This window comes from Vibrio sp. D404a (assembly GCF_030248535.1).
GTDB lineage: Bacteria > Pseudomonadota > Gammaproteobacteria > Enterobacterales > Vibrionaceae > Vibrio.
In genome coordinates, this window is record NZ_JAHGAJ010000003.1 from 115,343 (window position 1) to 171,597 (window position 56,255).

General features: G+C 43.2%; 65 protein-coding genes (1 of these 65 cut by a window edge). 15 read left to right on the top strand and 50 right to left on the bottom strand.

The window, feature by feature from the left end:
* Positions 1–17 precede the first annotated feature (17 nt).
* Together KI655_RS01880 and KI655_RS01885 are read left to right on the top strand one after the other, a co-directional pair.
* Positions 18–689: a type 1 glutamine amidotransferase domain-containing protein gene (locus tag KI655_RS01880; protein WP_285401170.1), complete on the top strand. Its 672-nt coding sequence runs from the start codon at positions 18–20 to the stop codon at positions 687–689.
* 505 nt (positions 690–1,194) lie between these two features.
* A complete protein-coding gene (locus KI655_RS01885) occupies positions 1,195–1,932 on the top strand; it encodes an alpha/beta fold hydrolase (protein WP_285401172.1) in 738 nt (245 codons plus the stop codon).
* A 112-nt stretch (positions 1,933–2,044) separates the two neighbouring features.
* Here KI655_RS01885 and KI655_RS01890 read toward each other — a convergent pair whose 3' ends face one another.
* Both KI655_RS01890 and KI655_RS01895 read right to left on the bottom strand, forming a co-directional pair.
* Entirely contained in the window at positions 2,045–2,593 is a 549-nt protein-coding gene (locus KI655_RS01890) for a DUF1349 domain-containing protein (protein WP_285401173.1), read from the bottom strand.
* Positions 2,594–2,609: 16 nt separating this feature from the next.
* Complete coding sequence (locus KI655_RS01895) at positions 2,610–3,638, bottom strand: radical SAM protein (RefSeq protein WP_285401175.1); 1,029 nt, start codon at positions 3,636–3,638, stop codon at positions 2,610–2,612.
* Positions 3,639–4,066: 428 nt separating this feature from the next.
* On the opposite strand from KI655_RS01895, the gene KI655_RS01900 reads away from it, so the two are divergent.
* Complete coding sequence (locus tag KI655_RS01900; RefSeq protein ID WP_285401177.1) at positions 4,067–4,462, top strand: DUF2391 family protein; 396 nt, start codon at positions 4,067–4,069, stop codon at positions 4,460–4,462.
* A gap of 87 nt (positions 4,463–4,549) precedes the next feature.
* On the opposite strand, the gene KI655_RS01905 is transcribed toward KI655_RS01900, so the two are convergent.
* A complete protein-coding gene (locus tag KI655_RS01905; protein WP_285401179.1) occupies positions 4,550–5,980 on the bottom strand; it encodes an EAL domain-containing protein in 1,431 nt (476 codons plus the stop codon).
* 750 nt (positions 5,981–6,730) lie between these two features.
* Positions 6,731–7,639 carry a LysR family transcriptional regulator gene (locus tag KI655_RS01910; RefSeq protein ID WP_285401181.1) on the bottom strand — a complete coding sequence of 303 codons (909 nt, stop codon included), beginning with the start codon at positions 7,637–7,639 and terminating at the stop codon, positions 6,731–6,733.
* Between the two features lie 151 nt (positions 7,640–7,790).
* Here KI655_RS01910 and KI655_RS01915 point away from each other — a divergent pair, with 151 nt between their 5' ends.
* Both KI655_RS01915 and KI655_RS01920 read left to right on the top strand, forming a co-directional pair.
* Positions 7,791–8,579 (top strand): hypothetical protein, encoded by a 789-nt coding sequence (locus KI655_RS01915; protein ID WP_373417288.1) that lies wholly within the window; start codon positions 7,791–7,793, stop codon positions 8,577–8,579.
* 22 nt (positions 8,580–8,601) lie between these two features.
* Complete coding sequence (locus KI655_RS01920) at positions 8,602–9,693, top strand: DUF1254 domain-containing protein (protein WP_285401183.1); 1,092 nt, start codon at positions 8,602–8,604, stop codon at positions 9,691–9,693.
* Between the two features lie 116 nt (positions 9,694–9,809).
* On the opposite strand, the gene KI655_RS01925 is transcribed toward KI655_RS01920, so the two are convergent.
* The 3 genes from KI655_RS01925 to KI655_RS01935 form a co-directional block, all read right to left on the bottom strand.
* Positions 9,810–10,241, bottom strand: coding sequence for a GNAT family N-acetyltransferase (locus tag KI655_RS01925; RefSeq protein ID WP_285401185.1), 432 nt, complete (start codon positions 10,239–10,241; stop codon positions 9,810–9,812).
* Positions 10,242–10,380: 139 nt separating this feature from the next.
* On the bottom strand, positions 10,381–10,791 hold the full coding sequence (locus tag KI655_RS01930; RefSeq protein WP_285401188.1) for a GNAT family N-acetyltransferase: 411 nt from the start codon (positions 10,789–10,791) through the stop codon (positions 10,381–10,383).
* Between the two features lie 92 nt (positions 10,792–10,883).
* Positions 10,884–11,801: a LysR family transcriptional regulator gene (locus KI655_RS01935; RefSeq protein ID WP_285401190.1), complete on the bottom strand. Its 918-nt coding sequence runs from the start codon at positions 11,799–11,801 to the stop codon at positions 10,884–10,886.
* A gap of 365 nt (positions 11,802–12,166) precedes the next feature.
* On the opposite strand from KI655_RS01935, the gene KI655_RS01940 reads away from it, so the two are divergent.
* Positions 12,167–12,457, top strand: a complete 291-nt coding sequence (locus tag KI655_RS01940; protein WP_285401192.1) for a putative quinol monooxygenase — start codon at positions 12,167–12,169, stop codon at positions 12,455–12,457.
* A gap of 130 nt (positions 12,458–12,587) precedes the next feature.
* Positions 12,588–13,613, top strand: a complete 1,026-nt coding sequence (locus KI655_RS01945) for a zinc-binding alcohol dehydrogenase family protein (RefSeq protein ID WP_285401194.1) — start codon at positions 12,588–12,590, stop codon at positions 13,611–13,613.
* 185 nt (positions 13,614–13,798) lie between these two features.
* Here KI655_RS01945 and KI655_RS01950 read toward each other — a convergent pair whose 3' ends face one another.
* From KI655_RS01950 to KI655_RS02065, 24 genes are all read right to left on the bottom strand, one after another.
* Positions 13,799–14,632, bottom strand: coding sequence for a DUF3626 domain-containing protein (locus KI655_RS01950; protein ID WP_285401195.1), 834 nt, complete (start codon positions 14,630–14,632; stop codon positions 13,799–13,801).
* 38 nt (positions 14,633–14,670) lie between these two features.
* Positions 14,671–15,087, bottom strand: a complete 417-nt coding sequence (locus KI655_RS01955) for a GNAT family N-acetyltransferase (RefSeq protein WP_285401304.1) — start codon at positions 15,085–15,087, stop codon at positions 14,671–14,673.
* Between the two features lie 125 nt (positions 15,088–15,212).
* A complete protein-coding gene (locus KI655_RS01960) occupies positions 15,213–16,178 on the bottom strand; it encodes a D-2-hydroxyacid dehydrogenase family protein (protein WP_285401197.1) in 966 nt (321 codons plus the stop codon).
* Between the two features lie 16 nt (positions 16,179–16,194).
* Positions 16,195–16,989, bottom strand: a complete 795-nt coding sequence (locus tag KI655_RS01965; RefSeq protein WP_285401199.1) for a phosphotransferase — start codon at positions 16,987–16,989, stop codon at positions 16,195–16,197.
* Between the two features lie 61 nt (positions 16,990–17,050).
* Complete coding sequence (locus KI655_RS01970) at positions 17,051–17,476, bottom strand: bifunctional diaminohydroxyphosphoribosylaminopyrimidine deaminase/5-amino-6-(5-phosphoribosylamino)uracil reductase RibD (RefSeq protein ID WP_285401201.1); 426 nt, start codon at positions 17,474–17,476, stop codon at positions 17,051–17,053.
* Positions 17,477–17,591: 115 nt separating this feature from the next.
* On the bottom strand, positions 17,592–18,089 hold the full coding sequence (locus KI655_RS01975) for a GNAT family N-acetyltransferase (RefSeq protein ID WP_285401203.1): 498 nt from the start codon (positions 18,087–18,089) through the stop codon (positions 17,592–17,594).
* A gap of 13 nt (positions 18,090–18,102) precedes the next feature.
* Positions 18,103–18,516, bottom strand: a complete 414-nt coding sequence (locus KI655_RS01980) for a GNAT family N-acetyltransferase (RefSeq protein ID WP_285401205.1) — start codon at positions 18,514–18,516, stop codon at positions 18,103–18,105.
* A gap of 81 nt (positions 18,517–18,597) precedes the next feature.
* On the bottom strand, positions 18,598–19,134 hold the full coding sequence (locus KI655_RS01985; protein ID WP_285401206.1) for a GNAT family N-acetyltransferase: 537 nt from the start codon (positions 19,132–19,134) through the stop codon (positions 18,598–18,600).
* A 1-nt stretch (position 19,135) separates the two neighbouring features.
* A complete protein-coding gene (locus KI655_RS01990; RefSeq protein WP_285401207.1) occupies positions 19,136–19,690 on the bottom strand; it encodes a nucleotidyltransferase family protein in 555 nt (184 codons plus the stop codon).
* A gap of 39 nt (positions 19,691–19,729) precedes the next feature.
* On the bottom strand, positions 19,730–20,323 hold the full coding sequence (locus KI655_RS01995; RefSeq protein WP_285401208.1) for a bifunctional 2-polyprenyl-6-hydroxyphenol methylase/3-demethylubiquinol 3-O-methyltransferase UbiG: 594 nt from the start codon (positions 20,321–20,323) through the stop codon (positions 19,730–19,732).
* 5 nt (positions 20,324–20,328) lie between these two features.
* Entirely contained in the window at positions 20,329–20,727 is a 399-nt protein-coding gene (locus tag KI655_RS02000) for an ACT domain-containing protein (RefSeq protein ID WP_285401210.1), read from the bottom strand.
* 28 nt (positions 20,728–20,755) lie between these two features.
* Positions 20,756–21,079, bottom strand: a complete 324-nt coding sequence (gene cutA / locus KI655_RS02005) for a divalent cation tolerance protein CutA (RefSeq protein ID WP_285401211.1) — start codon at positions 21,077–21,079, stop codon at positions 20,756–20,758.
* Positions 21,080–21,143: 64 nt separating this feature from the next.
* Complete coding sequence (locus KI655_RS02010) at positions 21,144–21,659, bottom strand: adenylate kinase (protein ID WP_285401212.1); 516 nt, start codon at positions 21,657–21,659, stop codon at positions 21,144–21,146.
* A 242-nt stretch (positions 21,660–21,901) separates the two neighbouring features.
* Complete coding sequence (locus KI655_RS02015; RefSeq protein WP_285401214.1) at positions 21,902–22,351, bottom strand: YHS domain-containing (seleno)protein; 450 nt, start codon at positions 22,349–22,351, stop codon at positions 21,902–21,904.
* A gap of 76 nt (positions 22,352–22,427) precedes the next feature.
* A complete protein-coding gene (locus tag KI655_RS02020) occupies positions 22,428–22,850 on the bottom strand; it encodes a lysozyme inhibitor LprI family protein (protein WP_285401216.1) in 423 nt (140 codons plus the stop codon).
* Entirely contained in the window at positions 22,847–23,347 is a 501-nt protein-coding gene (locus tag KI655_RS02025) for a GNAT family N-acetyltransferase (RefSeq protein ID WP_285401218.1), read from the bottom strand. The genes KI655_RS02020 and KI655_RS02025 overlap by 4 nt, the downstream gene beginning before the upstream one ends.
* Before the next feature lie 35 nt (positions 23,348–23,382).
* Positions 23,383–23,796 (bottom strand): VOC family protein, encoded by a 414-nt coding sequence (locus KI655_RS02030; protein WP_285401220.1) that lies wholly within the window; start codon positions 23,794–23,796, stop codon positions 23,383–23,385.
* A gap of 112 nt (positions 23,797–23,908) precedes the next feature.
* Positions 23,909–24,490, bottom strand: coding sequence for an HD family hydrolase (locus KI655_RS02035; RefSeq protein WP_285401306.1), 582 nt, complete (start codon positions 24,488–24,490; stop codon positions 23,909–23,911).
* 71 nt (positions 24,491–24,561) lie between these two features.
* Positions 24,562–25,326, bottom strand: a complete 765-nt coding sequence (locus KI655_RS02040; protein WP_285401222.1) for a carbon-nitrogen hydrolase family protein — start codon at positions 25,324–25,326, stop codon at positions 24,562–24,564.
* Between the two features lie 161 nt (positions 25,327–25,487).
* Complete coding sequence (locus tag KI655_RS02045) at positions 25,488–26,279, bottom strand: nucleotidyltransferase domain-containing protein (RefSeq protein WP_285401224.1); 792 nt, start codon at positions 26,277–26,279, stop codon at positions 25,488–25,490.
* Positions 26,280–26,400: 121 nt separating this feature from the next.
* Complete coding sequence (locus KI655_RS02050; RefSeq protein ID WP_285401226.1) at positions 26,401–26,988, bottom strand: nucleotidyltransferase family protein; 588 nt, start codon at positions 26,986–26,988, stop codon at positions 26,401–26,403.
* A 3-nt stretch (positions 26,989–26,991) separates the two neighbouring features.
* A complete protein-coding gene (locus KI655_RS02055) occupies positions 26,992–28,032 on the bottom strand; it encodes an XdhC family protein (protein WP_285401228.1) in 1,041 nt (346 codons plus the stop codon).
* A 42-nt stretch (positions 28,033–28,074) separates the two neighbouring features.
* On the bottom strand, positions 28,075–30,264 hold the full coding sequence (locus KI655_RS02060; RefSeq protein WP_285401230.1) for a xanthine dehydrogenase family protein molybdopterin-binding subunit: 2,190 nt from the start codon (positions 30,262–30,264) through the stop codon (positions 28,075–28,077).
* Between the two features lie 16 nt (positions 30,265–30,280).
* A complete protein-coding gene (locus tag KI655_RS02065) occupies positions 30,281–30,739 on the bottom strand; it encodes a (2Fe-2S)-binding protein (protein WP_150873198.1) in 459 nt (152 codons plus the stop codon).
* A gap of 219 nt (positions 30,740–30,958) precedes the next feature.
* On the opposite strand from KI655_RS02065, the gene KI655_RS02070 reads away from it, so the two are divergent.
* Entirely contained in the window at positions 30,959–32,128 is a 1,170-nt protein-coding gene (locus tag KI655_RS02070) for a hypothetical protein (protein ID WP_285401233.1), read from the top strand.
* 33 nt (positions 32,129–32,161) lie between these two features.
* On the opposite strand, the gene zigA is transcribed toward KI655_RS02070, so the two are convergent.
* Positions 32,162–33,370: a zinc metallochaperone GTPase ZigA gene (gene zigA / locus KI655_RS02075; protein ID WP_285401234.1), complete on the bottom strand. Its 1,209-nt coding sequence runs from the start codon at positions 33,368–33,370 to the stop codon at positions 32,162–32,164.
* A 122-nt stretch (positions 33,371–33,492) separates the two neighbouring features.
* On the opposite strand from zigA, the gene KI655_RS02080 reads away from it, so the two are divergent.
* Complete coding sequence (locus tag KI655_RS02080; protein ID WP_285401236.1) at positions 33,493–33,918, top strand: TraR/DksA C4-type zinc finger protein; 426 nt, start codon at positions 33,493–33,495, stop codon at positions 33,916–33,918.
* Positions 33,919–33,980: 62 nt separating this feature from the next.
* Here the strand turns inward: KI655_RS02080 and KI655_RS02085 are convergent, their stop codons facing one another.
* Complete coding sequence (locus KI655_RS02085; RefSeq protein ID WP_285401238.1) at positions 33,981–34,826, bottom strand: enoyl-CoA hydratase/isomerase family protein; 846 nt, start codon at positions 34,824–34,826, stop codon at positions 33,981–33,983.
* Between the two features lie 207 nt (positions 34,827–35,033).
* Between KI655_RS02085 and KI655_RS02090 the strand changes: the two genes are divergently transcribed.
* On the top strand, positions 35,034–35,924 hold the full coding sequence (locus KI655_RS02090) for a LysR family transcriptional regulator (protein ID WP_285401240.1): 891 nt from the start codon (positions 35,034–35,036) through the stop codon (positions 35,922–35,924).
* Between the two features lie 123 nt (positions 35,925–36,047).
* Here KI655_RS02090 and KI655_RS02095 read toward each other — a convergent pair whose 3' ends face one another.
* Positions 36,048–37,271, bottom strand: coding sequence for a low temperature requirement protein A (locus tag KI655_RS02095; protein ID WP_285401242.1), 1,224 nt, complete (start codon positions 37,269–37,271; stop codon positions 36,048–36,050).
* A 295-nt stretch (positions 37,272–37,566) separates the two neighbouring features.
* Here KI655_RS02095 and KI655_RS02100 point away from each other — a divergent pair, with 295 nt between their 5' ends.
* Complete coding sequence (locus KI655_RS02100; protein ID WP_285401244.1) at positions 37,567–38,595, top strand: metal-dependent hydrolase; 1,029 nt, start codon at positions 37,567–37,569, stop codon at positions 38,593–38,595.
* 81 nt (positions 38,596–38,676) lie between these two features.
* On the opposite strand, the gene KI655_RS02105 is transcribed toward KI655_RS02100, so the two are convergent.
* The 3 genes from KI655_RS02105 to KI655_RS02115 form a co-directional block, all read right to left on the bottom strand.
* Positions 38,677–39,315, bottom strand: coding sequence for a LysE family translocator (locus tag KI655_RS02105; protein ID WP_285401246.1), 639 nt, complete (start codon positions 39,313–39,315; stop codon positions 38,677–38,679).
* Positions 39,316–39,366: 51 nt separating this feature from the next.
* Positions 39,367–40,197, bottom strand: a complete 831-nt coding sequence (locus KI655_RS02110) for an AraC family transcriptional regulator (protein ID WP_285401248.1) — start codon at positions 40,195–40,197, stop codon at positions 39,367–39,369.
* Between the two features lie 95 nt (positions 40,198–40,292).
* Entirely contained in the window at positions 40,293–40,817 is a 525-nt protein-coding gene (locus KI655_RS02115) for a GNAT family N-acetyltransferase (RefSeq protein WP_285401249.1), read from the bottom strand.
* A 129-nt stretch (positions 40,818–40,946) separates the two neighbouring features.
* Between KI655_RS02115 and KI655_RS02120 the strand changes: the two genes are divergently transcribed.
* Together KI655_RS02120 and KI655_RS02125 are read left to right on the top strand one after the other, a co-directional pair.
* On the top strand, positions 40,947–42,497 hold the full coding sequence (locus KI655_RS02120; RefSeq protein ID WP_285401250.1) for a glutamate synthase-related protein: 1,551 nt from the start codon (positions 40,947–40,949) through the stop codon (positions 42,495–42,497).
* A gap of 178 nt (positions 42,498–42,675) precedes the next feature.
* Positions 42,676–43,044, top strand: coding sequence for a VOC family protein (locus KI655_RS02125; protein WP_285401251.1), 369 nt, complete (start codon positions 42,676–42,678; stop codon positions 43,042–43,044).
* Positions 43,045–43,258: 214 nt separating this feature from the next.
* Here KI655_RS02125 and KI655_RS02130 read toward each other — a convergent pair whose 3' ends face one another.
* From KI655_RS02130 to KI655_RS02155, 6 genes are all read right to left on the bottom strand, one after another.
* Positions 43,259–43,807 (bottom strand): DUF3332 family protein, encoded by a 549-nt coding sequence (locus KI655_RS02130; RefSeq protein ID WP_285401253.1) that lies wholly within the window; start codon positions 43,805–43,807, stop codon positions 43,259–43,261.
* Positions 43,808–43,823: 16 nt separating this feature from the next.
* On the bottom strand, positions 43,824–44,495 hold the full coding sequence (locus tag KI655_RS02135) for a hypothetical protein (RefSeq protein ID WP_285401255.1): 672 nt from the start codon (positions 44,493–44,495) through the stop codon (positions 43,824–43,826).
* Positions 44,496–44,675: 180 nt separating this feature from the next.
* Positions 44,676–45,542 carry a DUF302 domain-containing protein gene (locus tag KI655_RS02140; RefSeq protein ID WP_285401257.1) on the bottom strand — a complete coding sequence of 289 codons (867 nt, stop codon included), beginning with the start codon at positions 45,540–45,542 and terminating at the stop codon, positions 44,676–44,678.
* A 51-nt stretch (positions 45,543–45,593) separates the two neighbouring features.
* Entirely contained in the window at positions 45,594–46,088 is a 495-nt protein-coding gene (locus KI655_RS02145; protein ID WP_285401258.1) for a hypothetical protein, read from the bottom strand.
* An 82-nt stretch (positions 46,089–46,170) separates the two neighbouring features.
* Positions 46,171–46,677 carry a chalcone isomerase family protein gene (locus KI655_RS02150; RefSeq protein ID WP_285401260.1) on the bottom strand — a complete coding sequence of 169 codons (507 nt, stop codon included), beginning with the start codon at positions 46,675–46,677 and terminating at the stop codon, positions 46,171–46,173.
* A gap of 63 nt (positions 46,678–46,740) precedes the next feature.
* The gene (locus KI655_RS02155; protein WP_285401261.1) at positions 46,741–47,406 is read right to left on the bottom strand and encodes an NAD(P)H-binding protein; all 666 of its coding nucleotides are present in this window, start codon (positions 47,404–47,406) and stop codon (positions 46,741–46,743) included.
* A gap of 174 nt (positions 47,407–47,580) precedes the next feature.
* Here KI655_RS02155 and KI655_RS02160 point away from each other — a divergent pair, with 174 nt between their 5' ends.
* A complete protein-coding gene (locus tag KI655_RS02160; RefSeq protein WP_285401263.1) occupies positions 47,581–48,150 on the top strand; it encodes a TetR/AcrR family transcriptional regulator in 570 nt (189 codons plus the stop codon).
* 95 nt (positions 48,151–48,245) lie between these two features.
* Here the strand turns inward: KI655_RS02160 and KI655_RS02165 are convergent, their stop codons facing one another.
* From KI655_RS02165 to KI655_RS02190, 6 genes are all read right to left on the bottom strand, one after another.
* Positions 48,246–48,740, bottom strand: a complete 495-nt coding sequence (locus tag KI655_RS02165) for a hypothetical protein (RefSeq protein WP_285401265.1) — start codon at positions 48,738–48,740, stop codon at positions 48,246–48,248.
* A complete protein-coding gene (locus KI655_RS02170; RefSeq protein ID WP_285401267.1) occupies positions 48,737–49,975 on the bottom strand; it encodes an anaerobic sulfatase maturase in 1,239 nt (412 codons plus the stop codon). The genes KI655_RS02165 and KI655_RS02170 overlap by 4 nt, the downstream gene beginning before the upstream one ends.
* 177 nt (positions 49,976–50,152) lie before the next feature.
* Positions 50,153–51,925: a sulfatase-like hydrolase/transferase gene (locus KI655_RS02175; protein WP_285401269.1), complete on the bottom strand. Its 1,773-nt coding sequence runs from the start codon at positions 51,923–51,925 to the stop codon at positions 50,153–50,155.
* A complete protein-coding gene (locus tag KI655_RS02180) occupies positions 51,925–52,329 on the bottom strand; it encodes a DUF4345 domain-containing protein (protein ID WP_285401270.1) in 405 nt (134 codons plus the stop codon). Before KI655_RS02180 ends, KI655_RS02175 begins: the two co-directional genes overlap by 1 nt.
* Positions 52,330–52,600: 271 nt before the next feature.
* A complete protein-coding gene (locus KI655_RS02185) occupies positions 52,601–53,044 on the bottom strand; it encodes a hypothetical protein (protein WP_132762298.1) in 444 nt (147 codons plus the stop codon).
* A 36-nt stretch (positions 53,045–53,080) separates the two neighbouring features.
* Positions 53,081–54,496: a coniferyl aldehyde dehydrogenase gene (locus tag KI655_RS02190; protein ID WP_285401274.1), complete on the bottom strand. Its 1,416-nt coding sequence runs from the start codon at positions 54,494–54,496 to the stop codon at positions 53,081–53,083.
* 358 nt (positions 54,497–54,854) lie between these two features.
* Between KI655_RS02190 and KI655_RS02195 the strand changes: the two genes are divergently transcribed.
* Positions 54,855–56,099: an iron-containing alcohol dehydrogenase gene (locus KI655_RS02195; protein WP_285401276.1), complete on the top strand. Its 1,245-nt coding sequence runs from the start codon at positions 54,855–54,857 to the stop codon at positions 56,097–56,099.
* Positions 56,100–56,210: 111 nt separating this feature from the next.
* Here KI655_RS02195 and KI655_RS02200 read toward each other — a convergent pair whose 3' ends face one another.
* Positions 56,211–56,255 carry the final stretch of a DMT family transporter gene (locus tag KI655_RS02200; RefSeq protein ID WP_285401278.1) on the bottom strand. It continues 384 nt past the right edge of the window, so 45 of the gene's 429 nt are visible here — the last part of the coding sequence; its start codon lies beyond the right edge, outside the window — the gene reads right to left on this strand; it ends in the stop codon at positions 56,211–56,213.

Consider the following 56,255-nt stretch of genomic DNA (forward strand, 5'->3'; position numbering starts at 1 on the left):
CCAAAAAGGAAACCATCATGAAGAAAGTACTCATCATTGTGACGAACCATGCGACCCTTGGTGAAACAGACCAAGCAAACGGAACTTACGCGCCAGAGCTCACTCATGCGCTTAGCGAACTACTCAGTGCAGGCTTCGATTACGACATTGCTTCTATCAAAGGTGGGCAAGCACCATTGTACGGAACCGACATCGAAGGCGACACAGTCAACGAGAAAATCTTGGCGGATGATGATTTCCAGAACCGCATTAACAACACGATTCCAGTGTCACAAATCAAAGGTGACAACTATGATGCAATCTTCTACCCGGGTGGTTTTGGTCTTCTTTCAGACCTAGCGAGCAACGAAGACTTTGCCAAGATTTCGGCAAAACACTATGAAGATGGCGGTATTGTGGCAGCGGTTTGTCATGGCCCAGGCGCCCTACTGCCAATCACGTTAAGCAATGGAGAAAAGCTACTTGCGTCTAAGTCAGTGACGGGGTTCACTCGTGAAGAAGAGATTGATTTCGGCACCATCAACGACATCCCATTCCTATTGGAAGAGTCTCTAGCACGTGGCGCAGCGCGCTACTCTAAAGTGCAACCATGGCAAGAGCTTGTGATTGTCGATGACCGTATTATCACAGGCCAAAACCCAACCAGCGCTCATGGCGTAGGTAAAGCTATCGTCGATCTTTTAAGCTAATCAAATACAAGCTACGAATTAGATAGACTGGTAAAGAAAGGAAAGCATTGGCTTTCCTTTTTATTTTTATCCAATAACCATCAAGCCAAACAGCTATTCAAAGGGATAAAAACGAGCGAAGTGCGCGATGAGATAGCTAATATCTTCTATCAACAATAGAAACTCCCTAGGCCACACTATCTCCCGAGAGCACACCAGAGTATGAATGTGAAGCTAGCGAGAGCGTATAGAATAATAATCAAATCCGTGATGAAGCGTAAAATCATGGTAATGCTAATTGACGTATGGAAGTGCTAATGAGATTACTTTCCCTGTAGTAAGTTCCTGCTTTATTTAAACATTCGATACCAAACAAAAATAAGACAAAAATTCGACAAAAAAGCCAACAAACTTCATAAATATGAGCACTAACTGACACTAAACTGACTCAGGTTCATACCCAATAAATACCTCTTCTTGATACTATATCGGATAGAACTCGATTCGAAGTAAGTGGGGCGTCTTAATGAAACACAGTTTTGTCTTATTGGTTGCTATTCTCATCTCGGCTTGCTCAAACGCGCCTGTGTCCTATTCAAATGACAGCCAATCTGATCTAGTAGTGATCATTCATGGGCTAACCAAAAGCGGGCGCTCAATGAGCGAACTTAATCAAGGCTTGTTAAATGCAGGCTATCAAACTTGTGTTCTTGATTATTCTTCGATTGGCGTAACCATGGGTGAACTCATAGAGGAGACTGACAAGCAAATTAATCAATGCATACAAGGTGCAAACGTGGTTCATCTGGTTGGTCATTCTCTTGGTGGGCTATTGATTCGCTACCACCTACAAGCAGATGATGCGTTGGAGCAACAAGGAAAACTCGGGCATGTAGTCATGATAGGCACACCAAATCACGGTAGCGAAGTTGCCGATCATTATACGAATAAATTCTGGTCAAGCTGGTTCGGTGAAGTTCCGCAAGCTCTAGTGACTAGTGAGAGTGGCTTTGCTAACGGGCTCAACGAGCCAACATATGATTTTGGTGTAATAGCTGGCATCAAACCATTTATGATGACCGATGCCCTCTTCCAAAAAACTAACGATGGATTAGTCAGCGTTGAATCGACAAAACTAACAAACATGCATGATTTTATCGAACTAGAAATCAATCACATGCGACTCCGCGACGATCCAGAGGCCATTCATCAAGTTGTGCATTATCTTGATAACGGAGAGTTTGACCACAACGTTGTGCATTGAGTCAGCAGACCGGCGTCAACAAGGGTAAATAAACTCTGCGCCTACTTGTATTAGATCTAACACTTCGCTCTAAAGTAAGTGGATAGAAAGTCTATTTACCCTTTTAATCGGCTCAATCTACAAGTTTAAACTCACTAAACTTGGCGAAATTTGGGCTATTTTTGCGGCCACTAAATGTGTACAACATGACGCCTTTCTCATCATTCAAAAATGCGTCTACAGTTCCAATTTTCTGCCATAACGCTTCACTACTTTCTCGAAAGTAAGTGCTTATCGTGCCACCGCTTTTTTCTACTTTTACGGATACCGTTTGTCCAGCAAACGATAAACGCTCTTTGATTTCCGGGTAACCGCTCTTTTCTACAACAAAAACCAACGAGCGTTCACCCATAAACATCTCTTTGCTGATTTTTACGTAGTTATCGTTGTCCCAATATATACCAAGGCCTGCTTGCTCAAACGGCAATGTTGGGTTTAAGTCAATAGCTACTTCCGCTTGGTAATCACTGCTCGATACGGGGTGGACAAACATATTGTCGACCTCGCCAGAGCTTGCCCCGAAAATATTCCCTTCCTGAACTTGGAGAGTAAGAACCCCTTTGTCTAGCGACCATTGCTTTGGGTTTTCATTTCGAATCTGCCAGTCATTTAGATTGTTCATTCGTTATTTCTCATTGTTAGATCATACGTTGGCGAAGTTGGTAAAATATATCTTCAAGTGTCGCGAAGCTTTGATGTTGAATGCGTTCGAGCTCACGATTTACTGTGTCATACATCAGTCGATTATTCATATCATTCAAAGTGGCGTAATAATGTGTGCGGCGACCCAAAATAAAGTTGTTTTGGTCCGCCTCGCTCATCATCATGAACTGAACAATTGTTTGCAGGAAAGACGCCTTATCATTTGGTAGGCGACCATTAAGTTCCATCAATAAATTGATACCGTGGTAGTTCCCGTAGTTGCTGGTAACGCCATCCAGATGACTTATCAGCTGATATTGCTCTTCCAGCATTTCCTTTTCACTAAGTGGTGTGAATTGGCCATTTTGCACAAGCTCATCCAGTTCGGTTCCAGACTTTACTGCCAAAGACAAGATTCGTATTTCATCCGGGTTAATTTTATTAAGAAGCGCCGCTGTTTCAGTGATATGTTGCGTCGACAACTCTTTACCCCCAAGCCCAAGAATAATAAACGTCATCATCTTCATACCGGCTTGCTTTGCATATTCAGCTGATTTGATTATCGATTTAGGGGTGATCCCTTTTTTCATTTTTTGCAGAACGTCGATAGACCCAGATTCCATGCCACAATAAAGCATATTTAAGCCAGCCTCACAGATAGCTTTCATTTCAGCAGGTGACTTCTTAGTCATCGTCTGTGCTCGCCCATAAGAACTGATTTGCTTGAGTTCAGGAAAGGCCTTCTTCAATGTGTAGAGCACATCCAGAAGATCTTGAGTATCCATCGCAAAAGAGTCCCCATCTTGTAAAAAACAGGTTTCAAATGTACGACCCTTATAAAATGCTTTCGCTGCCCATATATCACGTTTAATGTCCTCAACAGGGCGAATCGAAAACTCCATCCCTTCGAAGAGCGTGCAAAACTTGCATTTATTCCAAGGGCAACCTTGTGTCGTTCTAATTAACAGGCTGTCAGCTTCAGAAGGCGGACGTATTGGGCCTTGTTGAAATTGTACTTGTGACATGACTTCTCAATCCAATCAATGAAATTAATCAGCGCATGCTACGTGAATTTGGTTCCGACAAAAACGAGGTGGCATTTGATTCATTATCAAATTTAAATAGACAATCAACTGAGCAATGCACTGCTCATAACAGGGTAAAGTTTGATTGTTGCCAGTATTCCTCATCTAATGCTGTGTTATCTAACAGCTTGTATGGATTTTATCGATTGGCAGCTTTGTGAATAATCGAATAGCCCCTAATTATCCTCATTATTGATCCTCACTGGTAACGAAAAGTCATCCGTTTTAATCAGTTACAATACCAAGACCAGACTACTGAGATATACTAAACATAGGTGGATTGACTGCGTAATGACTAAAATGACTTACAGTTAAACCATATTGAATTTTGATCCAGTCACCCTATTTCCCAGTGCCTAGGAGGCCGCGTGTCAAAGAGCTTTAACCTTGAGGATGCAGGACAAATTTTTGTTGGTGCATTTGCTCTCGCGGTGCCTATCTCGTTTTCAGAAGAAGCCTGGCAATTGGGGGAAAGTTTACCAACAGCCAATCTTGCTCTGCTTTTTCTGCTGTCGTGCCTGTTTCTATCGATTTATGCTTTTGAGAGCGTTTACCAAAGGAATATTGGTGGGAGAGTCATTGAGTTTGTATCACGCATCGCGATTGCTTATATATTGACAATAATGGTCGTCGCTTTGGTTTTGCTCTGTATAGATAAGCTTCCAGTGCTTGATTCTCCGTTGGTCGCTTTAAAACGAGTTATCGTCATCGCTATGCCAGCGTCAATGGGCGCTATTATTGTTGATGGTTTTGATAAGGAATAACTCAGGTTTCGACGATCTATCTGCACCGCCTAAAGACTCCTTATTAGTTCTTTGATCGCACAGGCATGCTCGGAATGTCTATAGGCTTTACGCAACTCTTAATGTATTAACGAGCTTTTTCGGGTGAGAAAAATGTAAGCCTTGTAAACATACATGAGCCTTTTTAGGCACATATTTAGCCTGTAATTCTTCCTCGATGCCGCATACCACTAACGTAAAGTTAACTTGCTCAGATAAGCGAAACATAAATCTTAAAAACTCATTGCTCACAGGGTCCTTGCCCATATTCATTGCAAAATGACCGTCTATCTTTACTACGTCAAAAAGTCCCTTATTTAAAAGGTCGTAGTTAGTATAACCCGTACCGAAATCATCTATCGCGAGGCGGCACCCTAAGCGTTTCAAGCTTTGAAGATTATCTTGTACATGCTTTTGAGAAATAGCTTCGCTGTGTTCAACTAACTCAAAAATTAACTTTTTACGAACTTCTGGGCAATGTTTGGTAAGGCTGAAAATATCGTTATAAAATGAAGTCATCGCAAGGTCGGACATTGCAATGTTGATACTATAATCCCATTGGCCTTGTTCATCTTTTCTGGCTAATTCAACGACTTTTCTAATGATCATAAGAGTCAATGAATAGTGAATATGTGGAGTATCACTAAGCAACGACATATAGCTTTCTGGCTCAATATGCCCACGTTTCCGCCATACAAGCAAAACTTCACGAATACACTCTCTATCATGATTCATACTGTGAACAATAGGTTGATATGCGAGCTCGAAGTTAGCCCCACCATCTCGAATGTCCCTTTGTAAATCTTGCAGCATATGACGTTTACGTAAATTCCTTTGATAGTCCTTTTCACTATGGATATACAAGCCATCTTGGTTTTGAATTGCACGCAAGATCCCATAACTAATGCGTCTAAAGAGACGATCTGGTTTGGCAATATCATAAGTGCTTGAAAAATGTAACGTCGTTACCGAGTAATCAAACGGCATTTTCTTACTATTGATAACCATTTGGTTCGGCAAGGCGGCTCTTACTTGTTGTTGATGCTCAACCTGCTGTTTGTTATTCAAAGAGACTTCAGAAGCAAAGATCATCACGATGTATCTATCGTCATAGAGCCCAATCAAGCTAGGCTTTAAGTCACCACTTAATTGACTATGTAACTTTTGCTTAATGTTCATAGACGTTTGTTGATCAAAATAGCGGTAAAAGTCGCCGTTACGCCCAACACAAACAACATGAGCGGTGTAATACACTTCGCCTTTTTTTGCCTCAAGGTTCGCCATTTTTTGTTGAATGTAATAAATGTTAGGGATGTTGCTCTCTTCACATATAAATTTTGCTTGTTCTAGCTTATGTTTCTCGCGCTCTAATCGGTTCAGTGCGTAATTATGCTTCTTACTTTGGCGAGCATTGTAGAGCGTCGCGAGTACAACGATCCCAATCATAATGACTATCACACTGGTTGTAATTGGAGAAAGTGGAATGGTCTCAATATCCATACGTCATACTCAAGTAAGAAAACAAAAGCAAAACATACCTATCCAAAACATGAATATCAACGAGCTGACGCCGAACAATGTATGTAAACAGCTTCAACCAACGCTAAAAATAGAGTATTAACACCATTCATACACAAATGAAATCGATTACATACAACAGCAATTCAATAAAGGTCCTTTCTACAGATATTATTAACTTGGACATAGTTTACCCTGGCCAACGCCTCGACTAAAAAATCATACCAAGTGCATATTTATATAAAACCACTTTGTATCAGCTTCTAATAATCGCTCACGCTAAGTAGTTATATGAGGAATCCAATCAATCCATCCATAATAAAAATGAATATCTAACCAGTCACCTTTGTTGAAAAAACGAAAGAACAATAACCACAAGGTGTAAATTTATGTAAACAAATTAGAAAATGTGACCAACATCAAGAGTTAAAATGCAGCAAGTTGAGTATTGGTATGAACCCAACCCAATCTTTTACATCTAGCTGGATCGACCAATTTCTGTGACGCACCTCTAAATTATAAAATAATAACAATATCAGTTATGAGACGAGCTCTTATAAGAACCAATCCAGAAAATATGCGGACGGTCTATCAATCAAGATCCTCCGAAACTGTCGTAAATACGACCTACATAATTTTCATCTGAGTTCATGATAATGACAGTACTGTATTGTTTAGTCTCGTGCTTAGGTTGCAATAACCGCATGTCCCACTATCTGATTACCCTGCCATTTAGAATGTGCCCTTCAATATCGATTCAATCTCTCTTACTAACCACGAGTTTAAGGCGAAATCTTTTGTTTGGTGCAGGTCGTAGGCGTAGATATCCATGTTGTATTCTGGTGAGTTATGAATTGATTCCACAGAAGTAATACCCGCAGGAAGTGGATCAGCTGAACGAACCATAGGAAAAATGGCATCCGAGTTACGGATGGCTTCAAAGTTCACTAACGGTGAGTCTGACTTCAAAATGACATTGGGTACATAGCCTGCTCGAATGAAAGTTTGCTCTGCAGTTTCATGTCGACTTCGCCAATCAGGGGTTCGTATCAGTGCTAATGGATAGCGCGCAAGGTCACTCAGTTCAATCGAGGTAAGTTTCGTCAATGGATGCCTTTCACGAACACAAACGACATATTGGCTTTTTGGCATTAGCTTCTGTCTTATTTGTTTTGAGTAACTCTCTGGACCGTAATCCAAAGCAACATGCACTTTTCTCGACAATAGCCCAGACTCTACCTGCCATGTCCAATCCATGATTTCAAATTGAGCGTTGGGTGCTCTTTCGCTCAGTTCTCGATAAAGTTTGACTCCAATTGAGTTAGTTAGTGCGTTAGTTAAGCTTATCGATACTTTCCCATTGTAATGCTGAGGCTCAAAGCTTTGTGGCGCTTGAAACAAGCTGTCAATCTGTTCAACGAGAGCAGGAAGGGATTTTTCTATTTCCAAACAACGCTCTGTAGGCACTAGACCATACCGCTCCCTAACAAATAACGGATCATCAAACGAATCACGTAGACGACTCAATGCGTGGCTCACCGCAGATTGACTAAGATTTAGTACCTCTGATGCTTGGCGAGTGTTTTGAGTATCTATCAAAACACGTAACACCTTTAATAGATTGTAATCGAACGATTTCATAATCAGCTTCCTTCAAACGGTAGTGCTTACATGATAGCGCCTAGATATTAATACAGTTAATTTCTAAACCTCAAGAGCTTCACTTCTGAACATATTTCAACTTTCTTAAGATACCTCCATCACTTCAATGATCTTTAGGAAAGCAGCTCAAATGTTCCAAACACAACGACTTCCTTTATCACTACTTATGTTGACTGCATCACCATTCGTCTTTGCAGATAACCACAACAATCAAGGCACGGAAGCCGTTCAAGATATGTCAGATCCTCTGGCCGTTTATACGCAAGTCGGCATGGGTTATACAGACAAAGGCCTCAACTTAAAACTTGGGCAAACCTTTGATACAGGCAGCGATACAACAATGGGTATGCACGTACTAGAGCTAAAAGGCGGCTATGGTGATGCACTCGGCGCGCGTGACTATGCCGACGATAGTATTGATAGCCTTCGCCTACGCCGATTTGGTGTGGATCTAACGAATGGACGCGGTTCTCAGGTTGACTTCAATTACGATTTCGATAATGAAGCCGGCTCGCTTTCTTACAGCTTCATCCAAGCGATACCTGCTCTAGGCCCACTTCAGCTTTACCCTCTTGTAGGAGTCGGTGCTGCTTTCGCCAACAACGCGATTGGCGACAATGGCGAGACGATTAGCGGTTACACCGTACCAGGAACATTCGCAGTCGTTGGTGCATACGGCAAATTGACGCTCACCGACAACATTTGGCTGAACTACAACCCAATGTACATGAGCACCCTATCTGGTTCTGATATCTACAAAGAGCATGCCTTTGCAGATAACGACAGCATTCTCGCTCATGAATTTGCCGCCTCATATCAGATTAACCCTCGCTTAAACGTTCGATACTTTGCGCAATGGAACGAAGAATTGAGCTACCGAGATGGTTCACACATTGTCGAATTTAACTACCAGCTATAACAATTTCAAAAAGGTAAACAGTATGAAAAAAACAACACTGGCATTATCGATTGCCCTACTTTCATCGTCAGCTTTCGCTTCTGTACCTGCTAACGACGTAATCAAACAGATTGATTCATCGAACTGGACGGTCAATCCACTGGATTACGGTATGACGGCAATGGAATATCAACGCAAAGAAGGCGATATCTTTGCGTTAAACATGCTGAAGCGCGGTGAAATCAACAAGTTCATTCACTTCACTGGCATTTCTCAGGCAGCTGATACCTGGGTGGTAACGCCAAATGTAGATAACATTTACTCTCTTGCTATCATTGACGTTCGCGATGGATTCACCATTGAAGTCCCAGAGATGGGCGATCGTTTTATGTCTCTTCACATCCAAGATCAAAACCACACATTCGTAGAATATACGTGGGAGCCTGGTGTTTATGAGTACAAAGCAGGAGAAATCGAGACCGACTACGTATACGTGGGTATTCGTACTGGTACTGATGCAACAGCTGATGACATTGCATTCGTAACCGAGCAGCTTCAGCCAAACATGAAGATTACGTCAAATTCAGCCATTCCTTACAAAAGCGATACAAAAGAATCAGATATTCTAGAATTGCGTGAAGCACTGCTAACTGAATGGGGCAACCTGCCAGACATGTTTGATTCGGTGCAATTCGATATCAACAACGTATCTGATTGGGAAAAGTGGACCTACACGATTGCTGGTTCATGGGGCTTAAGCCCAGAGTCAACGGCGATGTACGCATCATGGGCACCAGAGAACACCAAAGCAAACACCTGCTACGAAGCGACTTTTGACAAAGTGCCTGCTGCTGCATTTAGCTCTCTAACCCTATACAACAATCAAAACTACTTGATGACGGATGAACACAACGTAGTCAGCACAAGTCGTCCTGATTTTAAGAGTCATGGCGATGGTAGCTTCACGATTATCTTTGGTGACAGTAAATGCCAAGATATTGCAGAAGATCGCAATGTGAACTTTGCCCACACACCTGTTGACGAGTGGCGCGCTCAGATCCGCGCATACCGCCCAGATGTTGAAGCGATGGAGCAGTATCAATTACCAGAATTGAAAGAGCTGACACTGAACTAACACTTGCTCGCATCTAATCGTTCGACCTTGTTGCGAACAGCACGCTAATACGGAAACGCCCAAAGTTATTAGCTTCGGGCGTTTCTTCTAACAAACTGGTTTACGACAACCGAGCGTTAAAGTGTCATATGCAAAATCGGAAAAGGTTTTCCCATATCATCGAGTGGTGAACGTGATACAACTTTAAATCCCATATGCTGATAGAAACCTACCGCCTGTGGGTTTTGTTCGTTCACATCAACTTGGGTTGCGCCTAAATGCTCAATAGCATATTGCAACAGCGCTTTACCCACTCCCTGCCCTCTTACGTTATCTAAAATGAATAACATCTCAATCTTTGATTCTTCAGTTCCCATGAACCCAACAATAGAGCCGCTTTCATTTTTCCCACATCTTAACGTAACAGCAGGAAAGGCTTGTTCCATGATGATAGGCTTAAAAAACTCAATATCTTCTTCTGTTATGAAGTCATGAGTTGCTCGGACTGAATTTTCCCAAACATTAAGCATTTCAGCGTAATTTTCAGGACGCACATTTTCTATAATCATCGTATTTCTCTTGGGTTAACGGATATTAATGTGCAGCCGCGAACGTTAATTTTAACTGACGAAGTGTGCTGGCGTCTAATTAACACTAAACATAAGTAGCATCCGACCGATAGTTAGGGTGATACCTGAATGGCTCGGGTTATAACTTCTTTATTAGAAACGAAAGCGATGAATCCAGTGGATAGTTTTCTAATACCATTTGGCATTCATAGCCCTGTTTTTCATAAAACGGACGGGCTTGAAAGCTCAACGTATCAACGAGCGACGACGTACATCCTCGAGATTTCGCATACTCTTCGATTTGCGTGAGAAGTTTGCTTCCAACTTGCTGGCCTCTCAAAGACTCATCAACCCAAAGAAACTTAATAAGAAGCCAGTTTCCCCAAAGGTCTGCGATAATACCGCCGACTTTTTTGTGCTCTTCCAAAGCATAATAAGCAACTTGTGATTTAGGTATCCCCTCCAAAAAAGGCGTATTGTGTTCAATCAAGCCACCACGAACTTCATTGATGTCTTTGTCTGAGGGTTCACTATCAAATTTATATTCCATTGCTTTCTTACGTGTAGATATCCATTTTCTGATGAGCCATGGCATTCGACAAAATCGTCATCGACGCCGCCATTGTAGTGACTAAACTTCTTCTAAATCGCGCCTTGCTGGGCCAGTTTGCTAAGAATGTCACTGGTTTTCTCCCTAAACAGATCTCGCAGTAGTCGAACCGTGGGAGTGATCGATTGGCGACTTGGGCACACTAACCAAAGTTCAGTCGGAGTCGGTTTGTAATCTCGCATGATGCTAACCACTCGCCCAGTGAGTAGATCTTCAGACATATCAAGGCATGATTTAATCGCAATCCCTTTACCGGCTACACACCAGCGTCTAACCAAATCACCATCGTTAGAAGCTCTGTTTCCTGTAAGTTTCACCTTATGAGTGTTTTCTTCATGCCTGAAATGCCATTCATTCTGCAAAACATCGTGCAGCTGATAAAAGAGCGCATTATGTTGAAGTAAGTCAGTCGGTTGAGTTGGTGACGCATGCTCTGCTAGATAGTCAGGGCTAGCACACAACACTCTAGGCACATCACAGATCTTAAACCCATACATATTGGCATCAGTAGGCGAGCCATAGCGCAGTGCCATATCAACAGAATCGCGATAAAAATCGATATTGCTGTCACTAATACTCGAACGGAGTGACACTCCAGGATACTGAAGCAAAAATTCGTCTAGCCAAGGCGTAATAAGGTTACGTCCGAGATCTGATGACAACGCGATACGAATTTCACCATCAATAATACCGAGCTCTTCGTGCATGTTCATTTTCGCTTGCTCGAGCATCTTCAGTGCTTCCTCGCATTGCGGCAAGTAACGTTCTCCCGCCGAAGATAGTCTCAGGTGGCGTGTCGTACGAACGAAAAGCTCTGCCCCTAAAGATGCTTCAACGCGCTTTACTGCGGCGCTGGCCGTTGCTGTACGCATATCAAGGTTCGTTGCTGCAGCGGTAATACTACGAAACTCCGCAACTTTCAAAATGACCTGTAAATCCTCTAAGAGCATAACTAGACCTTTATAATAATAAGGTAAGCAGCAAAACTGCTGATTTTACGTTAGTTATAGAGTAGCCGATTCCATTTATCAAATATTATTTGATAATAATTCAAATGAAGCGCTGTTTTTCATTGTTAATAATACACCTAATATAAAACCCATGTTAACGCAGCATCCCGTTTAGAGATGACTGGCAAGCAACAGATTAACAAACGTCGTTTGATAGTGTTTCAAAAACAAATTGAAAACTAATGGTGTTTCATTGCCTAGACTCAATGTTGTGACCATTCACTATCTCAACGAGACCATCGATAATTCATTGTTTCTATTGAGCTTGCTCTCTATGAATAACTAACAATATAAGGAAAGTGAACATGACTAAATTAACCATCGTTGCAAACATCGTTGCAAATGAAGACAAAGTTGAATTAGTAAAAGCGGAACTCCTAAAGCTCATCGACATTACACGCGCAGAAGAAGGTTGCATTAACTATGACCTTCACCAAGACAACGAAAACCCAGCGCACTTCTTGTTCTACGAGAACTGGGAATCGCGTGAGCTATGGCAAACGCACATGGGTAACACCCATTTGGCAGAATACATGGCAGCTACTGAAGGCGCAGTTGCGAGCTTTACACTCAATGAAATGACGCACATTGCTTAGCTCCTCGTGTTTGGCTCTCCTTCATAACAGAGCGAGTCAAACAACTTAGCGTCAGGTGACAATAAATCAATTGAATACGATTTAAGAATCAGGCGGATTTATAATCTGCCTATTCCAAAGGAATAGCATCATGTCAGCACCATCAAAAATGAAAGCCATAGGGTTTACTCAATCACTTCCGATCACAGAGCAAGACAGTTTGTTTGAGTTTGAAACTGATATTCCAGATCTAAAAGAAAATGACTTGCTTGTTAAAGTAACGGCTACTTCTATCAACCCTGCAGATGCAAAGATCCGTATCCGCAATGCAAAAGATAAAACGCTGGAACAACCTAAAGTATTAGGCTACGACGCTGTCGGTGAAGTTGTCTCTAAAGGACCGAACGTTGAAGGCTTCGAAGTTGGTGATCGCGTGTACTATGCTGGTGACGTGACGCGTATGGGAGCAAATTCGGAATACCAAGCCGTCGACTACCGTATCACTTCTCATGCACCGAAAAGTCTGTCTGATGAAGCTGCTGCGGTGATGCCGTTAGCAACGCTCACTGCTTGGGAAGCACTATTTGATCGACTCCGTGTTCGCCCAGAAGAGAGAAAATCAATACTGATTATCGGTGGCGCAGGTGGTGTTGGCTCGATTACGATTCAATTAGCAAAACAGCTTACTAACCTGACTGTTGTTGCCACAGCCTCAAGACCAGAAACAGAGCAATGGGTTCGAGATATGGGGGCGGATCATGTCGTCAACCACCGTAACCTAGTGGAGTCTGTTCGCGAGCAAGGTATTCAGCACGTTGATTACATTTTTAATGTCGCCGATACCAAAGGACACTGGGATGCGATGGTAGAACTGATCGCACCACAAGGTTTAATCAGCTCAATCGTTGAGTTCGATGATGGTATCGACTTGTCAGCGCTGCAAGGTAAATCAGCAGGCTTTATTTGGGAGTTGATGTTTACACGCTCACTTTTTAACACCGATGATATCCAAAAGCAGCAAGACATCTTGTTCCAAGCAGCAAACTTAATTGACGCTGGCCGCATTAAATCTACACTAACGACAACACTGAATGGCTTTAGTGTTGAAACGCTCAAAGATGCCCACCAACGTATCGAAAGTAGTGCTTCAATCGGTAAAACAGCGATCAAGTATTAGGATATTGAGAGTAATTTACCGCTCTTCGAATATAGGCAGTAAGTGATCATCAAACTATATTCTTCTAAGCTAGAAATATCCAAATACACAAAGAGCCACTCGATAGTGGCTCTCTTACTTTTCGCTAAGCTTTATTCTTACCTGACCCAGACTAATAATGATGCCACTTTAAGTGACAGCGTCACTCAAGATTGGTAGCCGAATCGCGCCAAGTAATGCCAAACCTTTTTGACATCTTGTTCGTCGTAACCTTTTTCGGTGACTGCCAAGCCGAGTATTCTTGGAGCAATGACACCATCTTGCGATAACTCTTTAGCGAGCTCTATGTACTCTTTCCCACGATATTCTGGATAACGAGCCATCTCTTCAACACTCAGTTTAAACCCGTTATGCCATTTAACTGGAATATCTAAGTGGCGAGCATACCTTTCGATCCCGGTCTCGCGATAAGCTGGATCAAGTACTATACACTCGACGTCCTCTTTCAGTGATATCTCACCATGAACATGCGCTTCGATATAATCATCTAACAGATCAACGTCGTCAGAAGATGCTTTATCGATTAATGCCTGCAGTCGACTTGCAATGGCAAAGTCTGTGGGTTCAAAGAAACTATCTGGATAGCAAAACGTAGTACGCTCCAGTACGTGTTGCTTTAACTCAAAATAGCTACTGCCAAAGCGCGCGGCTGCGCCAGAGGGGTACTCTCGAAAGTTCAAAGCACCATACTTGGGTCTTAAGTGGTCAGCAGCATCATCATACGCGCCATCAAACACACTCTGCTCCCAAATCCATCTTGCTCCGCCAGTATAGGCCGTTAGCCCGCCGTTACTAGTGCTCGTCTCAAATTGAGATTTGAGTTTGCCATCACGCGCAATCGCTTGAAGTAGCGGTGTCTTATTCGAAGTATAACGGTCAGGGTGAAAGTTAATCGTCACCGCATGGACGTGATTACCTTGTTCACTACAAGACTTGGAACGTATGTTTGCGATTGCTTGTTCAATTGCACCTTCAGTCATAACACCTCTAAATTTTCCTACTCTGTACTGACTCGCACCTAGATATTGCCTACGTTTGATGCGTTAAATGAAAACATACGTATTTCATCACGTGGATGCCAGCCAATATTTTCATAAAACGCTTGGGCGTTCAGGTTGTCGTTGATGACGAACAAGTGGGTTTTAGCAATCCCGATGGATGACAATGCGTCCACTGCGTTTGATATCAGCTTTGCGCCTAAGCCCTGACCACGGCAAGCCTTCGATACCGCTAAATGTTGGATATAACCACGACGACCGTCTGTTCCCACCAATATCGCACCTACGATCTGCTCGCCTTGCAGAGCAACAAAACTCAGGTTTGGGTTACGCTCGAGATACTTCCCGATGTTTTCTTGAGAGTCTGCTTCTCTTAATTGCATACCTTCCGTTTCAGACCAAAGGTTCATGACCTGCTGATAGTCTGAGATGTCCATTTCTCGTAACACAACTTGTTCCCTTAATTAAACCTAAACACCTTACAAAAGTGCCAAATATAATGAATCTATCAACGCTAGATTTATTCGTGGTTAAGTTATTCATACTTAACCATACCGACCCGTTAATCACATGCTTCTTCAAGCACTTCGTTCTCTGAAACGTACGCCACAAGATTTTCGAACGCTATTTTAAAATAAAGCTCGTAGCTTCCTTGCTCTACATACCCTAAATGAGGGGTCGCAGTGACGTTAGATAGAGAAAGCAGTGGCTCTGTGCTTTTAGTCGCAGGCTCACAATCAAAAACATCGACAGCCGCTCGTTTGCTCGGATTGGATTTGAGTTCGTTAAACAGGGCATCAGGCTCGACAAGCTCTGAACGGCTGGTATTCACAAACAAGGAATCTGACTTCATTGATCTTAGATCTTCAGCCGTAACACACCCTCGCGTTGCCTCATTCAAACGAAGATGGAGAGACAGAACATCCACTTGCTGAAAGAATGCGCGTTTGGATTCAGAGGCCTCAAAGCCGTGTGATTTTGCCAAGTCTCGCGAAGCTTGGCTTCCCCATACTACGACTGACATTTCAAACGCTTTTGCATATTGAGCGATTCGTTGTCCTATCTTCCCATAGCCCCAAATACCCAGTTTTAACCCTTTCAAGGTTCGCCCTAGCCCTAAGGTACCTGAACTTTGCCACTGGTCATTTGCAAGATTCGATGCGTAGCTAGGAATATGTCGACTTGCTGCCATCATTAGTGCCCAACAGAGCTCTGAAGGGGCAACTGGAGACCCTCTCCCTTCCAGTACCTTAACTCCGTATTTTTCGCAAAGCTGCACATCGATATGATTGCTCACCTTGCCTGTTTGACTGATTACTTCAAGGTTCGGGAGTTTAGATAGGAGCGACTCCGTTACCTGGGTACGTTCTCGAATCAGAACTAGAGCTTGAACATTCGCTAATTTCTCAACCAATTCTTGTTCTGAGTAGGTCTCATTAAAGACAATAACGTCTAGCCCTTCTAGCAAGCTAAAACAATCTAGATCTTGTACTGCGTTTTGGTAATCATCCAATACTGCTATTTTCACGGTTTTCTCCTTATCGTTATAATTCTTTTTCTACTAACGCTAACCACCGAGGGATGTGGTTTTGATACCACTGTATATATTTTGATGCTTGAGCACTGTTTCTAGGAGTTAGACCGCTTCTTGAGGTTAGGATGTTCACTACCTCTACGATGATCCAACACTTAGCAATAATCAGTTGCCTTACAAGTTCCATTTGAGGAATAGTTGTGCTGTGTTGATGATAGCGCTCCACCAGCGCTTGGTATGACTGTTGAGTTCCGAGTCCTTTAACGAGTGGCGCCAAGTCAATCGCAGGACTGCCAAAACCAAACCGTTCCCAATCGAACAATACCAAATCGCCGTTAGATCTGACGCCCCAGTTGCCGTCATTGGTGTCACCGGAAATCAAACCTGAACGTTCGAACACAACGCCTGATTTTGCTTGTATAGCTAAAATTGAAGATTCGACAGTATTAGGCAACTGCAAACTTTCGAAAGCTTGTTCCGTTGCACTAACAGTCCAGGCATGCTCTTTTACATCAAAAGTGGGGATGTAAGTCGAGTTATGAATAGAAGCTAACTGCTTAAACGTTTGATCGTGAGCGACGAGTTCATCAAGTGAAATGCTGTGAGGGATATATTCAATGAGAAGATCGTTATCAGACACACCCAGCAGCTTTGGGGCGTTCACTCTCGGCAAAAACTGGGGGGCGTTTTGATAAAAGTTCACCTCTACTTGAGAGGCTTGTTGTTTGCGGATGCATTGAACACCATTAAGGTATTCCAAGGAGACTTTAGCCGCGCCCATTTGTGCTAGATCTTGTTTGGTCATCCTTACTTAGCACTCCCTGCTAATCGATCATATGTGAACAGTCTCTATTGATATTAATGCCTTAAGACTGGTTGAGATAAGGCCCGAGATGAGCAGCAACCTGTTCTCTGCACACACCGACGACAACATCGACACCAGCTTGTTTTAATATCTCAATTCCACGTCCGTTATTTCGTGGATCTGGGTCCAACATACCCGCGACGACTTTCTTAATACCAAACTGCGCTAAAGTACGGGCACAAGCAGGAGTGCGACCTACGAATGAGCATGGCTCTAATGTAACGTATGCAGTCACACCTTCTGCCGAACCTTGATAAGCGTTTAGAGCTTCAACTTCGGCATGATTACCACCCACGGCTTGTGTGTAACCTTCAGCGACAATCTTATCATTTTTCACTAGAACGCAACCTACGGGCGGGTTAGGGATACACATCGGCAGGGCTTGCTTAGAAATCTCTAGCGCTCTAAGCATGTATGTTTCGTCCATTAGACTCTATTGCCTCTCGGTATTAAAAAGCTCTCGATGAAAGCTAATCTAACACATTGAGTTGTAATTAAAATCTCGACTTTCCCTTTTTAGCCAACTTCGATTCGACATCGAATTATTCGTTAAATATCTTTTCCAACCACATCGAGCTTATGTACTCACCGTTCTTCTTTGCATATTCATTAAAGACGCCCACTTCTCTAAAACCAAAACGCTTATGTAGCGCTATTGAAGCCTCATTCGGCAAGGCGATACCTGATAAAACTCGATGAACACCATGAGCTTGGATGGCGCTAAATAACTTCTCATAAAGCCGAGAACCAACCCCTTTCCCTTGAATAAACGGCGCCAGATAAACCGTCACTTCTACAGTCTCACTAAAGGCAGCCATTGATCTGTATGGCTGGGAGCAAGCAAACCCTATGAGTTTACCGTTATCCATCGCCACATAGATTTGATGTCTACTATCCCGCTTAAACTGGGAGAACCACTTCAATCGATTGTCTAATGACAACGGGGACTCCTCGAAGCGAGCATTAGAATGTTCAATGTAATAATTGAAAATATCCGTAATGCTCGAAACATCATCTAACTTCCCTATTCTAATTTCCATTGTCTTACCCTACTCAAACGTTATTGGGTCTGAATTTCTTGGTCATACCTTGGCTAGATGGTGATACGAGCTTATACCCTAGCTTTTCGTAAAATATAGGCTCATCAGCAATCATAGAGACATAAGAACCTTCTAGCGCTACAGATGCTAAGTAGCCATCAATATACTCCATCACTTTCCTACCCAACCCTAAGCCCTGATATTGAGGATCAACGGCAACATCAACCACTTCAAAATTACACGCACCATCACCGACAACTCGCCCCATCGCGATCAGCTTATCGGCATCTCGAATAGAGATCCCATACAAACTGTTAGGCAGAGCGATAGTTGCTGCTTTGAGTGATTTAGGGGATAAGCCTGCTGCAACACGCATATCGCAAAATTCTTGAGGGTTAGGGACTTGCTGTTCATATACAAACGTCATCGTGTACTACTCCTTTTTTAGGATAGGATACACAATAATACTGTATATAAAAACAGTATTGGTGAGTTATCTTAATTTTGCTTAAAAATCACACCACTCATTACACAGTACAGCCATGATGATTGTGTCCCACCACTGCCCTTTGAAGAAACGATGTTCTTTTAAATGCGCCTCTTTTCGCATCCCTAAACGACGACAAAGGTTTATCGCAGCCAAGTTACGACTGATCGTTTCCGCATAAATACGATGAACGTCAAGCTCATTAAAACCGAAATCCGCGAGCTTAAATGCGGCTTCCTGTGCCAGTTGGCTTCCCTGCGAAGTTCGAGAGAAAGCACAACCCATAGACGCTTGACGGTTTGGTTCTAGTCGTAAACAAACCGTACCTATAAACTCATTAGTACTCTTAAGTTCAACAGCGAGTTGATAAGCTTGCCTTGGGCTTTCTGTTGACTGCGCCACGAACAGTTCAGTGAGCTGCTTATATTTGTCTGGTTCACAATCATCTTCGTCATAGAAACGTTGATACTTGGCGTCTTGAGACATTGTGACAAAAGCATCTTCATCATCGAGTGTCATGTCTCTGAGAATGAGTCGCTCCGTTTCCAATTTAAACATCTCACGATTCCTTTGCGTTTTCATAAACCACTTTGAGCGATGGCCATAAGACGAGCCAATTCTTCGCGTATACGCGTTGATCAAATAACGAACGCGGTCTTTTCGGGTTATGAGTGACGTGTCCATTGAATAGAGATTCTAAACCAAAGGCGGAAACACACTCATAATCGTTGTTTGCCGTGACTCTAATACCAACAGCCGTTTCTTTTTCGGGCCAGTAGCTCATAGCATCGAGGGTGCTTTGGTATGGTTGGTCGTTATTTCTGTGATGCATCAAAGCTTGGTTTCGAACCTGCCAATTCAGCTGTGGCATTTGTGTCTTGAGCCAAGCCTCGTGCTTGAAACAGGCATTGAGGTCCACTTCATCAGCATCAAAATAAACAACGTCAATATCATTCAAAGGCGTTGGTTTGATACTGTTATGGAGATAATCCCAGACTAAATTTCTTAGAAAGCCCGCAGCAATGTAACACTGAGGCAGTTCTAGCCTCTTAACACAGTGCAAAGCTTCTACTCTCATTGGATCTCGTTTCAAAAGGTGAGCGATTTTATCCATATCTTTTAAGCTATTTAGAGTCATAAACCTATGTCTAGATTAGCGTTTCACCGCGACCACTGAATAGGTATGCCAGTGTTTCATTCGTCCTAATGCAGTTGTTGCCATCTCATCCCTCTCATGAAACCTCAGAACTTCAAAACCAGAGAATAGGTCGCGCACTTCGGATTCTGTAAAAGAAGACGTTGGGCTTCGGTAGTGGGTTGCCCAAGTGTCTTTAACGCCCATGAAATCGCCTGCAAAAACACCCCCAATTTCAATACACGCGACGATCTTATGCCACGCAGATTCGAAGTGAGAAGGATCAGCGAAAAATAAGCTAGAGTTCGCAAGCACAATCCCGGCTTTCGGATATTGGAACTGTTCGAATGAAGCGTTTGTAACCTCAACTAAAGGGTTATCAGCAAACCGTTCTTCACATATATCGATCGAGTCTGAATTAATATCAAAGCCATGTACTCGGTAGCCTTTACGACTCAAGTATTCCATATCACTACCGACACCGCAGCCGCAGTCAATCGCAACGCTGGATGTCGATTGATTAAGTGAACAGACAAATTCGGTCCGCTTTAAATGTGGTTTAGCGAGTGCTTTCTCATAATAGCTGCGCCAAATCTCGGTGTTAGTATCCATGCCCATCACTCAGCAGAAAACTCTTCCAGTGCCAATAGCGCAGCAGTGGCTTTATCCTGTTGTACAAAAATATGGTCATGATAATACGCTGCAATCACGTTAGCGCTGATCCCTTTAGACGCGAGCTTGGAGGCGACAGCTGCAGTAAGCCCAACCGCATCCAGACTGGAATGAACGGTTAAGGTGATCTGCTGGTAGATACCTTCAAATGCCAAACCTGCTTCCTCGGCTCGAGACTTTTCAAGGACCAGAGTAAGTCCTTCTGATTCGATGAACGTGGCTACAGGCGCTAAATTGACATAATCCCTTAGGTCGCCAGAAGTCGTGCAGAACACAAACTCTGTTGGTATTAATTTAGGGCGCATAGAACACAGCAGCTCATCTAGATCGGTGATTCCTGACATAAATACAGTCCTTGTTTCAGTATCGAGTCTAATTAAATTCGTGATTGTAGAGTGGGAGAATATTAATAGCGGGCTCTTCATAAGGGTGCGCCGCTCGCACAGCATCGAGTGCCGCTTGAACGCGCTCCCTTTTACAGCGAACGTCTATACGAACCTCTTCACCAAAGTTGATTTCACCTTTTGAGCCCGTGACGGGCTGAGCTTTTGAATTTGGGCGCCAAAATCCCGATATCTTCACAATCGAGATGACACTGTCATAGTTGCCCACAACCCCAGCGCCCGCAGAGTTCAGAGCATCACGAATTGCAATAACCTCTGATTCTGGGGCGTATATTTCTAGTTTGAATTCCATCTTTACTCCATTGACAGACAGTTCAAAATACCAATCTACTCAGCCTAATAACACCAGCCCACTGTTATTGTGAGAGTTGAGTAAGTAGATTATCGAGTTCGGCTGTGCTCTTAACAACATGCAGTTGTTTACCTTCTGAGATCTGAGACAGTCGAGACATAAACTCATCATTCCAAAACCCAGGGCAGAGTTTAAGCATCTTGTAGCTATTGAGCGTACCTTTGATGACTGAGCTGCCATCTGGCCACCCTTCTGGTTTTACGAACAACCCTTTCAGACAGCGCTTAGTAACGAACCAGTAGCTGACAAAATAAGGCAAATCGATATAGATAAGGGTATCTGCAGACTCTAAGCGCTGATGGAATGCACCAAGAGGGCCAAGCCCATCGACGATCCACGCGTCTTCATTCAAAATCTTGTCATGAGCTTGGTTAAAAACGTCTTTTGAAACTGGCTCACCGTTAGGTTGATAAACGATAGAATCCAGTTGATGCAAGGGCAAAACTGCTGATCGGCTTAATGCTTTGCTGAAGGTAGATTTGCCACTACCGGGCTTACCAAAAACGGCGACTTTTTTCATGTGAGTTCCTCCAAGAACACGGCCCGGAAGATAGAAAAAGAAAACCCACCTTACCGGGTGGGTTAGCTTTTCTCAGTACAACAAAATCCCCACCATTCTTATAGAATGATGATAATTCGTTGGTTGAGTGTTGTTCGATTACATTTCATACAGCCAATGTCATATATATCCGCTCGAGTGTCAACTGAATTTATAAATACAATCAATGGTTAGTGGTTTCAGAAAATCGACACTTGGTTCGTTTACTCATTCAGCAATCTTGGCCAGTTGGCGTCTGCGTTTGCAATGTTTCCAGCGATATCACCCTGCCAAGTTTGTTGGACCGATTTGCTGTAATTTAGGTAAAGCTTGCCATCAACGATGTTCCAAGCTTGAGGGTCTATTTTTGCGGTATAACCTTTACTCACCGCCCAAGCACAATATCCACCATACTGAGGGGCATATTGTTCAGGATCCGCTTTGAATAAATCGAGATGTTGTTGTGATGAAAATCGCCACTCAGCACCATTCCACTCATAGCTGTAGTCGTCGTTACCTTTCACGGCTTTGCTTTGAGTAAAGTACGCAACCGGATCGTAGCCTCTGATCGCCTTACCGAAAAAGTCACTGTATACCGGTTCAAGAGCAAAAGAAGGGGCAGCAACCCCCAACCAAAAGACAAGTGTTAGAACAATTTTGACAAGATACTTCATAACGTTTCTCCTCATGTTATTTATACAGAGAGGACAAACGCGGCAAAAATTTCACGGTGCACAAACGAAGAACGCGCTAATCGTTACCAACCTTTGGCTCAGGTAAAACGGGCGGTGTGCTATCCATATAGGTTAAGAAGTTGGCCCAGATTTGATGGGTTCTCTCTTTGGTTAGCTCAGTTTTGCAAGAAAGCGCCATAACCCCACGGATAGAGCCATCTCGCCATTGCGTGTAGACAGCGTCACAATGAGAGTTCATATACGTCGACCAATCTGTCTGTGCTCGCTTAATCGCTTCCACCAAGGTTGGATCTTCAGCGTTATGTTCAAAGCTTGCTTGAAGATAAGTCTCTAATTGCTCTTCAGCGGTTTGTAACTCTATCGCTGCACATTGATTGATCTCTAAGGTGTTCATTGCGTTCTCACAATCGATTTCATCTTGTTGAGCGAGCGCAGCAATCGGTAACATCGCCAAAGCGACGAGTAACACAGCTTTCATTTGATGTTCCTAAAGTTATTAATTGTAGTGTTTTCCATTAGCAACAAATCCCACAACTCACCATCAAAACTGCGTGTTCCAGACTCACGAGATGTCACCACGAAACCAAGAGATTCATAGCACCCTTTAGCAACGACATTTCGCTCAAACACAGCCAGCGTTAAGATCTGTGCCTTGTATTCTACTCGAGCTTTCTCAATGAGCTGTTTAAGCATGATCTTAGCCAGCCCCTGCCCTCGAAAATCGTTCGAGACAAACACTCGGCAAATACGATATTGAGAATCTGACACTTTGAACAACTCAACATAACCTGCTTCCTCTCCATTTGAGATGAATATAAATGGCAGCACCTCGGGTTTCACGCAATGATGTTCGAGTTGATTGTGGTCTAATGGAAAATCAAAGTTCGGACCGCCCCACTGATAGTTGAGCCGATCTGAATCTATCCAATGAATCAGGGTATCGTAGTCTTCCTGTCTAAATTCTCTCAGTTCCATCTCTACCTCCTGATTGCTATCGACGGTTATGCCCGCTAGTTTCCGCTTCGATTTAGCTGCAGCAAATCCCACTTATTTCCGTACAGATCCTGAAACACAACCACAGTTCCATACTCTTCAACTCTAGGCTCTTCGTTAAACCTCACACCCTTGGCTTTCATGGATTCATAATCACGCCAAAAGTCGTTGGTTTGAAGAAACAAAAACACGCGACCACCCGTTTGGTTACCGATGGCTTGTGTTTGAGATTCGGTACTCGCTTGAGCAAGCAAAAGGTTGGTGCCGTTTGAATTGGGCGGAGCGACTTGTACCCAGCGTTTACCACCACCTAAATCGGTATCTTCAACTAACGTAAATTGAAGTTTCTGCGTATAGAACTCAATGGCGTCGTCATAGTTTTCGACAACAAGGGCGATGTTTCCGATTTGCTGTTGCACTGGTTTCGTCATGGCGGCCTCTAAACTTAAAACACCGATTCTACATGACTCAACCCCTTACGAAAGCTCACAATGACATTCATAAGAAAATGGTTGTGCTTAACCGAAAAACTAACTGGGATGATTAGGTTAGAATCCCATCAACGATAGCTTGTTTTAATTTAGCTTCGATGCCTTCCCATATCTTCTCTCCACCAGCTGATATTCTTTGCTGGTTGAAGTTGAGAACCTTCTCTTTGGGAACATCGTGCTTCTTCCAACCGTAGCCATCATCATTGATGTTGTGGAGAAGCGGAGGTATGCGGTCGATGGCTTTGGCATATTTTGCATCGGCACTTTCACCAAGTTCAAATTCTTCCCACAGTGCCAAATATTCTTCACCTTGTCGGTTTGGCAGCATATCGAGCACTCGTTTAACGCCATTCCACTCTTTATTCTTTTGCTCTGTGGTTTCTGATTCGTAAACGATTTTATCACCAGCGTCGATCTCACCTAGATCGTGAATCAACAGCATTCGGATCACACGATCGATGTTAATGGCCTCGTCAGCGTAGTCTTTTAACATCAGAGCACTAACACACACATGCCAACTGTGCTCGCCAGAGTTCTCGTGCCGCTTCAAGCCAACCGGTCTCGATTTTCTCAATACGCCTTTTAGTTTTTCGATTTCGACCATGAAATCGAGGATTTGGGTAACTTCTTTCAACATCTGACTCCTACCTTCTAGAGAACACACCCAATATTCAACAACGGATGCGCATTAAACCAATTTGCGAGTTACGCCAAAGCAGTGTCCTTAACGCAGCGAGCTTCAATGTTGTCGTTATCAATTGTACATAGAACCAAGCACTCCTCTTTAGAGTTCGCCAAAGTTGCACGATTACCGTCAGCTCCCCATATCGAGTTTTTACCACATGTATCCCAGCCACCAGTCACCGATATATGGTTACTTAGCAGCACAAGCAAGTTATGCGTAGAAGCGATATCAGACAGTAATTTAGAGTCTGGTTCGAAACCCATTTCAGAGATTAGTGCACTCACCAAATACACATCAGCACCCATTGTTTTGGCTCTTGTAGAGTGGAGCGGCTCAATAAAATCAGCACAGATAGCCAGCGCAATCTGATTACCCTTTAGTTGAAAGTGATAATCTCGCTCTCCTCGTGAACAATATACCTCTTCACCAGAATGCAGATATTGCTTGGAGTAAAACTCAACCTTTCCATCAGGGAAACAAATCACGGAGCCAATGGTTGGTTTGGAAGGTGCTGAACCATTCAGAGGACAGCCAGCAATCACAACAACTTCGTGTGTTACCGCAGCTTGCGACAGCTCTGTGAAAGCAGAAGGTTGTGGGTCAAACGCCAAATCAGAAGCAAGTTCAAGCTCGTAGCCAGTAAGAGAAAGTTCAGGGAATACCACAACATCTGCGTTCTGCTGAGAAGATCGCTCAATAGCACTGATGTGGTGCTTCAAGTTCGTCGATACGTCGCCTTTGGTAACAGGCATCTGCGGTAAGCTGATAATAATACTACTTTTCAAGTTTCCTCCTCCAACATGACTTTCAAAATGATCGCTGCAGAGTATAGAAAACCATCAATGAGCTCCAGAATAGGCACTTCACGTTTTGATTTAGCGCACAATGAAATTGCCAAGAGTTATGATTCAGATGAAATCATCACGGAAACCGTTAATAGTGATGGTTAAACGCTATTCAGATTGACTGCTTCAGACGCCACTTCATTAATCTTGCCACTTAATCGCTGGTAGAGTTCTATCGCATCTGGTTTTGATGTGAGCGTTCCGCATGCAAATAAGTACGCAAACTCAATATCGTGTTGTTGGTTGGGATAATGCTCTTTCGCAGCTTGGGCACATTGAGCTAAATCGATATACCAACTCCCGTCTTTAGCTGCGATAAAATAGTATGCTGCCCTTACTAACTTCTTGCCGATGATCTTCGCAACTGCTTTATCGTCCATTTTAGAGAAGCTATCAGCCATTTGATCCAAGAACACTGGTAGGTCCCCATTTAGAGCAAGGGCTATATCTAACTTCGGCTTATGCATAGTGAAGGAAACCGCTCTGTCATTACCCCATACACAGCAACAACAGTGTTTAAGCCAAAACTGCCAGTAGTAAAGCTCTTCTGGTTTTTGAATGGTATTGAGATAACCCGGATCGATATCGATCTTACTGAACTCAGGGTGACGATTGGGAATTGCAGTGCTTAGCTCGTGGAATATCCGCTTTGCTGATTCTGTAATTGGTGTATTGAGAATAATAGAGACATCAAGATCTGAACGACCTACGACAGCCGTACCTCTTGGGACGCTTCCATACAAATAAATTCCATCAATTTGCTCTGGAAATCGTTGAGTCAGTTGTTGCACCACACTGTCGACGACGGGTTTAAACTCAGGTTGAATCTTATCAACCGAATAATCATTGCGGATAAATCCCTGCTCATCGAGACCAGTATCTTCGTTATGCATAAAATCCTTATCATTCAACGACGTGTTTGTTGCTACAAGCATACCCTACAAATCACCAACTTCGGACACTAGTTTCTACATCACTGAGTTTTTTTACATTACTCAATAATGATGGGATGTGTTAGGTGTTTAGGCTATTCCAGCGGTCAAGGTCGGCTTTGGTATCAATGTCGACCTCAGCATTCTTTACCTGTATAGCTTTCACTGCGTCTACAGTATGAAGGATTTTTTTGGCCCCGCTATCGCCACTCAATGACATCAATTTCGAAAAATATCGCTTAGGAAAAAGTGCAGGCACGCCACATTGACCAGCGTATTGAGCACAAACAATCTGACTACCGTCGTATTCGGAAACAAGCAATTTGAACGTTTCGGATGTTAATGCCACTTGGTCTGCGAGAGTCACCAATATCGCGTCATAATCATCTGCTAAGCAGCCAACGCCGAATGCGATAGAGTGACCAATGCCAAGACTCCATTCAGAACAATAAAGTAGCTTACATGGAGGTACTAACGCCTGGCGTTGTGCATGTTCAATGTCATCGTGCCAGCGCCCAGTAACCACGTAAACATCGCCAACCTCAGTTGTTGTGGCGTTCACAATAGAGTGAGACAAAAGACTGTCCCCTGAACTCATTTGAGCGAGCAGCTTACAGCCATTAAACCTTTGGCTTCGGCCTGCCGCTAAAATCATGATTGCTAACTTCATCTTTTAGCTGGCTGCTCGTTTTAAGCTTTCGTTTTCGGGTAGCACGCCACTCAATGACGCAGCCGTTGTTTGGCTCATTGCCGCTTGGCACTCAGCAAGAATGGCCAAAGCGATGGTTTCAGGCAACTCGGCTCCAATATCCAACCCAGCAGGCCCTGAGAGTGGAACACGCAATTCATCGACCGCTACGCCTGACTGTGACAATACGCGATCTCGTCGGTTGATGGGCCCGAGTAAAGCGATGTAGCTCAGCGGCACACTCTTCAAAGCGAACAATGCTTTACTATCTAACTCTACATTATGTGTCATCAGAATTGCCGCTTGCACCGTATGTTCTTTGCAATAGCATGTTAGTTCCTCTTCACTGCCGGCCAACCGCTGTTTCACTTCAGGGAAGTACTCTGGTCTTGCATTAGCAGGTCTCGGATCCCATATCGTGACTTCCCACCCTAACTGGAGAGCAATATTGGCCACAGGTCGTGCATCAATCCCACCACCAGCAATAAGCAAGTGAGGCGGAGCCTCTACTTGCGTCGAAAGCCACAAACCCTTTTCATCTTTGATCAATTGACTGTTTGATGTTGTACTTCTGAACCGAACCGCACCTGTACTAAAGTTCGCATAAACTTCATCAATCGCTATTTTTTGAAGATACTCGCCCTTACGACGTTCTTTCATCGCGGCGAACAAATCGGGCAGGCAAAGATAATTGTTTTCACTAGAGATGGGTTGAAGCAATACATGGACCGTACCACCACACCCAATTCCTAACTGGAACGCAAGATCGTCCTCGTCACTCCCATCATAGGTCAAGGTTTTTGGCTTTTTAGTGAGCATGACCTTACGTGCTTGCAAATGGATATCTGATTCTAAGCAGCCGCCACTTAACATACCAAGCTGCTCACCCGAATCACTAAACAGCATCATTGCGCCTGCTTTTCGGTAAGCAGGCCCTTCCGTTTTGAACACCGTCCCCAATACCCAATTAGATTGGTCTTTTCTGGGAAACCATTGCGACAGAATATGAAATAAGTGATTCGACATATTACTTCCCATTCCCTTGTCTGTTATTTGTACTGCCTTACCCTAGCCTTTAAGGTTAAGGGGCAATACATGCTGTCTTTTGCCGGTAAGGGCAGCAAACGCGTTTGCTACAGCGGGCGCAATAGGTGGAACACCCGGCTCGCCAACCCCAGTAGGTGCCTCTGCCGATGGTACGATATGAACTTCGACTTCCGGCATCTGGTTGATGCGTAGTACTTGATAGTCATGGAAGTTTGACTGATTTACCGCGCCACCATCACCCAAAGTAATCGTACTCATTAGGGTTGGAGACAAACCAAAACCAACACTGCCTTCCATTTGTGCTTTGATGACATCTGGGTTTATTGCAACGCCACAATCGACCGCACACACCACTCTATCGACACTCAACATGCCATTTTTCATCGAAACTTGAGCGACCTGCGCGACATAGGTAGCAAACGACTCATGAACAGCAACACCAAAGGCACTTCCTTCTGGTAGTGACTTACCCCAGCCAGCTTTTTCTGCCGCGAGTTTAAGGACACCTTGCCAACGAGGGTGTTTCTGTAACAGCTTCATTCGATACTCAACCGGATCTTTGCCTGCCTTCACGGCCAGCTCATCGATCATCGTTTCAACGGCAAATGCGGTGTGCGTACTACCAACAGATCGCCACCATTGCACCGTAGGGCCCTCTTTAACCGTTGTTAATTCAAGAGAGAGGTTGGCAATGTCATAAGGGTTATTCGACGCGCCCTCGACCGAAGTCGCGTCAATGCCATCTTTGACCATAAAGGCTTCGAAAGCGGTGCCATGCAGAATAGACTGACCAACGATATGTTGCTGCCAAGCGTTGATATTGCCATCAGCATCTAAACCAGCTTTCACTCGATGGACATAAGCCGGTCTGAAGTAACCTGCGCGAGTGTCGTCTTCTCTACTCCAAACAAGCTTTATCGGCGTGCCCTTTTTCTGTTTTGCAATTTCGACGGTCTCTAATAAGTAATCCGATCTTGGGTTGGCTCTTCGTCCGAAACTACCACCAGCCAAAAGCATGTTTATCGTGACTTGCTCCGGCTTAATACCCAGTAAGTTTGCGATGTTCATCTGGTCGACTGTCTGAAGTTGTTCGCCATTCCAAACAGTACAAGCATCATCAGAAACTTGTGCGACACAGTTCATCGGCTCCATGGTTGCATGCGCCAAGAAAGGAAACTCATAGGTGTTATCAATCACAACGTCTGACGACTCGAGAGCTTTAACAGCATCACCATCAATTCGAGCTGGCAGTCCCGGTTTCTTTGAGAGTTCCGTGTACTCTTCCATTATCTGAACGGAGCTTTTTTTGAAGGCCTTACTCTCATCCCAAGATGCAACGAGTAGGTCTCGCCCCTTTTTTGCGCTCCAATAATCAGTGGCTAATACAGCAACCCCAGTTGGAATGGTAATGACGTCAACAACACCCGGAGAAGCTTTCGCGCTTTTAGAATCGACCGATTCCAGTGTCGCGCCGAATTTAGGCGCATGAAGCACCATAGCAGTCAGCATGTCAGGTAATTTGAAATCTTGAGTAAATATCGCCGTGCCATTATTTTTCCCTGTATCTTTTCGACTGAGCTTGGTTCTACCAATCAAAGTAAAATCTTCTGGCGATTTAAGTGGGACGGTACTTGGGTCGGGAACTGGCATTTTGGCAGCCTCTTCGGCCAAGTCACCAAAACTGGCTTGTTTACTCCCATGGCTAACCACGCCCGAAGAGACAACAATTTCATCGGAACTTACGCCCCACTTTTTCGCAGCAGCAGCCACCAACATAGACTTGGCCACAGCACCGGCAGTTCGTAATTGCATGTAAGAGTTGGCGATTGCGGTACTACCGCCCGTTCCTTGCATAGGGCCCCACAACGTGTTGTTATAACGCGAAGCATCCGCCGGTGCACCCTCAGGCACCATTTGTTCCCATGCCGCATCTAATTCTTCAGCAACAAGTGTCGTTAACCCTGTGTAAGTTCCTTGACCCATTTCAACGTGTTTGATCATCACAGTCACGGTGTTATCACTGCCAATACGAACGAACGCATTTGGTTCAAACGATACATCTGATGCCGACTGTTCGGATGCAAAGGCCTTTTGATTGGTTATCGAAACACCTAGAGTTAACCCTGCTCCAACACCACCGATCAATTTAAGAAAGTCACGGCGACTAGTAGCAACTTCTTGTGTTGCCATTGATAAAGACATTAAGCGCATAATCGTTCACTCCATCTCACGACAACTTTGTTGAAGCTTGTTTGATTGCATTGCGAATACGAACATAGGTAGCGCATCTGCACACATTACCCGCCATAGCAGCATCAATATCATCGTCCGTCGGGTTTGGGTTTTGCTCTAAAAGCGCAACTGCCGACATCACCTGACCTGATTGGCAATAACCGCATTGCGGGACCTGAAGTTCGTCCCACGCTTCTTGAACTACTTTTGCTGCAGGGCTCTCCACCCCTTCAATCGTAGTGATTTTTTGCCCAACCGCAGCTTGAACAGGTGTAATGCAAGAGCGAATAGCCTGCCCATTCAGGTGAACAGTACATGCACCACACAATGACATGCCACAACCAAACTTAGTGCCCGTCATGGAGAGGTGATCTCGAATCACCCATAAGATTGGAGTATCTGGAGTTGCATCGACGCTTACATCGACACCATTTACGTTAAGAGTTAATGCCATGGAGCTTCTCCTGCTCGCCGAAATTTACATATACACAGTCATAACCTAAGGCAAAAACCGCTGTGTATACTCCCTTCGATGTGGCTGATCTAAAAGAGCCATAGTGCAAATTATAGACAAGACTGGAAGCTATGCTTAAAGTTGGAACGGGTTAATATCCAATTGTAAACGATTCGTATTATCGATAAAGTAAAGCCTTTAAATACAAATAAGTTATGGATGATGACAAACGTTAAAAAGGCTTTACCTATCATATTCGCAGTCGGTGTTGGTTATGTCTCAGCTGCCTACTTTGATCCCACGCCGTCAACAAACACGATGTCTGTAGAGGTTTTTACTGAAGAACCACAGACACCGCCCGTCAAGACAATAGAGAGTAACGACGGTGCTTCAACTAATAGCGAACTATTGCCCAAACCTCCTGAAACGTTTCCAAAATTTGTCAAAGAAACCCTCGATGACTATGGTTTTGATTTGGCCAATCTTACTGAGCAGCAGTGGTCAGAATTCATAAGCTTATCGGCCATTGATTACTTTTCAGAGCAACTTAGTCCAGAAGTCGTGCTTTACATTGCAATGACTCTCAACGACCAAGAACTGATAAGCAAACTTATTGATCAGGGTGTCGATATCGATAAGCGTGTAAAAATGCAAAATTTTAGCTATCCGCTACGTTTTGCAGCAGTAAACTCAAACATCGAGTTATTTTCGCAACTGGTTGATGCTTCACAAGACATCAACGCAAAGATCTACAGTCCGCTGATTCGAATGATCAGTCGCTCCGATCAAGAAGTGAGTGTTCAGCGTGAGAAAATTGATTATCTACTCGCATCTGGTTACGAGCTCATAGATACCTTTAAACACATCATCCCGCTAGTCACTTTTGGTGATGCAAACAATAACCCATATATCTCTGAACAGCTGAGCAAACTTGACCCAAACCAAAAGGAAAGAGGCATTCTGGTTTTATCAAATTTGATTGCTTCTGGTGCCCGTGACGATCTAGTGATGACAATGATAAACAAGCTAGATCGTAACTTAGATGAGGAGGATGCTAGCAGTCTTATATTCACAGCTCTACGTTCAAACGCCATAACACAGGGCAATACCATCACGGCACTTTTCAACACAGGTATCGACCCAAACCTAAATGGTCCTACTGAAGTGCCCTTCGCTGCAACAGCATTTATGCAAGCCGTTACAGCAAAAAATGATAAGAGCTTTGACCAAGCTATAGAGAAACTTGACGCCGTGGTGGCTGCTGGTGGGAAGCTAACCAACGATAGAGTAACAATAGAACTCGTCAACCAAGCCATCGACTCTTTCAAAAAGTCGAGCGAAGAAGCATACCCTGATAAATATCGAGTATTAGAAGCATACATAAAATAGTTTAGAGTTAGGCACAGTGCCTAACTCTAAACATCACTCTCCCCATTTTGGAAATGGGTCTTCGAAGGTCAGCCAGTACTGCTGGCCTTCATCCATTTCTTTATCAGTTAACAAACAATCATTCAGTGCCTGTGTTAACCCGTCTTGATCAAGCCCTTGACCAATGAACACAAGCTCTTGTCGTTTATCACCAAATGGTTCTTGCCAATGCTGATAGATTGCTTCTAAATAATCGGGATCCGTTGGCCATTGATCTTTCGGGACTGATTGCCAAAACATACCGGCTAAACCATGGCGTGCGATACCACCCGCTTGGCTCCATTGCCCAACGAGTTCCGGCCTTGTTGCCAACCAAAAATACCCTTTCGACCGTATTAAGTTTCCGAAAGGACGCATCTCATGGAGTAGTCGATAGAACTTTTCTGGATGGAACGGTCGTCGCGCAACGAAATTAAAACTCGATATACCATACTCTTCTGTTTCAGGTATGTGCTCACCACGCATCTCCTTTAACCAGCCTGGAGCTTGTTGTGCTTGTTCAAAGTTAAATAGTCCTGTGTCTAGCACTGCATCAAGAGCAATTTCTCCGTTTGAGATAGGGATAATTTGAGCATGTGTATTGAGTGTTTTCAAAATTGCGATGAGTCTTTCTACTTCATTTTCACTCGCGAGATCGGTTTTACTGACGAGTATCACATCGGCAAACTCAACTTGATCGACGAGCAAATCAGATACACTTCTTTCGTCCTCTTCACCCAAAGATTCGCCCGCTTCACTTAACTGCTTTGCTTCATCATAGTCTTTTAGAAAATTGACGGCATCAACCACGGTAACCATTGTATCTAGACGAGCGACATCCGATAGTGACAGGCCATTATCATCAGCAAACGTAAATGTCTCGGCAACAGGTAACGGCTCAGAGATGCCCGTGGATTCAATTACTAGGTAATCAAACCTACCGTTTTGAGCAAGCTTCCCCACTTCTTCTAAAAGATCCTCTCTCAGTGTGCAGCAGATACACCCGTTACTCATCTCGATCAGTTTCTCTTCACTTCTATTTAAAGAGACTTCATCTTTAACAATCGTAGCGTCAATGTTTATTTCACTCATATCATTAACAATGACCGCGACTTTTCTATTCTGTCGATTATTGAGGATATGACTAAGTACTGTTGTCTTCCCCGCACCAAGAAAACCTGACAGTACGGTCACTGGCAGTCGATTTTTATTTAGTGTATCCATGTGCTAGCCTTACATTGTTACGTTATAACATAACTCATTATAGTTTAAGCTCTATAGTTTTACAGCCATAGAAATATCCTTGTAGCAACACTGATGGACCCAATAGATACTGGAGTAAGACAATGGAAGACGAGAAACAACTCCTATTAACGGAAGAACAAGTTCTGGCCGCTCCAGATTCGGACTATATGAACAGAGACCAACTCCGTTTCTTTGAACGTAAACTTCAAGAGTTGCATGAGACAACAAGGCTGCATATCGAACAGGCTAAGGGAAGCATCGTATCGCCGATGGAATTCAGTGATGATAACGATAGAGCCTCGAGCGAGGAGCAGTCAGCAATCGCGTTAAGAATTATAGACAGAGAACAGAAACTCTTGCCTAAAATTCAGCAATCAATAGAACGAATTCATACTGGTGAATATGGTTATTGCCTCGAATCGGGAGAGCCGATCGGAATACCTAGGTTGCTCGCGCGACCCACCGCTGAGTATTGTGCAGAAGTGAAGGCACAAAAAGAGACTAAGGAGCATCAATTTAGGGGTTAGCACCAAAATAAAAAAGCTCCTGAATATCAGCAGCTTTTCTTGGACTGGTGATCCATGTTGAACTAGTTGATGTCTTGAACCTTCATCACTAGGTCTTCCCAGTTGCGCTGGTTTTCCATGTCGTGCTCTAGACCTTGGTCGTCCGCAATCTGGAAACGCTTAACGGCTGCTGTTTTACTTGTAGCTTGGTATAGCCAGTATGCTTCCGCTTTCAATGCTTCATCAATAGGCTTATCAATTGATTCATACACCATTTGTTTACAAGCATTGATAGATTCCGCAGGGAACTTAGATATACGCTGTGCTAGCGCATCAACATAAGGACCAATCTCGTCTGGTTCCAGTGCCTTGTTGATTGTGCCGTAGGCCTCTGCTTCGTCCGCATCGAAATCACGGGCACTAAGCACTATCTCAAGTGCACGACCAAGGCCCACTTGACGAGCCATACGTGATGCGCCCCCGCCACAAGGCAGAATACCCATACCGACTTCCATCTGCATGAATTTAAATTTACCACGTGCTGCGAAGCGCATATCTAACGCGAGAGCTAACTCATGACCGCCTCCACGAGCAAAGCCTTCTAGCTTGGCGATTGTAGCTTGCGGAACTTTACTGATTCGCTCACAAACGGCCTGCAGATCCAGAAGCTGTGCATCTTCACGTGAAACCGCTTCAGTCGACATGTCTTTGAGTAGTTCAGTATCGTAGTGACAAACCCAGACTTCAGGGTTCGCTGATTGGAAGACAACCACTTTGGTTTCACGGTCACGCTCTAGTCTCATTGCCAGACTATTCAAGTCTGCGAGCATTTCTTGTCCTTGAACATTTACCGTACCAAAATCAAACGTCACCGTTAGGATTCCGTCTTTCTGTTCTGTTGTGAATGTCTGAAAACCTGCATATTTCATAATATACTCTCCATTGAATATCGTTAATATGAGTTGTAAAGATTGTGTAACCAGACAAATCCTAGTGTGCTGACCCCACCATAACAATTAACAAAAACCACAATCTGTATTAACAAAAAATGAAGGTTCTATCAGTGCTTTTTTCTACCGATAAATGTTAGCTTTGAATAAACAGTTCAGCTCATTGAAATATAAGGATTCTAGTTGATGAATATCGAGCACCTACGGTTATTTGTGCGTATTGCCAGTACTCACAATATCAGCCAAGCGGGCAAAGAGTTGGGCTTATCTGCCCCCGTAGCAAGTATGCATATCAATAAACTTGAAGATAGTATTGGAGCTAGACTAATTCATCGCACCACACGTCAGGTTTCGCTCACAGAAGAAGGACAGCAACTCCTCTCGTACGCAGAGGAGATCATTGGCAGTGTTGATGCCGCTCGGGCCAATGTAGGTACAGGAAAGGCCTGCCCGAAAGGCACGCTCAGAATCACAGCCCCAGCTTCGTTTGGCCGTATGCACTTGATGCCAGCTTTGAAAGGCTTTTTAGCACAGTACCCTGATCTCTCTGTCGATATACGGCTAACGGATTCAATGGTAGATTTAATCGAAGGGGGCTTTGACGTCGCTATTCGAAACGCAGAACTAAAAGACTCAACGCTTATTGCCAAGAAAATCGCAACAGACAAACGAATTATGGTGGCTTCTCCTGACTATATCGCCACACATGGTAAACCTAAACACCCATCAGAACTCAAGCATCATCAGTGTATAAACCAAACTGGCCTCGAGTCTTGGACCTTCGATACCCTAGAGGGTGTGATACATATTAAGGTAAAAGGGAAAATTAAAGTCGATCACGGTGAGGCGGTCCGAGATGCAGCGATTGATGGCATGGGTATCGCTATGTGCGCCACTTGGATTGCCTACCAACAATTACGTGATGGTAGCCTAATCGAATTGCTAGAAGACTATACCTTGATGGACGACTCAGATGTTTGGGCGGTTTATCCAAGCTCTAGGCTTCTCGCTCCAAAAGTCCGTGCCTTCGTCGACTACTTTTCTGAATATTACGGTACGCCGCCCTACTGGGACTAATCCCGAGCAAGTAGAGCCTTAGCGCATTAGTTTCAGAATTTGGCTACAACCAGATTGACCTTTGCTCCCGAGATATTCATTGAACCGTAAAAACGAGTGCTCTTACGGTTCAAACTAAAGAGCTTATTCAAGTTCACCTTTGGCTTCTTGCTCTGCTTCTCGAGTTAGCGTTTTGAATGCGGTTCTGACAGGGATAAAGATTTGTGAGAACAGTGCTAAGCCCCAAAACGCATTCCCAATAAACGAAGGGACAAATGACACAATAGCAAGAGTCACAAAACAAAGGGCGATACCAATATATCGAACCTTCGCAGTGGCGAAACGGTGGGCAGTTCGAAGTTCAATCACCTCTTGGATCTTAAGCAAACAATAAAGATAGGTCGCTAAGCCCAAGCATCCGATCAATGCATATTTGAATGGGTATTGATCCATAAAACCTATTTTCACTTCTGCAGATAGGGCAACGCCAATCGTTACCGAAGAGAGCATCAAGAACAGATGTGCGACCGTCCATTTCACCAATGTTTTCGGCTTTGTATCACGAGGTTTTCCATTGCCAACAAAATCAAAGTAGATCCAGCACAATAGGAAAATAGAGAGGCCACCAAAGGCGTAGTTTACAAACACATCACCCACGACATTATCAATGCCCTTGTCAGCAAGAGTAATGACCAGCTTGAAAAAACCTTCCCCGGCGACGATGAGTAGCAACAGTGCAAAACGCTCCGCCATATGACCGAAACGCGGCAAGAAGCGCTCATTGTAGAGGACACCCACCTTTGGTGCGACGTAGAGTGCAGCTAACACCAACATACCCACACCAAACGCTAGATAGTTATATGGCGCAGGAAGAAAAGCACTCACAAAGAAGATAGCGGAACCAATGGCAAAGTTACGAGACATACGGCCTGGCAGGCAAGTTTCACTGTCTCCCACCGCTTTAGCTCGGTAGTAAAGCAGAGACATGATCGCTCGATTTATCGCATAGCCTATAGCGAAGTACGCCCACCCAGCGCCATCAATATGTACGATAGAAGAAGACATGATCATAATAGTGACGATCTGCGCAGCCATAATATAGCGATGCTGAACATCGGTACTAACATAAATGGAGTTAAAAAGGCTTAAATCAAACCACGCAAACCAGATCACAGTGAACAGTGCAGCGAAAATAGCGAACCCGGTAAAGCCGAGGTGATGACTTAAAAAGTTACCAAGGACGAATATAGACACCACATGAGCTAAATCGTAAAAAAGCTCAATCCAATGTACATGATCATTACTACTATCGGCATCAAGATGATGCTTTGGCTTACGCCACAACGGATGCTTCTTGGCTAAATCCATACATTCATACCCTAGATATCAGTATTTAGTTCTGTTTATGGGATTTATTATGGTAACCACCTAAAATATTTCAAGAAGTATATTTCCGGTAACTTGCTGATTCACACTCCTCTTTTTCATTATTGGAAGTATCTTGAAGATTGAAAAGTCGGCCAATGTTCAGAGTGTCCGTTCGGCAGCTATGTAAAAGTAGGTAAATATAGAGGCCAGAGCGCACTAGATATTTGACTCGACGACCGGTTCAACTTACTTTTTGAACCACTGTTACTTTTAACGATATTCAAATACGGTCGATATGGATTCTGTTACTCAAGCTGCGCTCGGTGCGACGGTCGCGGGCGCTATTGCTGGAAATCGCTGTAATGCGAAGGTTCTACTCACTGGAGCCGCCTTAGGAACGTTGCCTGATTTAGATGTTGTTCTGGATTATGGCGATGCGGTTCAAAATACCATTAAGCACAGAGGCTTTAGCCATTCTTTACTAACACTCCCACCATTAGCATTTCTGATTTCATGGTTGTATTGTGTCCGTTACTCAGATTCTTTCTGGACACTAGCGAGAGTGTTCTTCTTGACGGTGAGTGTCTTAGTAACACACACCTTATTAGACGCGATGACAACCTATGGCACACAGCTTATTTGGCCGTTTGAAGGGTATTTCGAGCTTCGCAACGTGTTCATCATAGATCCTTTGTATACATTGCCATTGTTGTTTGCCATTGGTGTCGCTTTGATTTTTAAACACAAAGGCGGACGATGGTGCCAAGGTGTTGTATTGCTCTCCACTCTTTATCTGGGTTGGGGTTACGCGTCACAACAAGTGATTGCCGATCGAGTTGAACAAAACTTAGCCGCGCAGAACCTCCCTAACCAACAGGTTCTCATTACGCCAACAGCATTTAATACTTTCCTGTGGCGTGTTGTAGTTATGGATGATGGGCAATACTGGGAGGGGTTGGCGTCGGTTCTTGATAGCGACAATAAGATTGATTTCATCTCTCGTCCACTCGGCAACTGGCCTCTAGAAGAGAAACCAAATACGCTAGAAGGACTAAAAGCATTTTCCCACAACTACTTGAACTATCGCGTTGAAGACGACACGTTAATTGTTTCTGATTTACGCCTAGGGATGGCAAACAACCTTTCATTTGAGTTCGTATTTGCGGAGAAAGATAGCGATGGCGAATGGAAATTACTTGAAGCGACTCAACGCTACCCAAGTGAACGAGGCCTCGATATGCTCGCTCCGCTTTGGCAACGTTTGAAAGGCGATCAGACTATTGATGCGAACTTACAGACAATGGAAGTGAGCTATCAGAGATAAGATGCGGTGATTGCTCAATAGATTGGTCTATTGAGCAATCATAACTGAGAAGTGAACTGCGCAAAGTCAGTCAGGTATGGCTTACCTTAATAAAGGGGAAACAAACAAAGCCATGCCAAACAAAGCCAACGTTAGCCCTGCACCACGTTCGATAATGTAAATATAACGGCTAAGCGACTGATGAACGCTAGGGTGACTGATGGTCGCTGCAATAAGCAGGTCCCAAAATAAAACCGCAAAGAACATCCAAACCCCACAAGAGACCTGTTGAATCAGCGTTACCTCACTACCTAATATGACCGTCAATAAGCTCATATAAAACAATGCATTCTTAGGGTTAAGTAACGCTGAGTTTAACCCCATTACAAGCTGTTTCAGAGGTGATGGTATGGCCTGCTCGTCAGAAGAAAGCTTTGTTTCACCCTTTTTGCTTCTTAGTAGAACTGTTCCTAACCACAATAGATAGATCGCCCCTAAGACTTCGAACACCGCATAAATCAATTCGTTATCACGGATGCTTGTCCAGCCAAAAATAGCCAAACCAATATAGATCGCGTTACCGAGTGCAACGCCAAGGCAAATAAACCGGCTGCCCTTTAATTTGTGTCGAATCGAATGAGCAACTATTAAGAAAAAATCTTGCCCCGGGCTTAATAAAGCAACGAAATGTGCCAATGCTAAGGCAGGAAAAGCAGCAGGTAGAAATGAAGAAAACAACATAATAAATATCCGTAGTAAAAACCTACCGGTCACTATGAATATTTTGGATGACTAATTATTGTCGAAAATTGATCTAACCTGTTGATATTGTCTTGGCGTAGAGGCCGTATAATTGACAAACGCTTTATGCAATTGACTCTGGTCAGAAAACCCTACCTCCACGGCAACATCAACAATCGACTTACCACTTTTCAGTAAGAACTTAGCTTTTTCTATTCGATGATTGTTCAGAAATGCTTTAGGCGTAATACCAAAATAACGCTTAAAACGTCTAATCACGGTTTCTTTCGTTTGACCAAACTCGCTAGAAAGTGTGTCTAATGACGGTGGAGACTCCACATCTTGCAGCAATCGTTCCCTGACCTTTAGAGCTAGGGTATATTCAATAAATTGCGCTCGTATGGGGGAGCTATATCGACTAAGTATGTCAAATAATATGTTCTCAACCGTCGAAGCATTCTCCACTGAGTCCTGTTCAAGTAACTCATCCATAGCTCTTTCAAGTGAGCAATCAAACAACGGCAATGTATCTTGGTCAACAACGAAACCTGCTACATCATAGCCATATAAAGTTGATAAGGCTTCACAACACCAGTTGCTATCAACATAGAGCATATAGTAGCTGCGAGGGCTTTTGTTGAGTGGGTTACACGCGTGAACTAAATTGGGTTCAATCAATATCACTTCACCTTTGTTAAGAACTAATTCTCGTTCTGGCAAAGAGAGGCACGTCGACCCAGTTTTTAATATTCCGATGGAAAGTTCAGAGTGATAGTGCTCTTTATAGCTTTGAGTACTATTTTGGGTTGTGCGAACAGTTAGGTAAGGCGCATACTCACTTACCCAATAACGTTGACTAATATCCTTTGTCGTATTGTCCATCTGATTGCCTTGGTCGTGAAAAGACTTCTTACTTACGAAAATCGAGGCTGACTTTTAAGTCTTCAACCCAAAGCCTTCCTCAGGAGAGAGTACCACTACTCTTCCCATTCTGAGCGCAAGACACCGTATTTAATTGAGTCATAATATTCGCCCTCAAAGTAACGGACTTTGCGCAGCCTCGCTTCTTGTTGAAAGCCCAGTTTAGAGGCAAGTGACATCATTCGTGGGTTACCCGACCAAGTTGTTAGGCCAACCCTCTCAATTTCTTTGGTGGCAAATAGGTAAGAAACCCAAAGTGAGACAGCGAGTGCTGCAATACCCTTGCCCCAGTAATCGGCATCATAAATGACCACGCCCGCTTCTAACCAACGCGTCTCCTCACACTCCCAATAACAGTTAACTGTTCCAATCGGGATATCATTCGCGGTAATAAGTTGTATTTCTGTGCCCGCTAGTAGCCGCTGAAAAAACGATGCTTCAAACTGCTCAAGCGTTGGGTGTGAGTATGAGAAATAAGGGCCATTGTATTTCGTCCACTCATTATTTGAGGTCACTAAAGCATGTACCTCAGTCAGTTCACTGGCTTTGGCTGGTCTTATATTTATCCGTTTCTGTTCCACTCTATATCCCTATTCTGTTATCCAATCTATGGAGCCCTTCCACCGACCTTAATTGCAATATTCGCGATGTCCAACTTTACTTTAGCCTGATAGCAAACCATAAAAAATAAATAATATATGGATGTGATGATGAGCAAACCAATAGTCGCGAGTAACAAACCTATCAAGGTTGAACTGAAGGCTAACCAAGAGTACTACTTTTGTACTTGTGGACGGTCAAAAAGCCAACCTTTCTGTGATGGTTCTCATGCGGGAACTGACTTCAAACCCAAAGCTTTTACGGCTGAAGAGAGTGGTGACAGCTACCTCTGCCAATGTAAACACTCCCAAAACCTCCCCTTCTGTGATGGCTCACATAAGCAATTTTCTGATTCTGATATAGGAGCTGAGGGCCCGGGCGTACAAATTCAAACTGTTGATGCTATGCCTGTAGCAACAGCGACCAAGGTTGAACCTACGGTGGAATTTATCCACCAGCTGGCTCGGGAAGGCTTATCTAAGATGGGGCATCACGGTCCTATGACTTCCATGGGCGTGCCAAGACACTTGCTTCCCCATTGGGACGATATTCAAGTTATGGTCGCTCAAATGGCAACTAAACCGCTGATGGAAGACGTTCCCGTTTCCACAGAATTAGTCATCGGCCCTCAGGCGAAAAAGCCGCTGAAACTCACAATACCGCTGTTCGTATCTGACATGAGCTTCGGCTCACTTTCTGAAGAGGCAAAAGTATCTTTAGCAACCGGTGCGGAGCTGGCTGGAACAGGCATTTGTTCCGGAGAAGGTGGCATGCTCCCCGAGGAACAAGCGGCCAATAGCCGATATTTCTACGAACTAGCCAGTGCCGGATTTGGATTTGAAGAGTCTAAGTTGAAAAACGTCCAAGCCTTTCACTTCAAAGGAGGACAAGGTGCAAAAACAGGAACGGGAGGCCACCTACCCGGAGCCAAAAACATCGGTAAAATAGCGGAAGTGCGAGGCATTGAAGCGGGGACCTCCGCAATTTCGCCACCGACATTCAAAGACCTAAATACCGTTGAGGACTTTAAGAAATTTGCCAACCGCGTACGAGGGGTCACTGGTGGAATACCAATAGGTTTTAAACTGAGTGCCAATCATATTGAGGAAGACATCCAGTTCGCACTCGATGCAACGGCAGACTATATCATTCTTGATGGTCGCGGCGGCGGTACAGGGGCGGCCCCAGAGATGTTTAGAGACCACATCAGTGTACCCACAATCCCCGCTTTAGCGAGGGCTCGAGCTTATCTTGACAAGGTTGGCGCATCAGGCCGCGTCACACTCATTATCACTGGCGGTCTTCGTGTACCAATGGACTTTGTGAAGGCTATGGCATTAGGAGCAGATGGTGTCGCGATTTCCAACAGTGCCATGCAATCTATCGGCTGTGTCGCGGCAAGAATGTGTAACACCAATAATTGCCCAGCAGGCATTGCAACCCAAAAAGCCGATTTAAGGCAACGTCTTAATGTAGAAAAAGCCTCGAATCAATTGAAGAATTTCTTCGAAGCATCGACCGAGTTGATGACGGTAATGGCGAGAGCCTGTGGTCACAATCATCTCAATCAATTTAACCCCAACGATCTCGCGACTTGGAACCGTGAAATGGCACACCTCTCTGGTATCAAATACTCTGGCTACACTTTAACTGGTCAGTAAGCTTATCGGGCAGTTTCACGCTGCCCTTTCTCTCAAATTGTAATTACTCAAACCTATCGTTTTTTCTAACCACTTCACTCTCCTCACTGCCCACTTCTCATAAATTAGATAAGTCTTTGTTTCCTTGTGGTCGTTCTGATTAAAATGGCATCAATATACATCGCAAAAGGGCCTAAAAATGATTAGCCATTTCGATCATATTGTTCTCACTGTTTCTGATATAGGGAGAGCCGTCGAGTTCTACACGCGTGTGTTATGCATGGAAGAAGTGACTTTTGCCAACGGTCGCAAAGCTGTTAGATTTGGAAACCAAAAGATTAACTTTCAATTGTTAGGACAAGAACCACGAAACATCGCCAATGTGGGTTCTGGTGATCTCTGTTTAATTGCCAATTGGCCATTGGAACGAGTTATTGCTCACTTGGATAAAGAAAACATCGAGATCATTGAAGGTCCGGTCGCAAAATCTGGTGCCGTTGGCGCAATCCAATCCGTGTACTTTTCAGATCCCGATAAAAACTTAGTCGAAGTGAGTGTCTACCCTTAGTATTCCCGTTAACTCGCCGTCCTGGCAAATCATTCGAAGTTTAGAACTGCGAGCTAAGTACATCATTATGAAGTGCGTCTGTTCAAAAGTCCCACCAATAGCGACCAAGGAATCTGTGGTTAGCTGTCGCCCACTAGAATGAGTAACAGCACTTAAAAAGGACGCATAGTTAACGCGTCCTTTTTCGCAAGCGTTAGCCTAAAGTGGCGATTTATTATGAGTTGACTTCAAACGCTTCTGACAATGCTTCCACTGTTGTTTCAGAGACAAGTTCGCCATCCATAAAATACTTAACGTTAGAGCCCTCTTTCACACCGGTAACCGTTGAAGAAGTACCATCTAAATAAGTGACTTCCATTTCAATGGTGTTTTCATCAAGAGTTCTTATTTGGCTATCTTCGATATTTTGGTAAGTCAAAGGATCGATAGGCGCATCACGTAACGAAGGGTCAAGGTCGCCATTTACTTCAATCATTGTCTCGACTTTACTGTCAAAGATATGCGGCGTTCCATCAAATGGATTTGATCCCGTCCAAAACTCAATAGAGTTAACAACAAAATAATCTGCGAGTGTTGTAAAACCATAAACAGGCGCTAGTAAGAAGTTAACACCACCACGAGCATAACGGTTATCGACAACCTTAACGTTGAACTCCATTAGTTTCTTAGTCGTGAAATTACTACCGACACAACCAGAAAGGACTGGAGCCAATAGTAAAATTCCGGCTAGCCTGAATGTATTCTTTTTGCTTAAAAATTTCATTTCATCTACCTACAACTTAAAATAAGTAACCAAATTCAATACCCACAGAGGTATCGTCAAATTCATACATGGTAACGGATGCATTCACATCGATATTGCCGTTAGTCCAACCCAAAGCATTTTCAAATACGCTGTCATAGTCAGAATCCAAGAAGTAGGTAAAATCACCGCGATAATACATATTACCAAAAGGAACTAACACACCCGCTTCTAAATCAAAACCATCGCTGTAGTCACCGCTAGAATAATTCGCACCCACATTCCAAGTGCCAAATCCTGCATGAGCCACATAGTTACCACCAACCGTCAGGTTGTCGTAATCTCCAGAGACATTCCACTCACCGTCTAAAACAATATTATTCGATAAGTTATATTGGCCTGACAGTGTCACGGCATCATAGTCAAAAGCACTGTGATAATCAGAGCCAAATGTACTGTAGCCCAGACTTACACTGGCTTTATCATTGATACCATATGTCCCTTCCAGCGACAGTTGGTCGCCGTTTTCAAAACTGTCGTAACCGGCAGTAATATTACTCTGAACATTTCTAATATCTTGGCTATGATAGTTTTTACTATCTTGCGCTACTTGCTTAATATTTTCATTCGTTGCTTGGTCATTTGCAGATACTGCGCCAGAAAAAGAAAGAATAAATAGCGAAGATAGTGTTACTAATTGTGTTTTCATGGTTTTCCAAAAATTAAATTTCGATGCCGATACTGGCAATATTAATATTGACCTATTAATCCATTAAATTAGCCATTGATTTTTAAGTAATAAGAAGCCACACCATCCTTTCGTCAGGTATGGCTTCTTATTTAGGGGGATATTTAAATGTTATTTACAGCAATAAACGTGAGGGATTGATTATTTTTCTATCGCTCCACTAAGTGTTTTTCCTAGTCGATAGTTGATGATTTTATGGGGAATAGCATTGTCTCTATAATGGAGTTCAGACATATCGACAATATTATTGTAAGAAACCAGCACTTGATCATTCTCTTCTGTCACCAATACTTTTTGGCCAAAAGCATCCAGTCCAATGCTTGGAAAGTCCGTCATTGCTTTTGCGCCAGGTGCTGGCCCACCAAACACCAACAAAGTCGAGTTTGGTAATGATTCACCAATTGATTGTGCTCTAGCCTTAAAGTCCCAGTTCATGAACCAAACGGTATCATCTTGAGCAAGCACGTCTCGTTTAATATTTGCTAACGTGGTGTCAAAATCATACTCTGAAACTATTGTTTCAATGCCGTAGTTCTTTGTTAAACCTTCATTCTCAACGGGTACCACTTTAATTAATCCACTGGTTAGTTCTGCCGTATGTTGTGCATATCTCTCAAGTAAGTCTTTATCCTTAATGCCATGGCGCTTCTGAATAAACTGTTCGTCGGTATAGACTGCTTTCTGTTGACCGTCTTCAACGTAGTTCAACACACGAAATGGAAGGTCCAAACCTACTTGCAAATTCTCTTTTAACAATTGAGTATTCAGTTCATCATCGCTATAAAAGTCCACTCTACTTGGCGCTAAATACTCACCAGCTTGTTCAGCGAGTCGAGAGTGATCAATAGTAAGAACTTTCTCTAACTCTAGCTTTTCAGCATTACGATCAACCATCAAAACACTCTCATCAACAGAGTTCAGTTTGTTTTGATAATTAACAGGATCAACGGTCGTTTCACAGCCCAGAAGCGGAAGAACAGATAACATAACGAAAGATAATTTTTTCATGTCTGGCCTCTCTTAAGTTCGACAAGTGATAAAAATAAATAACAGCCTCGACTACTGAATATCATGGTCTATAACAAAATCCTTTAGCACCGAATGAGCTCGGTTTCGTTCACCATTGTTTAGATGAACAAGGTATCCATACAGCGCTCTTTCATGCTCAACCATATAGGTCATTTCCTCTTCATAACCCCTAGGACTAGAAGCTTGAATTTCTTCCAATTGGTGAACAAATCGCTCAGCACTTCCTTCTAGGTACCGTGAACCTAGGTACGGCATCATTCTCAATGAAAGTATGACCGTTTTTGCAAATAGCTTATCTTTACAACCAATAGAGCTATCAACATTAAATTGCTGCCGAACTGGGCTCATCACCTTGGTATTGTGATGCTCCATTTTACTCAAAAGGTCCAAACTATCGGCGGTCATGCTACCTGGAGGGTTTTTCTTTAATTCAGAAAACACCTGCTTACCCAAGTTTCGAAATAGCAATTCATACTTAAGTCCTTTCGAAAAGGTTTGGTACTCTTTTTGATTAATGCTGATCATCGTATTATCCCCACTCATTGCTTTGAAGGGTTGTAGTATTAAAACCATGAGAGTTAGGTGTTTTACCCAAATTGACTTCTCTTTATAACAAATCATCAACTGGGTTCTCACCAAGCCAAATGTTACTCAATGCAATGCTCTGTTTAGACGTTGAGTGAGTCTGATAAATAACGTTACTATTATGTTGAACCTGCATAGTTTGCCCATTATAAATAATGGCGATCTCGTCTTTTTCTAAAAGTGATACTGACAAGCTATTCACTAATTTTTGAATGCTAGGATCATTAATATTGATCCCTGAGTTCGAGTCTTCTAACGCGTCAATGGCTGCTGTTCTTACTTTCTCTTGCGTTAATTTTTCGGGTATAAACGTCAATATTAGTGCCGAGTCACCTCGTTCATTTTGTCGATGACTAATATCGTAATAATCGACAAACCATAACGTTCTAGTATTGTTTTTTACCACATGATAATGATCGTATGACCACGATTCGTATTGGTTATGCAAAGGGTCAGTTGCTAACTCTTCTGCAAACGTTTCTTTTACCAACATCAAAGCTATCAATATAAACGTAATCTTGTATCTCATTACTATCGCTTCCTAAATTCAGGTTAAATATGGGAAATATCAATCGATTCACGGAAAGTGGTACTAATACGCTAGGTTCATCATGTCTATAGAATCTAATCGCTCTACCTTACTCGGGGTCGGGAATGTCGAATGCACAACAATGCTTCTCGCGATACTTGTAGCTTGAATAGGTAGATATTTTTTCAAACTCCCCAACATCAACGGCCTAAACACTTTAAGGGCACCTTGAAGTAATTTTTCATCAGGCCTGCTCTCCTGACGATTGCCAGCTAGTGGCCCTGGGTGTAAGAAAGTCGTTTTCTCAAAATTCAGAAGTTCAACTTTGGTTTCCATTTGCCCTTTACAGCGAAGGTAGTGCGAGCGTGCGTTATTATCAGCCCCCAAGCAGGACACAACGATGAGGTGTTTTACACCCATGTTCTTCATGCTTTGCGCTGTAGAAACAACAAGATCCACATCAATAGAACGCAATTTTTCTTTTGTTCCTGCCTTTTTAATCGTGGTTCCTAAAGCGATAACCCCGACTTCCGGGGAGATAGAATCAAGAGCGCTTGTTGGTACATTTAAGCGACTGTCGATTATCTGCTTTAACTTATGATGTTCTCTGTTAACCTCACGTCGAGACAGCGTATAGACGGTGCCGAAGTTCTCACTGTCTAATAAAGCGCTCAAAGTTTCTCGGCCAACTAAGCCACTTGCTCCAGCAATGATGATTGTTCTGTTCATATTTAATCCACCGTCTGTTTATGTTTAACACTAACGTTGCCTCGACCGTGTATATACTAGAATAAACATACCGACCGGTCTAGTCAGGGTTTTGTTAAGTTTGTCAGAATTAGACTGGACGGTCGGTTTAGTGAGCGTATAATGCTACTAATCATTTAGATTCCGAGCTGACTTATGAAAGACTTAAAACAAAAACTTTTGGACGTAGGCTTTGAGCTTATAAGTGAACAGGGTTTTGCAGGCCTTGGGTTGATGAAGATTATTAATAGCGCTGAAGCAACGAAGGGGTCGTTTTACCATCACTTCAAATCGAAAGAAGACTTTGGGTCTGTGCTATTGACGAATTACTTCGAAGATCACCTAGAAACCCTCGATAGTTTCTTGATGGATACCTCTCTTTCTTACCAAGATCGAGTTAAAGCATACTTTGACTATTGGTGTTCAGAGAAACTGACTTCAGATTTTCAAATAAAATGCTTGGTCGTTAAATTATCTGGTGAAGTGTCTGGTACTTCAAACCAAATGCAAAAAGTGCTTAATGAAGGTGCAGAGAAGATCATTGGCCGCATGGGATACTTTTTTAAAGAAGGTGTTGAGAACGGAAGTTTCAATATGCTTGATGGCTATGATACGGCAAGAACACTGTATGGCTTGTGGCTAGGAAGCACTCTATTGGCCGCTATGCAGAAAGATCGTTCACTGCTGGATAACGCAATGAAAGAGACAATCAAACTGACGCACTAATGAGTCTACTTCTTCTCACATTTTGTAAAAATGCCTGATAAAAAGCTCATCATTCGATGAGCTTTTTGTTTTTCTATTTGGTATCAAAAAACCGATTACTGTCTAACAACCTCAAGAACAGAGGCAGGAATGATGGTTTCAAGCTCAATGTATTGGCTAAGATCTAGCAAAGCAAAACCGCTATAAGCTAAACTGCTCCAACCTAAGATAGATAGAACAAGCAGACCGAAAGTTTTCACCCCACTTTGATTTAATCTTTTTGAAACAAAAGTATAGCTAGGAATTCCAACCAATACTGGTGCCAAAATCGCCATCGACAATTGACCGTATTGATTCCACTTTCTCATAAATTTTCTCAGCTTAGGGTTAAACACCACTTCTTTTCGTTTCTTGAACAGACGTGAATACACTGGAGCAATTTGCCAGCCAGCATACGCAGCGAGCATCGCTGGGATAAGGTTAAACACCAGCATTTCCGGGTAAGAATATGATAGAAAGGCTGCAATAGCTGGCCCTGAATAGGTCTTCCAAAGGCTTAAGAGAGCCATCGACAAACCGACGGCCAAATAGGTTTCAAATGCTAACGTCATGCTTTATCTCCACGCAATGGCTTACCGTTACGCTTCAATATGCCGGTAATAATGGGGTCGATATGAGTAAAAAAATCCATCCAACCTGAACACAAGTAATTAAGACCCACTTCACCAGTGGCGGTCGTTAATATACGATTTTTCGGACATTCTCCGTGACACGCAAAGCGGTAATCACACTCTCGGCACTGTGTTGGCAACGACTTGCTTTTTGCAAAACCGAATTGTTGCTGTTTAAACGAGAGAGCTAGAGCGCCCAAAGGATTCTTCTCAATGTTTCCGAGTAAAAACTCATCGAACACATAATGGTCACAAGAATAGACATCACCATTTGGTTCAACGGCTAACCCTTTTCCGCAAATCTCGCTTAATGTGCACATGCTGCTTTCATGCCCCATCCAAACGCCGAAGAAATTGTCGAAATAAGGAATGAACACTTGGCCAAAATCGTGCTTAATCCATTCATCAAAAATCGTTGTTAGAAAATGCCCCCACCCTTTGGCTGAAACACTCCAAGGCTCTACCAACCCATTAACTGGAATGATTGCCAGGTCACCATAGCTGTGCCACTGGCTATTTGTTGACGCAGATAGTTTATCTACAACGGGAATGAACTGAATTTGAGACGGCTGCACCTCATCACGCAAAAACCGATAAACTTCAAGCGGTTTTCGGCTACTGACATCGTTAACACAAGTTAGTGTTGCGAACTGAACTTTATGCTTCTGAAGAAGCTTAATTCCACGCATCGTTTTTTCAAACGTACCTCTGCCTGCTCGATTTTTACGATAATAATTATGGATATCTTCAGGGCCATCAATGCTAACGCCAACTACAAAGTCATGTTTCTTAAAGAATTCGCACCACTGTTCGTTCAAGAGCGTGCCATTCGTCTGAATATCATTTGTGATGGTAGAAACTTCCGGGCAATACTTTGCTTGTAACTGAACAACCAATTCAAAATACTCAACGCCTAACAATGTAGGTTCACCGCCATGCCATGAGAAAATGATCTCCTCAGTATTTTGAGCTTCAATATACTGCTTAATGTAATTTTCGAGTGCGACTTCATCCATGGATACGGAAGAGCGCGATGAATAATCCAATAAACCTTGCTTACCTAAGTAATAACAGTAGGTACAATCAATATTGCACACCGCACCAATGGGCTTTGCTAAAGCTTGAATTTTGCTGTGTGCCTTACCATTAAACTGTGGTGCTGAGATAGTTTTCATAGTTGCTCCCAATTATTGAAGAGTTTCCTTCTCTATCTAAATCCCGTTGTTTATTTCGAGGTATTGATGGCACTATACACAAAACAAACCGACCGGTCTACATTTTAATTAAAATGAAAAAGCCCCTAAGAAAACTCAGGGGCTATAAGCCAACTTAATGTCGTTATGTCTGTATTATTAATGCGACATGGTATGACCTGCCGCGCCTAACCACGGGTTCCAATCTTCAGCAACATCAACAATATTATGGTCTTTCCTGTATTGCTCGTAAGTCGCCATCATATCTTGATAAATCTCAGGATATTTATCTTCGACTGGCACAGCTTCAGCCGGGTCTTCTTTAATGTTATATAAGTGCCACTTACCATCACCGTACATACCAGTGCGGAGCTTCATTAACTTATAGTCACCTTGAATAACAAAGCCGTTCCCAAACAACTCGAATGCAAACCAATCATCTTCAGAGCGTACGGTATCTGCTTGACCAGACAAGAAAGGCACCATAGATTTACCCGAAGGCAACGCGATTGTTCGCTCTTTATATTCAGAACCAGGGTGCGCGACACCTGCATAATCAAGGATGGTCATCGGTAGGTCTTTCACGCTTAATGTTGTGTTAGACATTGCACCTTGCTGATCGAACCCTGTACCTTCAGGTGGACTCACTATAAGCGGAACTCTCACACCACCTTCCGAAACAAACCATTTCCACCATTGCAGTGGACCTGTCGTAGCGTTTGCCCATTCACTGCCTAGCTGTCGACTTGAACGTGATGTACCGATTGCTTCATCAGACATATCAAAATGATCTTCGGTCCAGTTCTTCCACAAGCTGTTGGCCAATGGGCCCATAGCGTCTGATCCTTCTGGGCCATTATCTGGCATATAGATAACCAATGTGTTGTCCAGCTCGCCAGTTTCTCTTAGGTAATCCAATACTCGCCCGATATAAAAGTCTTGAGCTTCAATCATCGCTGCGTATGTTGCCATTAGTCGTGCTTGAGTTTTCTTCTCGGCATCCGTTAAATCATCCCACTTTTTAGTAATTGGGTTGTCTGCTGGATAAGGTGTATTTTTCTGGTACACGCCAGCTTCGATCATCTGTTCGTAACGTTGTTTTTTAAGGCCTTCATATCCCAAGCTTTCATACATTTCTGTGTACTTATCAATCAATGCCGCAGGTGCTTGAAGTGGGAAGTGCGCCGTTGTAAGTGCGAGATAACCAAAGAAAGGTTTACCAGAGTCCTTGCCCTCTTCGATGTATTCAATCATTTTCCCTGTATAAAGATCATCAGAATAGATCCCTTTGACACGCTCGACTTGCTGACCATTCTCATAGAACTTTTGTTTCGTCACAGGCGGCTGTTTTCCTTCAGCCAGTGCTTTTTCAGCGACTTTTACCGATGGGTACATATCGGTATCATCCCAGTGTGCTGAACCACCTGAATAGACGCCATAAGTTTGGTCGAAGCCCCAATCCTGTGGTGGATTACCATGACCATCACCAGACCCCAAGTGCCATTTACCGGCATGATAGGTGTTGTATCCATTGTCTCTTAGTAGTTCAGTAATTGTTACGGCATCACGAGTCAGATAACCCTCATAACCTTTTTTGCCTTTTGACGGTGGGTAGATTGAGTAGTCGAACGACCCTAAACCCACTTCAATGCTATTGGCTCCAGTAAAGAGTTGACCTCGTGTTACCGACGAAACCGGAGACGCGTGAAAATTATTGAAGCGAATTCCTTCTTCCGCGAGAGAGTTCAGAGTTGGAGTGTTAATCTCAGACCCAAATGGTTGAAGATCGCCCATTCCGATATCATCACCAACAATAAGCAAAATGTTAGGTTGGTTTGCCTCTGTTGTAGCTTCTGTTGACGCTGCGCCTAATGATGGAAAGGCGATGAACGGGGTAATTAGACCCAAGGAAATTACAATTTTAGTCTTCATTAGTAAGCTCCAACTTTATTTTGCTGTTGAAAATTCGCGTTTGTTGAACCTTTAAGAACCACATAACCAGAGAACGCAATCACAGCTTCGATAACCGTGTATCCAACCAAAACAATATTTGGTGTGCCATCTACAAGCATGCTCACCACTCTTGCGGCAGCTAAACCACTCATAAACACAATCAAGCTATGCAGAGCTGATAACGTGTACTTGTTATTAAATGCTGCAACTAACCAAAACGTTCCCATTGCCACATAAAGACCCATGGTAGCTCGGAAAATGTTGGTCATTTCGATGCTGTTGACATCGATACCAAAGAACAACTCTTGAAACAGCCCGTAAGTTAAGGCTACAGGGAAGATCCCAAGAGATGCGACGAGTAGGAAAATATTTTCTTTTTTCATGTTAATAAACCTTCATTTAGTCAATAGCTTATGATTCATTTGGTAAATGTCAGTCCATTGACAAGCTCTTCCCTAAATCTAAAAATGGACAGTATTTAGATCAAATCTGAGGTTAGGTATTTCCATCTTGGTTACCTCTGGCATCAGTAGCGACCGACACACTCAAACTGACCAGTCGGTCTAGGCAATGATTACGATTTGCTAGTACATGAGTCACATAAAGAATGTGCAGTCGCGTTAATTTAGAAAGTTGTAAGCAAATGAACTTGAATTAGCGTAAGTGCGCCGGTGTCTTGCTCTTATCACGGGTTAAGTAGTAGTAAACGTAGAGAAGCGAATAGACAGTAACAAAGCCATCTAAAGCAAACACGCCACTCCAACCTAAAAACCACTCGTAATCATTAACGTGTACGTTATAGAGAAATAAACCAACGAACATTGCTTTTTCAAAACCACTGTAAATCATGGTAGAAGTTCGCAAAGGCTTGATGTAAGCCGAGACCATGAGCAAAACGCCAATACAGCCAACCATGACACCCCAGTGTTGATAAGTGGCTTGCAAATACTCCTTGTTCACCATCATTTGCTGGTCGTAAGAAAATAGGTTGACCATACTCCACTCGGGTGCGAGAAACGTCGCAAACGCACTTGCAGTCAGGAGGCCTGTAATCAATAAGTAACCACGGATTGTTTTTTCAAAAAAGCGTTCTAACATTTGTCTTTCTCTCACTATTGGATTAACGGTTAGCGATTACTTCCCAAGTATGGCTAATACTGCTGACTTGAATTCGTTATCTTCCGCTGAGAACAAATGTTTAATTTGATGCTCATGACCACTTGTCATGACAGTCTTAGCATGTGAGAAGGTAATAAAGCCTTCTTTACCATGGTAATTACCCTTACCAGACTCACCGATACCACCAAATGGCGCATCATCGACCGCTAAGTGGAATACACAATCATTAATACACATACCGCCAGAGTGGATAGTCTGTTTAATTCGCTTTTGTAGTCCTTCATCGAATGTCATTAGGTACAGCGCTAACGGTCGCGGCTTACTATTGATCAACTCAATCGCTTCATCGATTTGTTTATACCCAATAATTGGAAGTAACGGACCGAAGATTTCTTCATCCATAATGTTAGATTCAAGTGACGGTTCAACCACTAGATGAGTCACTAGTCGGTGCTCGTTTTCATCGATGCTATCTACGTGGCAAGGCTCTACTCGTGTGCCTTTTCCAATTTCAGTATTAAGCAGCGAAATAACGCGATCATACTGACGGGAGTTCGCCACTGAAGTAAGATTTTCTGAATGAATACCTTTAGGGAATAGTGCTTGATATTGACGCTTATATTCTGAAATGAATGCTTCTTTCTTGCCTTCCGGAACCATTACATAATCAGGAGCGACACAAACCTGGCCATTGTTAAGGCTTTTACCGTAAATAATTCGCTCTACCGCTAACTCCATAGAAACATCATCCGCTACGATCACAGGTGACTTACCACCAAGCTCAAGAGTTAAAGGCGTAAGGTTTTCTGAAGCAGCTTTCATGACTAGGCGTCCTACAGCTGTTGATCCGGTGAATAGCAAGTGATCAAAAGGAAGCGCTGTAAATTCTGCAGATAAACCAGCCTCTCCTTCTACAACCACGACTTCGTCATGACTAAAGAGAGTAGACAGCATTTCGCTCAATACCTGATTCGTATTTGGTGTGAACTCACTCATTTTTATCATTGCGCGGTTACCCGCTGTGATTGCAGAAATAAGTGGGCCAACAGATAACATAACAGGGAAGTTCCATGGAGTAACAATTCCAACCACACCTTTTGGCTGATACACGACTTCAACTTGTGACAGGGAAAGCAATGCCCCAGCATTACGCACTGATGGCGCCATCCACTCACTGATGTGCTCGATGCTGTAATCGATATTAGCGACACACGGCAGCACATCGGCAATCAGTGTGTCTTGCACACTACGTTGACCATAGTCTTGGTTCATCGCATCACAAATTCGGTCGCTAAAATCAATCAGTGCCTCTCTTAGCAAATTAAGCTTTGTGACACGGGCGTCTAAGCTCGGCATTGGATCCGAATTGTACGCGTCTTTCATATTCTTATAGTGATGCTTCATTTCATTAAGTGAAGTAATGCTGTTCATTTTCTATACCTTTCTCGTTGGGTTGATTACACAATAATACAAAACAAACCGGTCGGTCCAGCGCTTTTGCGAATAAATTTGTCCGAGGAATGTTAGACATAATGCTCATTTATTAGCGATGGATAAATTAAACGTTTTATTTTCAATAAATTAGCGTTCTAGACTCCCAGTTTTGACAGGTGATTTATCAATTACTGATAACCGACATAAAGAAGTTTTTTAAAAAAACACACAAAAAGCACTAGACCGACCGGTTTGTTTGGGTGTAAGGTAAATACATACAGTAAAGAGGATGATGGAACTTGCTCAAGGGAATAGAAACTTTACACCAAATTTTAACTTACAGTAGGTAACTCCGATGCTATATAAAACTGAACGATTTTTTGTAAACACATACCATGCACTTGCAAGCACCGCTTTCCCTCGCATGCCTGTTCCAGTACCAAATGTTTTAAATGGTGACAAATCACTTGATGCACTTGCGGAACATTTGAAGAGCAAAGGGATTCAACGTCCTGTAATTTTTACAGACAGTTTTTTTTGCACCCTTCCATCATTCCAATTGCTTATCGATGCACTCGAGAAAAGAGACATTGATTACAAAGTTTTCAACGAGATTCAGCCAGACCCTTCGTATGCCATCGTCGAAAAAGGTATCGCCGCATGCCACGATCACAACTATGACTGTGCTATCGCAATTGGTGGTGGTAGTTCAATTGATGGCACGAAGATGATCAACGGTTGTGCTAAACACAATTTAGATCCTCGTAAGATCACTCACGGTTTAATGAGTATGCTTCAGTTACGTCGCAAAGGCGCTTACTTCGTTGCCATTCCTACGACGGCAGGCACAGGCTCTGAAGCAACAACAGTAACGGTCGTGACAGACGAAAAAACCAACCAAAAGAATGCACTAGTAAGTTATGGAATCGTACCTGATTTAGCGGTTTTCGACTCAAGACTGACAATGGCATTACCTCCTCACATTACCGCAGCAACAGGAATGGACGCGCTTACACACGCGATGGAGTCATTCATGAGTACCTATGCGACAAAACAAACGGATGAAATGAACTTAAAGAGTATTCAGCGTATTTTCGAGTTTTTGCCTCGCGCATACAAAAACGGCACTGAAGATGATGAAGCAAGAAGTGAAATGGCATTAGCATCCTTTGACGCAGGTAAAGCATTCTCTAAAACGTTACTCGGTTGGGCTCATGGTATCTCTCACCAGTTAGGAGCGTTTTACAAAGTTCCGCATGGTTTAGGTTGCGCGATTGCCTTACCACACGTTCTTCAATTTGCATTACCAAAAGCGACACACCGCCTCGCAATTATTGCAGATGCTCTAGGTTTAGAAGGCGTGACAGAATCTGAGAAAGCACAGGCTGTCGTTGACGCTGTATTTGAGTTAAACCAAACGTTAGACATTAATTCGCAATTTAACATGCTTGAAGAAAAACACGTTTCTCAAATAGCACGTAACATCATTAAAGAAGGCAACATGGCCTATCCTTCACACCGCAATTTTGACTCATACGCTCACCTAGAAAGCTTCTTACTTGAACGCAGAGACTACGTACACAAGCCAATGGCTGCATAAAACATAAAAAACACTTAAGTAGGTAATAAAATACGCCCGAGTCGACTCCGCTCGGGCGATGATTTTTCAGCTTTTAGTCATCTAAATTCGTATACCCCTGATCAATACAGGCTAGGTTTGATACTTAACTTTCGACACCACACCGACAATCACTAA

Bases quoted from the DNA above. Each gene is read 5' to 3' on its own strand.
- KI655_RS01955 (WP_285401304.1), bottom strand. From the start codon at position 15,087: ATGGACATCTCAGACTATCAGCAGGTCATGAACCTTTGGTCTGAAACG.
- KI655_RS01995 (WP_285401208.1), bottom strand. From the start codon at position 20,323: ATGGATACTAACACCGAGATTTGGCGCAGCTATTATGAGAAAGCACTC.
- KI655_RS02060 (WP_285401230.1), bottom strand. From the start codon at position 30,264: ATGCGCTTAATGTCTTTATCAATGGCAACACAAGAAGTTGCTACTAGT.
- KI655_RS02150 (WP_285401260.1), bottom strand. From the start codon at position 46,677: ATGAGATACAAGATTACGTTTATATTGATAGCTTTGATGTTGGTAAAA.
- KI655_RS02050 (WP_285401226.1), bottom strand. From the start codon at position 26,988: ATGAAGTTAGCAATCATGATTTTAGCGGCAGGCCGAAGCCAAAGGTTT.
- KI655_RS01965 (WP_285401199.1), bottom strand. From the start codon at position 16,989: ATGACCAAACAAGATCTAGCACAAATGGGCGCGGCTAAAGTCTCCTTG.
- KI655_RS02160 (WP_285401263.1), top strand. From the start codon at position 47,581: ATGAAAGACTTAAAACAAAAACTTTTGGACGTAGGCTTTGAGCTTATA.
- KI655_RS02070 (WP_285401233.1), top strand. From the start codon at position 30,959: ATGATGACAAACGTTAAAAAGGCTTTACCTATCATATTCGCAGTCGGT.
- KI655_RS01910 (WP_285401181.1), bottom strand. From the start codon at position 7,639: ATGAAATCGTTCGATTACAATCTATTAAAGGTGTTACGTGTTTTGATA.
- KI655_RS01975 (WP_285401203.1), bottom strand. From the start codon at position 18,089: ATGGAAATTAGAATAGGGAAGTTAGATGATGTTTCGAGCATTACGGAT.
- KI655_RS02020 (WP_285401216.1), bottom strand. From the start codon at position 22,850: ATGAAAGCTGTGTTACTCGTCGCTTTGGCGATGTTACCGATTGCTGCG.
- KI655_RS02185 (WP_132762298.1), bottom strand. From the start codon at position 53,044: ATGTTAGAACGCTTTTTTGAAAAAACAATCCGTGGTTACTTATTGATT.
- KI655_RS01895 (WP_285401175.1), bottom strand. From the start codon at position 3,638: ATGTCACAAGTACAATTTCAACAAGGCCCAATACGTCCGCCTTCTGAA.
- KI655_RS02165 (WP_285401265.1), bottom strand. From the start codon at position 48,740: ATGACGTTAGCATTTGAAACCTATTTGGCCGTCGGTTTGTCGATGGCT.
- KI655_RS02135 (WP_285401255.1), bottom strand. From the start codon at position 44,495: ATGAAAACACAATTAGTAACACTATCTTCGCTATTTATTCTTTCTTTT.
- KI655_RS02110 (WP_285401248.1), bottom strand. From the start codon at position 40,197: ATGGACAATACGACAAAGGATATTAGTCAACGTTATTGGGTAAGTGAG.
- KI655_RS01880 (WP_285401170.1), top strand. From the start codon at position 18: ATGAAGAAAGTACTCATCATTGTGACGAACCATGCGACCCTTGGTGAA.
- KI655_RS02105 (WP_285401246.1), bottom strand. From the start codon at position 39,315: ATGTTGTTTTCTTCATTTCTACCTGCTGCTTTTCCTGCCTTAGCATTG.
- KI655_RS02170 (WP_285401267.1), bottom strand. From the start codon at position 49,975: ATGAAAACTATCTCAGCACCACAGTTTAATGGTAAGGCACACAGCAAA.
- KI655_RS01885 (WP_285401172.1), top strand. From the start codon at position 1,195: ATGAAACACAGTTTTGTCTTATTGGTTGCTATTCTCATCTCGGCTTGC.
- KI655_RS02045 (WP_285401224.1), bottom strand. From the start codon at position 26,279: ATGCATAACGAAGATACTGGTCTCGATGAGCAGGGATTTATCCGCAAT.
- zigA (WP_285401234.1), bottom strand. From the start codon at position 33,370: ATGGATACACTAAATAAAAATCGACTGCCAGTGACCGTACTGTCAGGT.
- KI655_RS02120 (WP_285401250.1), top strand. From the start codon at position 40,947: ATGAGCAAACCAATAGTCGCGAGTAACAAACCTATCAAGGTTGAACTG.
- KI655_RS01980 (WP_285401205.1), bottom strand. From the start codon at position 18,516: ATGACGTTTGTATATGAACAGCAAGTCCCTAACCCTCAAGAATTTTGC.
- KI655_RS02195 (WP_285401276.1), top strand. From the start codon at position 54,855: ATGCTATATAAAACTGAACGATTTTTTGTAAACACATACCATGCACTT.
- KI655_RS01990 (WP_285401207.1), bottom strand. From the start codon at position 19,690: ATGGATAAAATCGCTCACCTTTTGAAACGAGATCCAATGAGAGTAGAA.
- KI655_RS01905 (WP_285401179.1), bottom strand. From the start codon at position 5,980: ATGGATATTGAGACCATTCCACTTTCTCCAATTACAACCAGTGTGATA.
- KI655_RS01920 (WP_285401183.1), top strand. From the start codon at position 8,602: ATGAAAAAAACAACACTGGCATTATCGATTGCCCTACTTTCATCGTCA.
- KI655_RS02090 (WP_285401240.1), top strand. From the start codon at position 35,034: ATGAATATCGAGCACCTACGGTTATTTGTGCGTATTGCCAGTACTCAC.
- KI655_RS02085 (WP_285401238.1), bottom strand. From the start codon at position 34,826: ATGAAATATGCAGGTTTTCAGACATTCACAACAGAACAGAAAGACGGA.
- KI655_RS01940 (WP_285401192.1), top strand. From the start codon at position 12,167: ATGACTAAATTAACCATCGTTGCAAACATCGTTGCAAATGAAGACAAA.
- KI655_RS02180 (WP_285401270.1), bottom strand. From the start codon at position 52,329: ATGAAAAAAGAAAATATTTTCCTACTCGTCGCATCTCTTGGGATCTTC.
- KI655_RS02055 (WP_285401228.1), bottom strand. From the start codon at position 28,032: ATGTCGAATCACTTATTTCATATTCTGTCGCAATGGTTTCCCAGAAAA.
- KI655_RS01930 (WP_285401188.1), bottom strand. From the start codon at position 10,791: ATGGAATATAAATTTGATAGTGAACCCTCAGACAAAGACATCAATGAA.
- KI655_RS02065 (WP_150873198.1), bottom strand. From the start codon at position 30,739: ATGGCATTAACTCTTAACGTAAATGGTGTCGATGTAAGCGTCGATGCA.
- KI655_RS01970 (WP_285401201.1), bottom strand. From the start codon at position 17,476: ATGGACGAAACATACATGCTTAGAGCGCTAGAGATTTCTAAGCAAGCC.
- KI655_RS02100 (WP_285401244.1), top strand. From the start codon at position 37,567: ATGGATTCTGTTACTCAAGCTGCGCTCGGTGCGACGGTCGCGGGCGCT.
- KI655_RS01890 (WP_285401173.1), bottom strand. From the start codon at position 2,593: ATGAACAATCTAAATGACTGGCAGATTCGAAATGAAAACCCAAAGCAA.
- KI655_RS02025 (WP_285401218.1), bottom strand. From the start codon at position 23,347: ATGGAACTGAGAGAATTTAGACAGGAAGACTACGATACCCTGATTCAT.
- KI655_RS02095 (WP_285401242.1), bottom strand. From the start codon at position 37,271: ATGGATTTAGCCAAGAAGCATCCGTTGTGGCGTAAGCCAAAGCATCAT.
- KI655_RS02155 (WP_285401261.1), bottom strand. From the start codon at position 47,406: ATGAACAGAACAATCATCATTGCTGGAGCAAGTGGCTTAGTTGGCCGA.
- KI655_RS02010 (WP_285401212.1), bottom strand. From the start codon at position 21,659: ATGAAAAAAGTCGCCGTTTTTGGTAAGCCCGGTAGTGGCAAATCTACC.
- KI655_RS02080 (WP_285401236.1), top strand. From the start codon at position 33,493: ATGGAAGACGAGAAACAACTCCTATTAACGGAAGAACAAGTTCTGGCC.
- KI655_RS01945 (WP_285401194.1), top strand. From the start codon at position 12,588: ATGTCAGCACCATCAAAAATGAAAGCCATAGGGTTTACTCAATCACTT.
- KI655_RS02030 (WP_285401220.1), bottom strand. From the start codon at position 23,796: ATGACGAAACCAGTGCAACAGCAAATCGGAAACATCGCCCTTGTTGTC.
- KI655_RS02130 (WP_285401253.1), bottom strand. From the start codon at position 43,807: ATGAAATTTTTAAGCAAAAAGAATACATTCAGGCTAGCCGGAATTTTA.
- KI655_RS02000 (WP_285401210.1), bottom strand. From the start codon at position 20,727: ATGTCAGGAATCACCGATCTAGATGAGCTGCTGTGTTCTATGCGCCCT.
- KI655_RS02190 (WP_285401274.1), bottom strand. From the start codon at position 54,496: ATGAACAGCATTACTTCACTTAATGAAATGAAGCATCACTATAAGAAT.
- KI655_RS02145 (WP_285401258.1), bottom strand. From the start codon at position 46,088: ATGATCAGCATTAATCAAAAAGAGTACCAAACCTTTTCGAAAGGACTT.
- KI655_RS01985 (WP_285401206.1), bottom strand. From the start codon at position 19,134: ATGTTTAAATTGGAAACGGAGCGACTCATTCTCAGAGACATGACACTC.
- KI655_RS01950 (WP_285401195.1), bottom strand. From the start codon at position 14,632: ATGACTGAAGGTGCAATTGAACAAGCAATCGCAAACATACGTTCCAAG.
- KI655_RS02175 (WP_285401269.1), bottom strand. From the start codon at position 51,925: ATGAAGACTAAAATTGTAATTTCCTTGGGTCTAATTACCCCGTTCATC.
- KI655_RS02015 (WP_285401214.1), bottom strand. From the start codon at position 22,351: ATGAAGTATCTTGTCAAAATTGTTCTAACACTTGTCTTTTGGTTGGGG.
- KI655_RS01915 (WP_373417288.1), top strand. From the start codon at position 7,791: ATGTTCCAAACACAACGACTTCCTTTATCACTACTTATGTTGACTGCA.
- cutA (WP_285401211.1), bottom strand. From the start codon at position 21,079: ATGGAATTCAAACTAGAAATATACGCCCCAGAATCAGAGGTTATTGCA.
- KI655_RS02140 (WP_285401257.1), bottom strand. From the start codon at position 45,542: ATGAAAAAATTATCTTTCGTTATGTTATCTGTTCTTCCGCTTCTGGGC.
- KI655_RS02125 (WP_285401251.1), top strand. From the start codon at position 42,676: ATGATTAGCCATTTCGATCATATTGTTCTCACTGTTTCTGATATAGGG.
- KI655_RS01935 (WP_285401190.1), bottom strand. From the start codon at position 11,801: ATGCTCTTAGAGGATTTACAGGTCATTTTGAAAGTTGCGGAGTTTCGT.
- KI655_RS01925 (WP_285401185.1), bottom strand. From the start codon at position 10,241: ATGATTATAGAAAATGTGCGTCCTGAAAATTACGCTGAAATGCTTAAT.